The organism is Bradyrhizobium sp. AUGA SZCCT0431, from assembly GCF_018131065.1.
GTDB lineage: Bacteria > Pseudomonadota > Alphaproteobacteria > Rhizobiales > Xanthobacteraceae > Bradyrhizobium.
Genome location: NZ_JAFCLR010000046.1, coordinates 1 through 56,396, shown reverse-complemented (window position 1 = coordinate 56,396; position 56,396 = coordinate 1). Strand labels below are relative to the sequence as shown.

Annotated in this window: 51 protein-coding genes and 2 pseudogenes (1 of these 53 running past the window's edge); 32 read left to right on the top strand and 21 right to left on the bottom strand. The window is 63.5% G+C overall.

The window, feature by feature from the left end:
• The 3 genes from JQ567_RS32065 to JQ567_RS32055 all read right to left on the bottom strand — a co-directional run.
• Nucleotides 1-332, bottom strand: partial view of a VanZ family protein gene (locus JQ567_RS32065; protein WP_212442529.1) — the 5' portion only. 34 nt of this gene lie to the left of the window's left edge; only the first 332 of its 366 coding nucleotides appear in the window; the start codon lies at nt 330-332; its stop codon lies beyond the left edge, outside the window.
• 164 nt (nt 333-496) lie between these two features.
• The gene (locus JQ567_RS32060) at nt 497-1,102 is read right to left on the bottom strand and encodes a thiamine pyrophosphate-dependent enzyme (protein WP_212442528.1); all 606 of its coding nucleotides are present in this window, start codon (nt 1,100-1,102) and stop codon (nt 497-499) included.
• 8 nt (nt 1,103-1,110) lie between these two features.
• A complete protein-coding gene (locus tag JQ567_RS32055; RefSeq protein ID WP_212442527.1) occupies nt 1,111-1,668 on the bottom strand; it encodes a thiamine pyrophosphate-binding protein in 558 nt (185 codons plus the stop codon).
• 217 nt (nt 1,669-1,885) lie between these two features.
• Between JQ567_RS32055 and JQ567_RS32050 the strand changes: the two genes are divergently transcribed.
• From JQ567_RS32050 to JQ567_RS32040, 3 genes are read left to right on the top strand one after another with little or no spacing between them, the layout of a single operon-like run.
• A complete protein-coding gene (locus JQ567_RS32050; protein ID WP_212442536.1) occupies nt 1,886-2,833 on the top strand; it encodes a tripartite tricarboxylate transporter substrate binding protein in 948 nt (315 codons plus the stop codon).
• A gap of 15 nt (nt 2,834-2,848) precedes the next feature.
• Nucleotides 2,849-3,733 carry an amidohydrolase gene (locus JQ567_RS32045; protein ID WP_249165867.1) on the top strand — a complete coding sequence of 295 codons (885 nt, stop codon included), beginning with the start codon at nt 2,849-2,851 and terminating at the stop codon, nt 3,731-3,733.
• 15 nt (nt 3,734-3,748) lie between these two features.
• Entirely contained in the window at nt 3,749-4,798 is a 1,050-nt protein-coding gene (locus JQ567_RS32040; protein ID WP_212442525.1) for a hydroxyacid dehydrogenase, read from the top strand.
• Between the two features lie 3 nt (nt 4,799-4,801).
• Here JQ567_RS32040 and JQ567_RS32035 read toward each other — a convergent pair whose 3' ends face one another.
• Both JQ567_RS32035 and JQ567_RS32030 read right to left on the bottom strand, forming a co-directional pair.
• Complete coding sequence (locus JQ567_RS32035) at nt 4,802-5,692, bottom strand: MBL fold metallo-hydrolase (RefSeq protein WP_212442524.1); 891 nt, start codon at nt 5,690-5,692, stop codon at nt 4,802-4,804.
• A gap of 10 nt (nt 5,693-5,702) precedes the next feature.
• On the bottom strand, nt 5,703-6,917 hold the full coding sequence (locus tag JQ567_RS32030; RefSeq protein ID WP_212442523.1) for an ABC transporter substrate-binding protein: 1,215 nt from the start codon (nt 6,915-6,917) through the stop codon (nt 5,703-5,705).
• 113 nt (nt 6,918-7,030) lie between these two features.
• Here JQ567_RS32030 and JQ567_RS32025 point away from each other — a divergent pair, with 113 nt between their 5' ends.
• The 4 genes and pseudogenes from JQ567_RS32025 to JQ567_RS32015 all read left to right on the top strand — a co-directional run bounded on the left by JQ567_RS32025 (nt 7,031) and on the right by JQ567_RS32015 (nt 10,007).
• Nucleotides 7,031-7,738, top strand: coding sequence for a TetR/AcrR family transcriptional regulator (locus JQ567_RS32025; protein WP_212442522.1), 708 nt, complete (start codon nt 7,031-7,033; stop codon nt 7,736-7,738).
• Nucleotides 7,716-7,874: pseudogene (locus tag JQ567_RS38415) on the top strand (carboxymuconolactone decarboxylase family protein); the annotation flags it as partial. The gene JQ567_RS32025 and the pseudogene JQ567_RS38415, both read left to right, overlap by 23 nt.
• A gap of 17 nt (nt 7,875-7,891) precedes the next feature.
• Complete coding sequence (locus JQ567_RS32020) at nt 7,892-8,728, top strand: SDR family NAD(P)-dependent oxidoreductase (RefSeq protein WP_212442521.1); 837 nt, start codon at nt 7,892-7,894, stop codon at nt 8,726-8,728.
• Nucleotides 8,729-8,807: 79 nt separating this feature from the next.
• Entirely contained in the window at nt 8,808-10,007 is a 1,200-nt protein-coding gene (locus JQ567_RS32015) for an ABC transporter substrate-binding protein (protein WP_212442520.1), read from the top strand.
• Nucleotides 10,008-10,546: 539 nt separating this feature from the next.
• On the opposite strand, the gene JQ567_RS32010 is transcribed toward JQ567_RS32015, so the two are convergent.
• On the bottom strand, nt 10,547-10,996 hold the full coding sequence (locus JQ567_RS32010; protein ID WP_212442519.1) for a cupin domain-containing protein: 450 nt from the start codon (nt 10,994-10,996) through the stop codon (nt 10,547-10,549).
• Nucleotides 10,997-11,150: 154 nt separating this feature from the next.
• Here JQ567_RS32010 and JQ567_RS32005 point away from each other — a divergent pair, with 154 nt between their 5' ends.
• From JQ567_RS32005 to JQ567_RS31990, 4 genes are all read left to right on the top strand, one after another.
• Nucleotides 11,151-11,912, top strand: coding sequence for an SDR family NAD(P)-dependent oxidoreductase (locus JQ567_RS32005; protein ID WP_212442518.1), 762 nt, complete (start codon nt 11,151-11,153; stop codon nt 11,910-11,912).
• Between the two features lie 107 nt (nt 11,913-12,019).
• On the top strand, nt 12,020-12,856 hold the full coding sequence (locus JQ567_RS32000) for an enoyl-CoA hydratase family protein (RefSeq protein WP_212442517.1): 837 nt from the start codon (nt 12,020-12,022) through the stop codon (nt 12,854-12,856).
• Between the two features lie 177 nt (nt 12,857-13,033).
• The gene (locus JQ567_RS31995) at nt 13,034-15,385 is read left to right on the top strand and encodes a bifunctional salicylyl-CoA 5-hydroxylase/oxidoreductase (RefSeq protein WP_212442516.1); all 2,352 of its coding nucleotides are present in this window, start codon (nt 13,034-13,036) and stop codon (nt 15,383-15,385) included.
• A 77-nt stretch (nt 15,386-15,462) separates the two neighbouring features.
• Nucleotides 15,463-16,707: a flavin-dependent oxidoreductase gene (locus JQ567_RS31990; RefSeq protein WP_212442515.1), complete on the top strand. Its 1,245-nt coding sequence runs from the start codon at nt 15,463-15,465 to the stop codon at nt 16,705-16,707.
• A 129-nt stretch (nt 16,708-16,836) separates the two neighbouring features.
• Here JQ567_RS31990 and JQ567_RS31985 read toward each other — a convergent pair whose 3' ends face one another.
• The gene (locus JQ567_RS31985; protein WP_212442514.1) at nt 16,837-17,292 is read right to left on the bottom strand and encodes a cupin domain-containing protein; all 456 of its coding nucleotides are present in this window, start codon (nt 17,290-17,292) and stop codon (nt 16,837-16,839) included.
• A 31-nt stretch (nt 17,293-17,323) separates the two neighbouring features.
• Nucleotides 17,324-18,511: an ABC transporter substrate-binding protein gene (locus tag JQ567_RS31980; RefSeq protein WP_212442513.1), complete on the bottom strand. Its 1,188-nt coding sequence runs from the start codon at nt 18,509-18,511 to the stop codon at nt 17,324-17,326.
• A gap of 231 nt (nt 18,512-18,742) precedes the next feature.
• Between JQ567_RS31980 and JQ567_RS31975 the strand changes: the two genes are divergently transcribed.
• The 3 genes from JQ567_RS31975 to JQ567_RS31965 all read left to right on the top strand — a co-directional run bounded on the left by JQ567_RS31975 (nt 18,743) and on the right by JQ567_RS31965 (nt 21,566).
• Entirely contained in the window at nt 18,743-19,237 is a 495-nt protein-coding gene (locus JQ567_RS31975) for a MarR family winged helix-turn-helix transcriptional regulator (RefSeq protein WP_212442512.1), read from the top strand.
• A 162-nt stretch (nt 19,238-19,399) separates the two neighbouring features.
• Nucleotides 19,400-21,079 carry a benzoate-CoA ligase family protein gene (locus JQ567_RS31970; RefSeq protein ID WP_212442511.1) on the top strand — a complete coding sequence of 560 codons (1,680 nt, stop codon included), beginning with the start codon at nt 19,400-19,402 and terminating at the stop codon, nt 21,077-21,079.
• Nucleotides 21,080-21,107: 28 nt separating this feature from the next.
• A complete protein-coding gene (locus JQ567_RS31965; RefSeq protein ID WP_212442510.1) occupies nt 21,108-21,566 on the top strand; it encodes a RidA family protein in 459 nt (152 codons plus the stop codon).
• A gap of 1 nt (nt 21,567) precedes the next feature.
• On the opposite strand, the gene JQ567_RS31960 is transcribed toward JQ567_RS31965, so the two are convergent.
• Nucleotides 21,568-23,874, bottom strand: a complete 2,307-nt coding sequence (locus JQ567_RS31960) for a penicillin acylase family protein (RefSeq protein WP_312017501.1) — start codon at nt 23,872-23,874, stop codon at nt 21,568-21,570.
• A 238-nt stretch (nt 23,875-24,112) separates the two neighbouring features.
• On the opposite strand from JQ567_RS31960, the gene JQ567_RS31955 reads away from it, so the two are divergent.
• Nucleotides 24,113-25,360, top strand: a complete 1,248-nt coding sequence (locus JQ567_RS31955; RefSeq protein ID WP_212442509.1) for an aminotransferase class III-fold pyridoxal phosphate-dependent enzyme — start codon at nt 24,113-24,115, stop codon at nt 25,358-25,360.
• Nucleotides 25,361-25,371: 11 nt separating this feature from the next.
• Here the strand turns inward: JQ567_RS31955 and JQ567_RS31950 are convergent, their stop codons facing one another.
• The 8 genes from JQ567_RS31950 to JQ567_RS31915 form a co-directional block, all read right to left on the bottom strand.
• Entirely contained in the window at nt 25,372-26,655 is a 1,284-nt protein-coding gene (locus JQ567_RS31950) for an aspartate aminotransferase family protein (RefSeq protein ID WP_212442508.1), read from the bottom strand.
• A gap of 5 nt (nt 26,656-26,660) precedes the next feature.
• Nucleotides 26,661-27,602: a phosphotransferase gene (locus tag JQ567_RS31945; protein ID WP_312017503.1), complete on the bottom strand. Its 942-nt coding sequence runs from the start codon at nt 27,600-27,602 to the stop codon at nt 26,661-26,663.
• A gap of 150 nt (nt 27,603-27,752) precedes the next feature.
• On the bottom strand, nt 27,753-28,688 hold the full coding sequence (locus tag JQ567_RS31940; RefSeq protein ID WP_212442506.1) for a glyoxylate/hydroxypyruvate reductase A: 936 nt from the start codon (nt 28,686-28,688) through the stop codon (nt 27,753-27,755).
• A gap of 3 nt (nt 28,689-28,691) precedes the next feature.
• Nucleotides 28,692-30,308: an ABC transporter ATP-binding protein gene (locus JQ567_RS31935; protein WP_212442505.1), complete on the bottom strand. Its 1,617-nt coding sequence runs from the start codon at nt 30,306-30,308 to the stop codon at nt 28,692-28,694.
• Between the two features lie 2 nt (nt 30,309-30,310).
• A complete protein-coding gene (locus JQ567_RS31930) occupies nt 30,311-31,150 on the bottom strand; it encodes an ABC transporter permease (RefSeq protein ID WP_212442504.1) in 840 nt (279 codons plus the stop codon).
• The gene (locus JQ567_RS31925; protein WP_212269094.1) at nt 31,147-32,118 is read right to left on the bottom strand and encodes an ABC transporter permease; all 972 of its coding nucleotides are present in this window, start codon (nt 32,116-32,118) and stop codon (nt 31,147-31,149) included. Before JQ567_RS31925 ends, JQ567_RS31930 begins: the two co-directional genes overlap by 4 nt.
• A 92-nt stretch (nt 32,119-32,210) precedes the next feature.
• Nucleotides 32,211-33,791 (bottom strand): ABC transporter substrate-binding protein, encoded by a 1,581-nt coding sequence (locus JQ567_RS31920; RefSeq protein WP_212442503.1) that lies wholly within the window; start codon nt 33,789-33,791, stop codon nt 32,211-32,213.
• A 58-nt stretch (nt 33,792-33,849) separates the two neighbouring features.
• Nucleotides 33,850-34,623, bottom strand: coding sequence for a class II aldolase/adducin family protein (locus JQ567_RS31915; protein ID WP_212442502.1), 774 nt, complete (start codon nt 34,621-34,623; stop codon nt 33,850-33,852).
• A gap of 152 nt (nt 34,624-34,775) precedes the next feature.
• Between JQ567_RS31915 and JQ567_RS31910 the strand changes: the two genes are divergently transcribed.
• Both JQ567_RS31910 and JQ567_RS31905 read left to right on the top strand, forming a co-directional pair.
• A complete protein-coding gene (locus JQ567_RS31910) occupies nt 34,776-35,462 on the top strand; it encodes a GntR family transcriptional regulator (protein WP_212205668.1) in 687 nt (228 codons plus the stop codon).
• 57 nt (nt 35,463-35,519) lie between these two features.
• Nucleotides 35,520-36,545 carry a histone deacetylase family protein gene (locus JQ567_RS31905; RefSeq protein ID WP_212442501.1) on the top strand — a complete coding sequence of 342 codons (1,026 nt, stop codon included), beginning with the start codon at nt 35,520-35,522 and terminating at the stop codon, nt 36,543-36,545.
• Here the strand turns inward: JQ567_RS31905 and JQ567_RS31900 are convergent.
• Nucleotides 36,542-40,006 (bottom strand): indolepyruvate ferredoxin oxidoreductase family protein, encoded by a 3,465-nt coding sequence (locus JQ567_RS31900; RefSeq protein ID WP_212442500.1) that lies wholly within the window; start codon nt 40,004-40,006, stop codon nt 36,542-36,544. The two genes, JQ567_RS31905 and JQ567_RS31900, sit on opposite strands and share 4 nt — an antisense overlap.
• A gap of 157 nt (nt 40,007-40,163) precedes the next feature.
• Between JQ567_RS31900 and JQ567_RS31895 the strand changes: the two genes are divergently transcribed.
• Entirely contained in the window at nt 40,164-40,619 is a 456-nt protein-coding gene (locus tag JQ567_RS31895) for an Lrp/AsnC family transcriptional regulator (RefSeq protein ID WP_192734397.1), read from the top strand.
• An 87-nt stretch (nt 40,620-40,706) separates the two neighbouring features.
• On the top strand, nt 40,707-40,994 hold the full coding sequence (locus JQ567_RS31890; RefSeq protein WP_212442499.1) for a hypothetical protein: 288 nt from the start codon (nt 40,707-40,709) through the stop codon (nt 40,992-40,994).
• A 95-nt stretch (nt 40,995-41,089) separates the two neighbouring features.
• On the opposite strand, the gene JQ567_RS31885 is transcribed toward JQ567_RS31890, so the two are convergent.
• The 3 genes and pseudogenes from JQ567_RS31885 to JQ567_RS31875 all read right to left on the bottom strand — a co-directional run bounded on the left by JQ567_RS31885 (nt 41,090) and on the right by JQ567_RS31875 (nt 44,569).
• A complete protein-coding gene (locus tag JQ567_RS31885) occupies nt 41,090-41,596 on the bottom strand; it encodes a tetratricopeptide repeat protein (RefSeq protein ID WP_312017500.1) in 507 nt (168 codons plus the stop codon).
• A 122-nt stretch (nt 41,597-41,718) separates the two neighbouring features.
• Nucleotides 41,719-42,618: pseudogene (locus JQ567_RS31880) on the bottom strand (Mrp/NBP35 family ATP-binding protein); the annotation flags it as partial.
• A complete protein-coding gene (locus JQ567_RS31875; protein ID WP_249165861.1) occupies nt 42,581-44,569 on the bottom strand; it encodes a 4Fe-4S binding protein in 1,989 nt (662 codons plus the stop codon). The gene JQ567_RS31875 and the pseudogene JQ567_RS31880, both read right to left, overlap by 38 nt.
• 169 nt (nt 44,570-44,738) lie before the next feature.
• Between JQ567_RS31875 and JQ567_RS31870 the strand changes: the two genes are divergently transcribed.
• From JQ567_RS31870 to JQ567_RS31810, 13 genes are all read left to right on the top strand, one after another.
• A complete protein-coding gene (locus JQ567_RS31870) occupies nt 44,739-45,506 on the top strand; it encodes a biotin/lipoate--protein ligase family protein (protein ID WP_249165860.1) in 768 nt (255 codons plus the stop codon).
• A gap of 7 nt (nt 45,507-45,513) precedes the next feature.
• On the top strand, nt 45,514-46,089 hold the full coding sequence (locus JQ567_RS31865; protein ID WP_212442496.1) for a DUF6505 family protein: 576 nt from the start codon (nt 45,514-45,516) through the stop codon (nt 46,087-46,089).
• The gene (locus JQ567_RS31860) at nt 46,086-47,108 is read left to right on the top strand and encodes a DUF6352 family protein (RefSeq protein ID WP_212442495.1); all 1,023 of its coding nucleotides are present in this window, start codon (nt 46,086-46,088) and stop codon (nt 47,106-47,108) included. The genes JQ567_RS31865 and JQ567_RS31860 overlap by 4 nt, the downstream gene beginning before the upstream one ends.
• Before the next feature lie 25 nt (nt 47,109-47,133).
• Nucleotides 47,134-47,655, top strand: coding sequence for a DUF3305 domain-containing protein (locus tag JQ567_RS31855; protein WP_249165859.1), 522 nt, complete (start codon nt 47,134-47,136; stop codon nt 47,653-47,655).
• Nucleotides 47,652-48,326 (top strand): DUF3306 domain-containing protein, encoded by a 675-nt coding sequence (locus JQ567_RS31850; RefSeq protein ID WP_212442494.1) that lies wholly within the window; start codon nt 47,652-47,654, stop codon nt 48,324-48,326. Before JQ567_RS31855 ends, JQ567_RS31850 begins: the two co-directional genes overlap by 4 nt.
• A gap of 146 nt (nt 48,327-48,472) precedes the next feature.
• Nucleotides 48,473-49,273: a Cro/CI family transcriptional regulator gene (locus tag JQ567_RS31845; RefSeq protein ID WP_212442493.1), complete on the top strand. Its 801-nt coding sequence runs from the start codon at nt 48,473-48,475 to the stop codon at nt 49,271-49,273.
• 40 nt (nt 49,274-49,313) lie between these two features.
• Nucleotides 49,314-49,538, top strand: coding sequence for a hypothetical protein (locus JQ567_RS31840; protein ID WP_212442492.1), 225 nt, complete (start codon nt 49,314-49,316; stop codon nt 49,536-49,538).
• 13 nt (nt 49,539-49,551) lie between these two features.
• On the top strand, nt 49,552-52,518 hold the full coding sequence (locus JQ567_RS31835; protein WP_212442491.1) for a formate dehydrogenase subunit alpha: 2,967 nt from the start codon (nt 49,552-49,554) through the stop codon (nt 52,516-52,518).
• Between the two features lie 14 nt (nt 52,519-52,532).
• Nucleotides 52,533-53,129, top strand: coding sequence for a formate dehydrogenase FDH3 subunit beta (fdh3B, locus tag JQ567_RS31830; RefSeq protein ID WP_192734407.1), 597 nt, complete (start codon nt 52,533-52,535; stop codon nt 53,127-53,129).
• A 65-nt stretch (nt 53,130-53,194) separates the two neighbouring features.
• Nucleotides 53,195-54,205 carry a formate dehydrogenase subunit gamma gene (locus JQ567_RS31825; protein ID WP_212442490.1) on the top strand — a complete coding sequence of 337 codons (1,011 nt, stop codon included), beginning with the start codon at nt 53,195-53,197 and terminating at the stop codon, nt 54,203-54,205.
• 34 nt (nt 54,206-54,239) lie between these two features.
• On the top strand, nt 54,240-54,395 hold the full coding sequence (locus tag JQ567_RS31820; protein ID WP_212269109.1) for a hypothetical protein: 156 nt from the start codon (nt 54,240-54,242) through the stop codon (nt 54,393-54,395).
• A gap of 12 nt (nt 54,396-54,407) precedes the next feature.
• Entirely contained in the window at nt 54,408-54,806 is a 399-nt protein-coding gene (locus JQ567_RS31815) for a gamma-butyrobetaine hydroxylase-like domain-containing protein (RefSeq protein WP_212442489.1), read from the top strand.
• A 115-nt stretch (nt 54,807-54,921) separates the two neighbouring features.
• Nucleotides 54,922-56,235: a c-type cytochrome gene (locus JQ567_RS31810; protein WP_212442488.1), complete on the top strand. Its 1,314-nt coding sequence runs from the start codon at nt 54,922-54,924 to the stop codon at nt 56,233-56,235.
• Nucleotides 56,236-56,396: the final 161 nt, after the last annotated feature.

The window sequence follows — 56,396 nt, the reverse complement described above, 5'->3', positions numbered from 1 at the left end:
TTGACGATCAAGTCGAAGGCCGCCGCAGCGGCGAGACCAACGCAGACTGCAAGCGCGTCGACCAGAAAATCCTCCAGCCGCGCGTGCCGCCCCGGCGCCCAGAATTGCAGGAGCTCGATCAGGCCCGTCAGGCCGACGGCAATGGCCGCCGTCAACAACCGGTTTTTCGTGTAGGCCAGGCCGAACGCGAGCCCGATCAGGACAAAGGCAAGCGCATGCTCGCCGTCCTGTCCAAGGCTATAGGCATGCGGCCGGTAACCCGGCGGCCCAAGGGTTGCGAAAGCGACGGCTGCGGCAAGACACCAGGCGAAGAGTTTGAGGGCGATTGACATGCCCCGGCATAGCACGTCCTGGGATGCGAATATTGCACCTGCGAACAGCTGCAATGCAGTGTGGTTAATGCCTAATACTAGAGCGTTTTCGAGCGAAAGCCTGTCCCGCACTTGATGCGGGATGGAGCCCGGTTCGCGTGAAGAAAACGCGTCAAAACAAAAAGCTAGAGCGGTTCCCGCACGCCCAGCCCGTGCATGAAGCGCTCCCTGATCTGCACGGGATCGCGGCGGGTGGTGCCGACGCCCGGTTTGTCGTCGATCCGCACACCAATCAGCGTCGGCCCCGCGGCCGACATCGATTGATCGATCAAACGCTCGAAATCCTCCTCGTCCGCGGCCCAGGTGCTGTTGCTGAGGCCGCTTGCAAGTGCAATCGCGACGATGTCGGCGACGGTCGCGCCCGGCGTCGGCTGCGCGCCGGTGATCTGGTAGACGCCGTTGTCCATCACCACCATCGTGAGATTCTTCGGCGCCAGGGTTGCGATCGTCGACAGCGCGCCCAGTTGCATCAACAGCGAGCCGTCGCCCTCGAGTGCGAAGACGCGGCGCTTCGGTTGCGCCAGTGCCACGCCGAGCGCGATCGGAAAGGCGAGGCCCATGCTGCCGAGCATATAAAAGTTCTGCGGGCGATGGCCGGCGGCCCACAGATCGAAATTGGTGTTGCCGATGCCGCCGACGACGGCTTCCTCGTTCTTCAGCTTGGCGATCAGCCGTGAGGTGAGATCGAAGCGGTTCATGACCTTGGTGTTGCGGGCAGGGGTGCTGTTCATGACATCGCTCACTTGTCGAGTACTTTGCCGCCGGTCAGAAGCGGCGAGAGGATCAGCGCCACCGGCGCCTGCGTGGAGATGGCTTGCTTGATCGAGCGGTCGCAGATGAATTCGAACTCGTCGAGCCGTGTCACGGTATGATGCTCCATCGCGAGCGAATCCAGCACCGGGCGCATGGTGCGGCATACCAGCGACTGGCCGTAGTTGAACTCGCCGAGCGTGCCGCGTTCGGACACGAACATGATCAGCGGGATCTGGTAAGGCATCGCCAGCGAGGCCAGCACGTTGGCGAGCGTCGCAAAGCCTGACGTCTGCATCAGCACCGCGCCGCGCCGCCCGCCCATCCAGGCGCCCGAGACGATGCCGACGGCTTCTTCCTCGCGCGCGGTCGGAAAGGTCGTGAAAAACGGATCGGCATGCAGGTTCTTGATCAGCGTGGTCAGGACGCGATCGGGCACATAGGGCACCAGACTGATATCGTTGCGCTTGAGCGCTTGCAGCACGATGCCGTGCCAGCTCTTCTCATGCGAGTTCTCGGGCGAGGTTTTTTCCTCTGCAACCGCCATCCTGTCTTCTCCCTCGATCTTCCGAAAATTCGCGTTCGCGACGTGGTGCCGTCGCGCAGCTTTTGCTGCGCCGAAACTTGACGCCGCGGACGGGATTGTCAACATGCCTTCATCGTTACCGTGATCTGCAGACTTGGCGATGGCTCAAGCACGCCGGCATGCGACAATGTGAGATAACGAGAACATCGGGAGGGCTGCCGTGGGAGTTTGGTTCCGGATGGCTGCGGTTGCGGCATTGATGCTCGCTGCGCCCGGCGCGGCATCCGCGCAGTCGTTCCCTTCAAAGCCCGTGCGTATTCTCGTGCCCTATCCCGCCGGTGGCGGCGTCGATGTCCTGACGCGCACGCTGGGTGAGGTGGTGTCCAAGCAATGGGGCCAGTCGGTCGTGGTCGAGAACCGTCCGGGCGCCGGCGGCGTCATTGCCTCGCAGGCGGTCGTGGCCTCGCCGGCTGACGGCTATACGCTGATCATGGTCGCGAGCGGCCACGCCACCAATCCGTTGCTGTATCCCAAAATTCCCTACGACACCTTCAAGGACTTCACGCCGATTTCGCTGCTGGCGTCGTCGCCCAATATCCTGCTGGTGCGCGCCGATTCACCGTTCAAGACGCTGGTCGATGTGATCGAGGCGGCGAAGGCGAAGCCGGGCAGTCTTTCATTTGCCCATGCCGGCACGGGCACGTCGACGCATCTGGCCGGCGAACTGCTGAAGAGTCTCGCCAAGGTCGATCTCAACGCCATTCCCTACAAGGGCGGCGCGCCCGCGATCAATGATCTGCTCGGCGGACAGATCCCGATGTCGTTCAACAACGGCCCGGAATCGGTCGGACAGCTTCAGGCCGGCACGCTGCGCGCGCTCGCCGTCACCACGGCCGAGCGTGCGCCGTTCCTGCCCGATGTGCCCAGCATGTCGGAGGCGGTGCCGGGTTATGACACCGGCGTGTGGTGGGGCCTGCTCGGACCGTCCGGCATGCCGCCCGATGTGCTGGCAAAACTCTTCCGTGATTTCGTTGCGGCCCTGAACACGGATTCCGTCAAGGAGCGCCTCGGCAAGCTCGGCGCATTGCCGATCGGCAGTTCGCCGCAACAGTTCCATGCCAAGATCCGTGCCGATTACGAAAAGTGGGAGCCGATCATCAAGGCGGCCGGAATGAAGGCGGAATAACGTGGGGTGCTCAAGATGATTCCAGCCTGCCTGCCGCCGCGTCCCGTCAGTCGTCCCAAGGTGTCGCTGCCGCCTGATGCCTGCGATGCCCATGCGCATGTGTTCGGCCCATCGGATCGCTTTCCCTATGCGGATGATCGCAGCTACACGCCGCCGGATGCGCCGCTGGAAAAATATCTCGGCATGCTCGACACGCTCGGCTTTGCGCGCGGCGTGCTGGTGCAGGGCAGTGCGCACGGCCGCGACAATGCGGCGATGCTCGATGCGCTGCGGAGAGAGCCCGGCCGCCTGCGCGGCGTGGCGGTGGCCGACGCCAATGTCTCGCCTGACGAATTGCGCGCATGGCACGCGGCTGGTGTGCGTGGTCTGCGCTTCAATCACTTCTTTCGTGATGGTCAATTGCACTATCGCGGCGGCGTGCCGTTGACGGTGGCCGAGAAACTTGCGCCTGTCATGGCCGAGCTTGGCTGGCACCTGCAGCTCTGGATCGATGTCAAGGATTTGCCGCAGGCGATTCCGATCCTCAAAAAACTCGGCCTGCCGGTCGTGATCGATCACATGGGCCGCACCGATGCGCGCGCCGGCACCGGTACGGAGGGCTTCCAGAGCCTGTTGCGCGCGGTCGGCGAGGGCTGGTGCTGGGCGAAATTGTCGGGCGCGCACCGGCTGAGCCAAAACGCGCCTGACTATCCCGAAGCGCGGCCGTTCCACGAGATGCTGGTCAAGATAAATCCGGAGCGCCTGGTCTGGGGCGGCGACTGGCCGCATCCCCGGGTCGAGGGCGAAATGCCCGACGCCGGACACCTTCTCGAATTGTTTCAGATGTGGACGCCTGATAAGGCAACGCAGCAGCGCATCCTCGTCAGCAATCCCGCTACACTCTACGGTTTCCCGAACTGAAAGTTGCACAAGAAGATGACCGTCAACAACAAGCGCGTGTTCTACGTCAAATATCTCGCCCACGAGATCTACACCGAGATCCTGAAGGCTAGGGCCGATGTGCGGCTCGACAAGCTGGAAAACGAGAGCCCTGAATCCGTCGCGGCGCCGATTCTGGCCGCGGCGCACGCCTATCAGATCGGGGCGGCGCGCGATGAACTGGCGCCGCATTTCCATGCCCATGCTGATCTTCTGAAGCGGGCGCCGAATTTGCTCATCGTCTCCAGCAACGGCGCGGGCTTTGATCCCGTCGATGTCGATGCCTGCACCGCGGCCGGCGTGCTGGTGGTCAACCAGACCGGCGGCAACGCCAATTCCGTGGCCGAGCACGCGCTTGGCATGCTGCTGACGCTGTCGAAGCGCATCCTCGAATCCGACCGTGCGCTGCGCCGCGAGGCCAATGTCAATCGCAACGCGTTGATCGGCAACGAGGCGCAGGGCAAGACCATCGGCATCGTCGGGATCGGCAATGTCGGCCGCCGCATCGCCGAGCTCTGCAAGGGCCTGCTGCACATGAAGGTGATCGCATATGATCCCTATCTGACGGCGGAGGAAATCACGGCGCGGGGCGCCGAGAAGGTCGAACTCGACGATCTGATGCGCCGCTCGGACTTCGTTTCGATTTCCTGCCCACTGACAAAAGACAATCGCCGCATGATCGGCGCTAAACAGTTCGCGCTGATGCAGCCGCATGCGTTCTTCATCACCACCGCCCGCGGCTTCATTCACGACGAGGCCGCGTTGTACGATGCGCTGCGCGACAAGCGGATCGCCGGTGCCGGGCTCGACGTCTGGGACAAGGAACCGCCGCCGCCGGAACATCCGCTGCTGCAGTTCGACAATGTGCTGGCGAGCCCGCATACGGCAGGTGTCACCAGGGAAGCCCGCGTCAACATGGGCAGGATCGCTGCCGAACAGATCCTCGACGCGCTCGACGGAAAGCGGCCGCCGCGTATCGTCAATCCCGAGGTCTGGCCGGCCTATGCCATGCGCTTCGAGCGGGCGTTCGGGTTTGCGCCGAAATAGGCGCTAGAGGAAAACGAACCGGAAGGCGGATCCCTTCGATACCACGCGGCCGGCGGTCGGTGCCGGGAAATGCGCCGCAAGCAGGATGCTCGGCGTGTCCGCGAGCCGCTCGAGCAGTTTGATACGGGTGGCCCGCGCGGCCTCCCGATCGAAATCCGCCGCGTTCGAGAGCCAGGGCGCCGCGCACTGGATCGGATGATGGATGATGTCGCCGGACATGACCGCGTGATCATGCCTGCCGTTCAAATGGATCTGCATATTGCCGATCGTATGGCCCGGGGCGGGCTCAAAGTGCATCATCGCGTTTCGATCGTCGAACAGCAGATGGTCGGTTTCCACGAATTCCGCCTGTCCGGCGGCAACCACCGGCAACACCGAATCTGCGAACGATCCGTGATTGACCGGATTTGTGGGGTTGGTGGCGTGCGCCTGCTCCCAATGGCGATACTCGGCGCGGCCCATCAGGTACCGCGCGTTCGGGAAGGTCGGGACCCAGCGCCCGTCGATGAGCCGCGTGTTCCAGCCGACGTGATCGACATGCAGATGGGTGCACATCACGAAGTCGACGTCTTCGGGACGAACGCCGAGTGCTTGCATGTTTTCCAGATAAGGCTGGTTGAGCTGGTTCCACACCGGGACGCGCGGCCGCAGCTTGTGATTGCCGCAGCAGGTGTCGACCAGGGCTGTCCATCGGTCGGTGCGGACCACGTAGGAGTGGTGGCTGAGGATCATCCGCCCGGTGCCGGGCTCGATGTATCGCTCGTCCAGCCAGTCGCTGTTAGCCGCGATCACCTCGTCATCGACGTTGGCGAACAACCAGTTCTTTTCAAACGGCAAACTGGCAATCTCGACCAGCCGGTCGATCCGCATGCTGCCAATTTTCAGCGTCTCCATGCTGGGCTTGTCAGTTCCGCAGCAGATCGCCGAACGGCACCCAGCGTGTTCCGTCATAGCGGATCAGCCGCATGCTCGTCATCGGCGTATAGCGTTCCGGCGAATTATTCACCGCGGTGCCGTTGATCAGCATCGGCAGGCGAACGTCTTTCAGGTTGGTCGCCTGCTTCATCACATTGGCGCGGGTCAGATCGTTACCGGCGGCCTTGAGCGTCGTTACCAATGTCTGGGCGATGGTGTAGCCATACACGTTCAGCCAGTCGCTCTTGTTGGCGTCCGGCAGATATTTCTCCATGAAGGCCAGCCATTCCTTGTAGCCAGGGTCATCCTTCAGGCCGGGGTCGGTGCTGTCTTTCAGATACTGGCTGGAGACGACGCCGACCGAATTCTCGCGCCCCGCCGGTTCGAGCACGCCGCTGATGGAGGCAGATACGTTTGAAATGATCGTGGTCGGCTTCCAACCGATCTCGCCGATCTTGCGGATCGCCTGAGCTGCAAATTTCGGCGTGGCGGCCACCAGCACGACATCGGCGCCGCTGCTCTTCAAGAGCAGTATCTGGGTATCGATGGTGGGCGAGGTGGTTTCATAGGGGGCCTTGGAGACGATCTGATCGCTGCCGCCGAGGCCTTCCTCCAGCGCCTTCAGATAGTCTTTTCCGAGATCGTCGTTCTGATAGAGAACGCCGACCTTTGCCTTCGGGTGGCTGTCCCTGATGTATTTGGAGTATGCGAGGGCCTCGTCGCGATAGGTCGGCTGCCAGCCGACCGTCCACGGGAAACTCTTCGGATCATCCCACTTCGCGGCGCCGGAGCCGAGGAAGAGTTGCGGCACCCTCTTGTCGTTGAGATATTTGTGCACGGCGTTGTTGGTCGGCGTCCCGACCCCGCCGAAGATCAGCAGCACCTCATCGCTTTCGACCAGGCGCCGCGTCTGCTCGACGGTTTTCGGCGGGCTATAGGCGTCGTCCGCGATGGTCATCTGGATCCGTCGCCCGTTGACGCCGCCTTCGTCATTGATCTTGCGAAAATAGGCTTCGGCGGATTTCGCGATCTGCGCGAAGGCGGAAACCGGCCCGCTGAGGGGGGCCGTGGTGCCGATCTTGATCGTCTTGTCGTCAGCACCCGTGTCGTATTTCGCGGCGCTTTGCGCCTGCGCGGGGATGGCCGCGAGCACCGACAGGGCGATGCCAAGGGCGTGAAGTCGGGGTCCAGGAAAACGGCGCACTTTGTAGCTCCTCCCAGGTTTCCCGCCTCTTCGGGCGGCCTATTCGGTCGTTCGGCGTACGAACGATCGTTCGTTTGGTTGACTATCGAACGATCGTTCGTTAGTCAATGTGCATGATTTCCACTGCTTCCAGTGCGGCCGAAACGGTCGCCACCTCCACCCGCGAGCGCATTCTTGCCGAAGCGCTCGGCCTGTTTGCCGAGAGCGGCTATGGCGGCGCCTCGATGCGCGAACTGGCGCGCCGGGTCGGTGTCCGCGAAAGCAGCCTTTACAACCACTTCCCGGGCAAGGCGGCGATCCTGGAAGCGATCGTCAGCGAGCACGGGCCGGCGAGTTCGGCGAGCCGCCTCGAGCAGCCGCGCTATCGCCAATTGCGCGACCAGCCCGCCGCGTTTTGCCGGCAGTTTGCTCTCGACCTCGTCGACCAATGGTCGGACCCGCGCGAGCATCAGTTCCAGAAGGTCATCACCGCGGAACGAAACCGCGTGCCGGGCATTCGCGCGAAATTCGCCGATCAGTTTTATGCGCGCGAACAGCGCCTGATGACGGATTATTTCCGCGGCTTCACGCTGGCCGGTCTCGTCAGGACACCGGATCCGCGCGAGACCGCGCGGCTGTTCGCGGCCGGCCTGATCTACATCCGCCTTGAGCACTATTTGATGGGCGCGCAATCGTCACCGCGTGACAAGGTGATGGAAGCCATCGAGCGGTTTCTCGGTTTCTTCTTTTCGCTGATCGCCATCAGCGACGTCGCAGAGCCAACAAATACAAAAAAACGAAAAGGCAAGGGAGAAGCGCGTGGCAGGGTTACCCCTGATTGATCCGGGCGCGACCGACGGAGATATCTGCGCATCCTTTGACGGGATGCCGTTCAGCCCAAGCATCTTCCGCATGATGGGGCATGCCGAAGCCGGCATGATTCCGGCGATGCGGCTGTGCAGATCCATTCTGCGCCAATACGACGCGAGATAAAAATGTCAGAGAAAATGCGCTATGTCCGCCCGCTCAGCGCGGCGTCCGAAGGTCAGGCTCCGGGTCGCGGCCGGCTTCGGGGCCGCAGGATCCTGGTCGTCGGTGGCGGTCAGCGGACGTTCGATGCCGCGACCGATCCGGTTGGAAACGGCCGGGCCATGTCGATGCTGTTTGCCAGGGAAGGCGCCCATGTCGCGGTCGCCGACCTGCACCGCGCCAGCGCCGATGACACCGTAAAGCGCATTGCCGGCGAGGGCGGTCTCGCCTTTTCGATCAAGGCGGATATCGCGCGCGAAGCCGATGTGAACAGGATGATCGACGAGGCCGTTGATGGTCTCGGCGGGCTCGACGGCATGGTGCTCAATGTCGGCATCGGCGTCGGGGCGCTGGGGCTCGACGGTGTCGATCTCAAGGAGTGGAATGACACGTTCGCGGTCAATTTGACCGGTCCGATGCTTTGCTGCCGCAAGGCGCTGAAGCATATCGCCGACGGGGCGTCGATCGTGTTCATCTCGTCGATCGCCGGGCTTCGCTCGGGCTCGCGGCTGATTGCCTATGACACGTCGAAGGCCGCGCTTGGCGGCCTGATGCGCAACGTCGCCAAGGAAGGCGCGCGCCGCGGCATCCGCGCCAACATCATCTGCCCCGGACTGGTCGATACGCCGCTCGGACGCCACACCAGCGCCGGCCGGCCGTCGCGCAGTGCGTCGGGCGCGCCGTTCGGGCGGATGGCGACGGGGTGGGAGATCGCCTACGCCGCGCTGTTTTTCATGTCCGACGAGAGCGTTTACGTCAACGCGCAGACGCTGGCGGTCGACAGCGGCATCACCGGGTTATGAGCTCGGTGAGGCAACCGATCGAACAATAGCCGGCATCTTCTGGTGCCGGAACGAAGAAGAGAAGCAGGGGAGTGAGTGCATGTTGAGTAAGTCGTTGTGGCCGGCCCTTGTTGCCGGTGTAGCCAGTGCCATCGTCTGGACGGGAGCAGCGTCCGCACAGAAGAAATACGATCCCGGCGCGTCGGACACCGAGATCAAGATCGGCCAGACCATGCCGTACAGCGGGCCGGCTTCGTCCTATGCCACGATCGGCCTGGTGATGAAGGCCTATTTCGACAAGATCAACGCGGAGGGCGGCGTCAACGGCCGGAAGATCACGCTGCTGTCGCAGGACGACGGGTTTGTTTCGTCGAAGACGGTGGAAGCCACGCGCAAGCTGGTCGAGCAGGATGATGTTCTGTTCATCGCCGGCTCGCTCGGCACCGCGCCGAACGCCGCCGTTCAGAAATATCTGAACATCAAGAAGGTGCCGCAGCTTTTCGTCGCGACCGGCGCGACGCGGTGGGGCGATCCGGAGCATTTTCCGTGGACCATGGGATGGCAGCCCAGCTACCAGATCGAAGGCGCCATTCTCGGCCGTTACACGGCTGCCACGTATCCGACGGCAAAAATCGGTGTGCTGTATCAGAACGACGATTCCGGAAAGGATTACATCAAGGGTTTGAAGGCGGGCCTCGGTGACGCCGCCAAGCTGATCGTGGCCGAGACCTCGTATGAATTGTCGGATCCTACTGTCGACTCGCAAGTCATCACGTTGAAGACTGCCGGCGCCGACGTGTTTTTCCTGCACGCGAATCCGAGATTCGTCGCCCAGGCGATCCGCCGGACGTTTGAGCTGACCTGGAAGCCCGCGATCATCCTGCCGAGCGTTGGCGCGTCGGTCGGCGCGGCTCTGGCTCCGGCCGGTCTGGAGAAATCGATTGGCGCCGTGACGGCGGCCTATATGAAGGATCCCACCGACAAGGTGTGGGAAAGCGACAAGGGCTTTCAGGACTGGCTCGCCTTCATGAAGCAATGGTATCCGCGCGGAAGCCTGATCGATGGCAGCAATGTCTATGGCTACTCCATGGCCCAGACCATCGTCCAAGTCCTCAAGCAATGCGGCGACGTCCTGACACGCGAGAACGTCATGCAGCAGGCGGCCTCCATGAAGGATCTGGAGCTTCCGATGCTGCTGCCGGGCATCAACCTCAGCACCAGTGCCAAGGATTTTTTCCCGATCAAGCAGATGCGGCTGGCGCGCTTTGACGGCACGTCCTGGATCGTGATGCCAAAGTAGAGCGAGGCGGCCTGAATCCGTCCTTCCCGGGGCAGGTTCAGTGCCGAAAGTGCAGTTCCGATCGCCAAATCCGCGGAGAAAATTTCCCCCGCGGCGGGCGCGATCACGGCAATAATTCCACTGCCAAAGGGCGCCCGGACGACGCGCGCATTGCTATTTTCGTAGACATCTCGACTAGTTAGCCCGTTACGACCATTTTCCTTTGTGCGCCTCGTTTCTGGGAACAACCGTTCCGCCGGGCGCCATGGAAGATGAGATGCGACAGGTAGGTACATTTCTGCGCAACGCGCCGTCCCGGATCGGACGTCGCCTAGCCCAGATCGTCGCGATCGCCGCCGCCAGCCTGCCGGCTGCCGGGGCTTAAGGCCGCTTACGTCAATTTGAACATTGAAAGCTCGTCATCGCGCGAACCTGCGGTTCGCGGATACGGGCTCGTCGCGCCAGGTCTGGCGCAAATACTCTCGCGCAGCTTCAGAACTTTGCCATCGCCGCCCGCGCGGCACATTGCGGACGGGCTCAGCTAAAGCTCGAGAAGAGTTTTAGTCGTTGGCTTCCGGCGGCAGAAAATTCACTTCATGCTCGGCCGAGATGCGCACGATTTCAGCGACATCGCTCAGATTGTGCAGTTGGTTGAAAAGTGCTTCCAGCTTCTGGGTCGGTGAAACCCAGAACAGCGCCCGCGCCGGCCTGTCCGATTTGTTGAAATAACCGTGCGGGATTCCGCGCGGCAGCCGCACCAGGTCACCGGCCTTGGCCTGCACCCAGACGCCATCGAGTTTCAGGTCGAGCATGCCGTCCTGTACCAGGATGAATTCGTCCTGCGTGGGGTGGATGTGGACCGGTACGAACTGGCCGGGATCACTGTTGGTCTCGAACGCAAAGGTCGAATCCGTCACGGCCTTGGGGAAATACACCTGGCCGAGGATGTTCCAGGTCTTGCCGGAATATCCGGTGCCGTTCCGCGTGATGCCTTTTTCGAGCGCCGCCATGTTGTTGATCCCTCTTTGGCTGTCGCGACGACGCTACCCGCGGCCGGCCTTCTGTCAAGCGGATGTAGCGCACGGAATGCTTCCGTAACTTGCTTCCTTGCAAAAGCTTGAAGTTTAAAATAAATGTCGGGGGTCAGTTCCGGGAGGCCGACCGATGTCCAAACCGTTGCATTCCCAGCATGCGCTCGTCACCGGCGGCGGGCGAGGCATTGGCCGCGCGGTCGCCGCAGCACTGTCAGAAGCCGGCGCTGTCGTCACCGTGCTCGGCCGCAACCGCGCCACGCTGGATGAAGCCGTTGCCTCGGGCGCCGCGCAGTTCGCGGTTGCTGCCGATGTCGCCGATGCAGCTTCCGTGAAATCAGCCGTTGCGGAGGCCGCGGCGCGGCAGCCGATCGACATCCTGATCGCCAATGCAGGCGCGGCTGAATCCGCGCCGTTCGGCCGCTCCGATGCGGCGTTGTTCCAGCGTATGATGGACGTCAATTTCATGGGCGTGGTTCACGCCACGCAGGCGGTGTTGCCCGGAATGCTGGAGCGCCGCCAGGGGAGGGTGGTCGCGATCGCTTCGACCGCCGGCCTGAAGGGCTACGCCTATGTCAGCGCCTATAGCGCGGCGAAGCATGCGGTCATCGGTCTCGTCCGTTCGCTCGCGCTGGAAACGGCCAAGAGCGGCGTTACGGTGAACGCCGTATGTCCCGGTTTCACCGAAACCGATCTGCTCGAAGGTTCGATCGACAACATCATCAAGAAGACCGGTCGCAGCCGTGAGCAGGCGGTGGCCGAACTGTCGAAGCACAATCCGCAGGGCCGCCTCGTTGCGCCGTCGGAAGTCGCCGATGCCGTGCTGTGGTTGTGCGGCTCGGGCGCCGGCGCCATTACCGGACAGGCGGTCGCGGTCGCCGGCGGCGAAGTTTGAAATTGAAACTGTCATTGCGAGCGAAGCGAAGCAATCCATCTTGCCGCAGAAAGAATGGATTGCTTCGCTGCGCTCGCAATGACGAATAGCAAGACAAGGGAGATCCCATGAGCAGACCCGCCAACCCCGTCACGCTGCCGCTGGCCGAATATTCGCCGAAGCATTTCTTGCTCGCCGTCGACGGCAAGATCGCCACCGTGACGCTGAATCGTCCGGAGCGGAAAAATCCGCTGACCTTCGACAGCTACCGGGAACTGACGGATTTCTTCCGCGCCTGCGCGATGGACGAGGAAGTCAAAACCATCGTGGTGTCAGGCGCCGGCGGCAACTTCTCTTCGGGCGGCGACGTCTTCGAGATCATCGGCCCGCTGGTGCAGATGGACACCAAGGGCCTCACGGCGTTCACCCGGATGACCGGCGATCTGGTCAAGGCGATGCGCGCCTGTCCGCAACCGGTCATCGCCGCCGTCGACGGCATCTGCGCCGGTGCCGGCGCGATCATCGCGATGGCCTCGGATATGCGCCTGGCAGCGCCCGGCGCCAAGGTCGCCTTCCTCTTCAACAAGGTCGGTCTCTCCGGCTGCGACATGGGCGCCTGTGCGATCCTGCCGCGCATCATTGGCCAGTCGCGGGCGTCGGAACTGCTCTACACCGGCCGTTTCATGACCGCGGAGGAGGGCGAACGCTGGGGCTTCTTCAGCCGGATCGTAGCGCCCGACCAGGTGCTGGCGCAGGCGCAAGCGCTGGCGAAACAGGTGTCCGACGGGCCGACCTACGCCAACACCATGACCAAGCGGATGCTGGCGATGGAATGGGCGATGTCGGTGGAGGAAGCGATCGAGGCGGAAGCCGTCGCCCAGGCCCTGTGCATGACCACGGAGGACTTTGCCCGGGCGTTCGAGGCGTTTTCCAACAAGCGGTCGCCGGTGTTCCAGGGGAATTGAGGGGCCGTAGCCCGGGTGAAGCGAAGCGCAACCCGGGACCTCGCCCCAAAACAAGAACCCCGGATTGCGCTTCGCTCCATCCGGGCTACGAATTGAACGGGGAGGGTCTTGCCCAAAAATTGTTTTAGGCTTAAAGTAATTTCGAACTTGGCCCGTTAGCTTGCTTCGGAGGCGCTGATGAAGGTGGCGATAATCGGCGGGGGACCGGCGGGTCTCTATGCCGCGATCCTTTTGAAGAAGCAGCGGCCGCAGGCCGAGATCACGGTGTACGAGCGCAACCGCGCCGACGACACGTTCGGCTTCGGCGTGGTGTTCTCGGACGCGACGCTGGACAATTTCGAGAAATACGACCCGCCGAGCTACCGCCGCATCACCCAGGAATTCGCCTATTGGGATGATATCGCGGTGCATTTCCGCGGCACCGTCCATCGGGTGGGCGGCAACGGTTTTTGCGGCTGTTCGCGCCGCATGCTGCTGCTGATCCTGCAGGAACGCGCCCGTGAACTCGGCGTCACGCTGCTGTTCGAAACCAACGTCGACGACGAGGCCCGTTTTGCCGATGCCGATTTGATCGTGCTCGCCGACGGCATCAACAGCCGTTTTCGCGACAAACATACCGAGCATTTCCGCCCCGAGATCGATCTGCGTTCCAACAAGTTCGCCTGGATGGGCTCCACCCGGCCGCTCGATGCCTTCACCTTCATCTTCCAGGAGACGGAGTGGGGACCGTTCATCGCCCACGCCTACCAATATGAAGCCGGCCGCTCGACCTGGATCTTCGAGACCGATGCCGAGACCTTTGCGCGCGCCGGCCTGGAAGGCCTGAGCGAGCAGCAATCCGCCGATCGCATGGCGGAAATCTTCGGATGGTTCCTCGGCGAGCACAAGCTGCTGATCAACCGTTCGATGTGGCGCAATTTTCCGATGATCCGCAGCGAGCGCTGGGTCAAGGACAATATGGTGCTACTCGGTGACGCCAAGGCGACCGCGCATTTCTCGATCGGCTCCGGCACCAAGCTTGCGATGGAAGACGCCATCGCGCTCGCAGAGGCGATGGCGCAGGCGCCGACCGTCGACGCCGCTTTGCAGACCTACGAGCAGGGCCGGCGCGAGGAGGTCGAGAAGACACAGCACGCCGCCGACGTGTCGCTGGTCTGGTTCGAGCATGTCGACCGCTTCTGGGATTTCGATCCCGTGCAGTTCGCCTTCGGCGTCATGACGCGCGCCAAGGCGATTACCTACGATAACCTCACGCTGCGCGCACCGGGCTTCGTCGGCGAGGTTGACAAGGCGTTTGCAAAGACCGTCCACGCCAAAGGGTTTGACGTCGACATCGAAAAACCTGTCGCGCCGATGTTCCAGCCGTTCAAATTGCGCGAGATGGAGGTGGCCAACCGCGCGGTGGTGTCGCCGATGTGCATGTATTCGGCCGAGGAGGGCGTGCCCGGCGATTTCCATCTGGTGCATTACGGCTCGCGCGCGATCGGCGGCGCCGGTCTGATTTTCACCGAGATGACCTGCGTCGGCCGCGACGCCCGGATCACGCCCGGATGCACGGGGCTGTGGAACGACACGCAGCAGGCCGCCTGGACGCGGATCGTGGATTTCGTCCACGCCAATTCGGCCGCCAAGATTTGCCTGCAGCTCGGCCATGCCGGGCGCAAGGGCGCCACCAAGCTGATGTGGGAAGGCATGGACCGTCCGCTGGAGCAGGGCGGTTGGGACACGCTGTCGGCGTCCCCGATCCCCTATTTCCCGGACAGCCAGGTGCCGCGCGAGATGGACCGCGCCGCGATGGATCGCGTCAAGGCCGAGTTCGTCGCGTCCGCGCTGCGCGGCGAGGCCTGCGGCTTCGACATGCTGGAACTGCACTGCGCCCACGGTTATCTGCTCGCGAGTTTCATCTCGCCGCTGACCAACCAACGCACCGATGAATATGGCGGCACGCTCGAGAACCGGTTGCGTTATCCGCTCGAAATATTCGAGGCGATGCGCGCGGCGTGGCCGGCGCACAAGCCGATGTCGGTGCGCATCTCCGCCACCGACTGGGCCGAAGGCGGCGTCACCGGCGAGGATGCGGTAGCGATTGCGCGCGCGTTCGGCGAGGCCGGCGTCGATCTCGTGGACGTCTCCACCGGACAGACCGTGCGCGATGCGCAGCCGATTTACGGCCGCATGTTCCAGACGCCGTTCTCCGAGCAGGTCCGCAACGAGGCAAGGGTTGCGACCATGTGCGTCGGCAACATCACGACGTCAGATCAGGTCAACACGATTCTGGCCGCCGGCCGCGCCGACCTGGTGGCGCTGGGCCGGCCGCATCTGGTTGATCCTTCCTTCACCATGCGGGCGGCGGCCTGGTATGGCGCCTCCGATATCGCCTGTCCGCCGCAATATCTCCCCGGAAAAGAGCAGATTTTCCGCAACTCTGTCCGCGACCGGCAGGATTTCGACGACCTCAAAATTAAGGGTAAGCCGAAAACCCGCGCCGAGCTCAAGGCCGAGGCGACAAAGCCGCTTGCGGCCGAATAGGCCGAATGGCACGCTCTATCTCTCCCTCGCCCGCTCTTGCGGGGAGAGGGGGAGACAGTTGAGTGGAGTTTGAGCGGATGAAGGCGATCATCGTCGGAGGCGGCATCGGAGGCCTCACCACCGCGCTGATGCTGCGCGCCCGCGGCATCGACTGCGAATTGTTCGAACAATCCGACAGCATTCGCGAGCTCGGCGTCGGCATCAACACGCTGCCGCATGCGATCCGCGAACTCGCAGGCCTTGGCCTGTTGGACCGGCTGGATGCGGCCGCTGTTCGTACCGATGATCTGTATTATCTGAACCGTCACGGCCAGGAGGTCTGGCGCGAGCCGCGCGGCCTCGGCGCCGGTCACGACGTTCCGCAATTCTCGGTTCATCGCGGCCGCCTGCAGAGCGTCATCCATCGCGCCGTCGAGGAGCGGCTCGGCAAGGAGGCGATCCACACCGGCTGCCGGCTCGGCGCGTTCGCGCAGCACGAAGGCGGCGTGATCGCGCATTTCTTCGACCGCACCGGCGCGCATATCAAGACCGCGCGCGGCGATGTCCTGATCGGGGCCGATGGCATCCATTCGCGCGTGCGAGAAATGCTGTTTCCGGACGAGGGGCCGCCGTGCTGGAACGGGCTGATGCTGTGGCGCGGCGCACGCGATTGGCCGATGTTCCTGACCGGCAGTTCGATGATCGTGGCCGGTGGGCTCAATGCCAAGGTGGTGGTCTATCCGATCGCGGAAGGATCGAGCCCCGCCAGCCGGCTGACCAATTGGGCCGTGATGGTCAGGGTTGGCGAAGGCAACGCGCCGCCGCCGCGCCGTGAGGACTGGTCGCGGCAGGGCAAGCGCGAGGAATTGATGCCGCATGTGGCGCGGTTCTCGGTGCCGCATGTCGATGTCCGCAACCTGATCTCGGCGACGCCGGAATTTTATGAATATCCCTGCTGCGACCGCGATCCCCTGCCGTACTGGACCTGGGGCAGGGTGACTCTGCTCGGCGACGCCGCGCATCCGATGTATCCGGTCGGCTCCAACGGCGCCTCGCAGGCGATCCTCGATGCGCGGGCGCTTGCGGATTCGCTGGCCCATGCCGAACATCCGCGCCAGGCGCTGCTGGCCTACGAGCAGAAGCGGCTGCCGATGACGGCGGAGATCGTGCGCGCGAACCGCCGCGGCGGTCCCGAGGGCGTCATCGACGCCGTCGAACAACTTGCGCCTGACGGTTTTACTGATATCGAGAAGGTGCTGAGCTACGGCCAGCGCGAAGCCATCGTACGCGGGTATGCGTCAAAGGCGGGCTTTGCCGCGCCGTCACTGGCGGCCGTACGGTAGGTACGCGTAACCCGCGCCTCCCGTAGCCCGGATGGAGCGGAGCGCAATCCGGGATGGTGATCGCTGTGGTCCCCGCGGCCCCGGATTACGCTGCGCTCCATCCGGGCTACGACGCGACGGAGAAAATGCTCACGCGCCCGGAGGCGGCGGCAGGAAGTGGATGTTGTGCTCGGCCGCCAGCGCCACGACGGCGTCGGGCGTCTGCTCCTTCATGTTGTGAATGTTCCAGAACAGGTCGTAGAGCCGGCGCGTCGGCGAGACCCAGAACAGCACCTTCGAGGTCCGGCCCGATTTGTTGAAGATGCCGTGCGGCTTGCCCATCGGAAGCCGCACCAGATCGCCCGGCGAGGCCTGCGTCTCGGCACCGTCGAGGAAGAAGTCGAGCTTGCCTTCCAGGATGTAGAGATACTCGTCCTGATCGGGGTGGATATGCGGCGGCACGAAGGTGTCGGGCGGGAAGGTCGCATGCCATGAGAAGGAATGCTCGGTGACGCTTTTGGGCACATAGGTCTGGCCAAGGATGTTCCAGGAAATTCCCTGAATGCCTTCGTTGGCGCGGGTGATCCCGGCGATTTCGGTTTTCATGTTGTTTCCTTCCAGCGTTGTTGGTCGCCGCTTATTTAGCCGCCGCGCAATCCTTGGCGTAGCGGTCGCCGTAATTCGAAAAGACCTTTTCGACGATCTCGGTCTGGAACTTGCCGTCCGGGCGTTTTGCCACTTTGGTGAGATAGAAGTTCTGGATCGGATAGCCGTTGACGTTGAACTTGAAGTCGCCGCGCAGCGAGGTGAAGTCGGCCTTCTTCAGCGCTGCCGACACCGCGTCCTTGTTGGCGAGATCGCCCTTCACCGCCTTGACGGCGCTGTCGATCAGCATCGCCGCATCATAGGCCTGGAAAGCATAGGTGCCCGGCACGATGTTGTAGGCCGCCTCATAGCCGGCCACGAATTTCTTGTTCTGCGGATTGTCGAGATTAGGCGCCCAGTTGGAACCGCCGAACATGCCGACGGCGGCGTCCTGCTGTGCCGGCAGCGTCGATTCATCGACGGTGAAGGCGGACAGCACGGGAATGCGATCGGCAAGGCCGGCCTGGCGGTATTGCTTGACAAGGCCGACACCGAGGCCACCCGGCATGAAGGTGAACAGCGCGTCGGGCTTCGAGGAGGAGATCTTGGTCAGCTCGACCTGGAAATCGGAGGTGTTCAGCGGCAAATAGCTTTCCTCGACGATCTCGCCCTTGTAGTCGATCTTGAATCCGGCGGCGGAATCCTTGCCGGCCTGATAGTTCGGCACCAGCACATAGACGCGCTTGTAGCCGCGATCCTGGGCAACCTTGCCGAGGACCTGGTGGACCTGATCGTTCTGGTAGGAGGTGACGTAGAAGAACGGGCTGCACTCCTTGCCGGCATAGGTCGACGGGCCCGCGTTCGGGCTGATCAGAAACGTCTTGTTGTCGGTGACCGGCTTGTGAATGGCCTGGAGGATGTTGGAGAAGATCGGTCCGACGACGAAATCGACCTTTTCGCGTTCCAGGAGGCCCTTGACCTTGGTCACGGCGCCGTCCGGCTTGAGTTCGTCATCGACCACGACGAGCTCGACGTCCTTGCCTGCCATCTTGCCGCCGAGGTCCTTGACCGCGAGCGCAAAACCGTCGCGGACCTGCTGGCCGAGCGCCGCCGGAGGCCCGGACAACGTCACGATGACGCCGATCTTGATCTTCTCCTGCGCCGCGGCTTGTCCTGCGGCGGCACTCAGCAAGACCGCAACCAAGGCTAACTTAGGTCCCGCCAATTTCAACGGCTGCATATCACCAACTCCTTCATTCGGCCATCGCCGAAACCAACCCACCAAAGCCTCAGATCCAGCTTATTCTGAGGATGACTTCGGCCGCAAGCAACAAGCCCGCAAATAAGAATCCATGTAAGAAAGCCATGCAAGCTGCGCGCCAAATGCTTGAACCCTAAAGAAATCTGGACCATGATAGCAAGCTGCGCTTGTTCGGATTCGCCGCACACGCAAATCAGACAAGATGGCGTCATGATGCTTGATTCAGAGACCAAGGCGGTCGAACTCCCCGAGGATCACGGGGATGAAATCAGGCTGTGGCTCCGCCTTCTGACCTGTACCACCCTCATCGAGGGCGAGGTTCGCAGCCGTCTGCGCGAGCGCTTCGATGTGACGCTGCCGCGCTTCGACCTGATGGCCCAGCTCGACAAGGTGCCCGACGGCATGACGCTGTCCGACGTCTCGAAGCGGATGATGGTGTCGAACGGCAACGTCACCGGGCTGGTCGAACGCCTCGTCGAATCCGGTCACCTCGACCGCCGCACCTCCGATGCCGACCGCCGCGTCCAGGTGATCCGCCTGACCAAGGCCGGCCGTGCCGAGTTCCGCAAGATGGCGGCCGAGCATGAATTGTGGATCGCCGACATCTTTGCGGATTTGACGCCGAAGGATGTCCGCGAATTGATGCGCCTCCTGGCCAAGACCAAAGCCTCGGCGCAGAAATCCGCGAAGGCGCGGACGGCGTAGGCGCAGCCCGGAACTGGCGGCGCGCCGGCTTCCAAAAAAGATTGGAGCAGCCCTGAGCTGGGCCCTTGCGCCAAATTACTTTAAGTATAAAATGATTAGGAAAGTGAGCGCTGCCGGACGACCTTCTCGAGCCTTTCACCCCCAACACGAGGGCGATGGAAAATGTCAGGTAGAACATCAAACCTTGGCCCATCGGGTCATGTCGATGATTTCGCGCGGCGAAATCTGCCGCCGCCGGACCAATGGCCGGAACTGGTTCTCGACCGGCCGGAATTTCAATACCCCGAATATCTCAACGCCGCGGTCGAATTGACCGACCGGATCGTCGAGAAAGGCTTCGGTGATCGCACTGCGCTGATCGGCAATGGCCGCCAGCGGACTTATAAGGAACTCGCCGATTGGTCGAACCGCCTGGCGCATGCGCTGGTGGAGAATTACGGCGTCAAGCCCGGCAACCGCGTGCTGATCCGTTCCGGCAACAATCCCGCGCTGGTGGCGGCATGGCTCGCGGCGACCAAAGCGGGCGCCGTTGTCGTCAACACCATGCCGATGCTGCGCGCCGGTGAGTTGACCAAGATCATCGACAAGGCCGAGATCGCGCTGGCGCTGACCGACAGCCGCATCGCCGACGAACTGGTTGCCTGCGCCAAGACCAGCAAGTTTCTCAAGCAGGTGGTGAATTTCGACGGCACGTCGAACCATGACGCCGAACTCGATCGGGTGGCGCTCAACAAGCCGGTCCGCTTCGACGCCGTCAAGACCGGACGGGATGATGTCGCGCTGCTGGGATTTACCTCGGGTACCACGGGCGATCCGAAGGCGACGATGCATTTCCATCGCGATCTCCTGATCGTGGCCGATGGCTATGCGCGGGAAGTTCTCAACGTCACCGAAGACGATGTGTTCGTTGGTTCGCCGCCGCTGGCGTTTACGTTCGGCCTCGGCGGTCTTGCGATCTTTCCATTGCGGTTCGGTGCCACCGCGACTTTGCTGGAAAACGCTTCACCTCCCGAGATGGTCAAGATCATCGAGACCTACAAGGCCACGATCTGCTTTACGTCGCCAACGGCATATCGCGCGATGATGGCCGCGATGGACAAGGGCGCGGATCTGTCGTCGTTGCGGCTGGCGGTGTCGGCCGGCGAGACCTTGCCGGCGCCGGTGTTCGACAGCTGGACCCGCAAGACCGGAAAGCCAATTCTCGACGGCATCGGCAGCACCGAATTGCTGCACATCTTCATCACCAACCGGGTTGGAGAGGCCGTCGCGGGAACGACCGGGCTCCCGGTGTCCGGTTACGAGGCCAAGATCGTTGACGATGACATGAAGGAATTGCCGGCGGGCACGGTCGGCAAGCTCGCGGTCCGCGGCCCGACCGGATGTCGCTATCTCGCGGATTCACGGCAATCGAACTATGTGCGCGACGGCTGGAACCTGACCGGTGATTCCTTTGTCCGCGACGAGCAGGGACGCTTGTCGTTCGTGGCGCGGTCGGACGACATGATCGTCTCCTCCGGCTACAACATCGCGGGCCCCGAGATCGAAGCCGCACTGCTGACGCATCCGGCGGTCGCCGAATGCGGCGTCGTCGGCGCGCCCGACGAGGCGCGCGGCATGATCGTCAAGGCCTACATTGTGGTCGCTTCCGGTATCGACGCCGACGCGGCGCTGGTGACGGCGTTGCAGGATCACGTCAAGCGCGAGATCGCGCCCTACAAATATCCGCGCGCGATCGAATTCGTCGCGCAACTGCCCAAGACCGAGACCGGCAAGTTGCGGCGTTTCGCTCTGCGGGAGATGGCGCAAGCCAATCCGGCCTCAGCGGGCATGGCCGCGGAATGAATAAATTGGAAGTGATGGAGAGATTTTTGTGAGCACGCAAAAAGGGTCCACGCTGGCGGTGCTGCCGGTGGCGAAGGATGAGGTGCCGGCTTCGGGCTTGCAGATCCTGCAGCCGAGCGGCTGGCCGGTGCCGAAGGGTTACGCCAACGGCATGGCCGCCGACGGCCGCCTGGTGGTGACCGGCGGCGTGATCGGTTGGGACGCCGAGAACGTTCTGGCCGACGGCTTCATCGCGCAGGTGCGCCAGACGCTGGAGAACATCTCCGCGATCCTCGCCGAGGGAGGCGCGAAGCCTGAACACCTGGTGCGGCTGACCTGGTACGTCGTCGACATCGAGGAATATCTGGCGAACCTGAAAGCGCTCGGAAAAGTGTATCGCGAAACTTTTGGCGCGCATTACCCGGCGATGGCGCTGGTACAGGTGGTGCGGCTTGTTGAGAAGGCCGCACGGGTCGAGATCGAGGCGACGGCCGTGGTGCCGCGCTAGGTCACCTGCTGAGTGTCTGGTGTGAACTCGCCCCGCGCTTGATTGCTTCCCAATCGTAGAGCATCGGCACCATTTCGCCTTTCGCCCATGTCGCGTTCTGGTTTGCGTAATGCGGACTGGCCGGATGGCCCGACGCGCCGTGGAAGACGATCCACCGGCAGTTGTTCCATGCGCCGACGTCGAAGACGTAGCGGGACAGTGCAGACGAGGTGGCCTGGAAGCCAAGTTTCATCGAATATCCCGCCATGAATACGCAATCATTGTCGCCGGATATCTTGGCGCAATCCTTGTCGAGCTGGCCGGCATGATCGGGGAAAGCGGCCGAGAGTGCGTGCTTGAGCTTTGGCGTATGCAGCGTGCCCCAATCGGCGGTCGGCGCATTCTTCGACACCGTGACCACAGCCTCGCGCAGCAGCTCATTCCATGTCGCGCCGTTCAACAGGCTCTCGTCATTGCTGCGCAGCAGTTGCGGCAGCGTCCACCAGAACTGGACTTCCGGAAACAGTCCCGGTGCCACCTTGGTGAAATCGCTGTCGGCGGTCTTGTCGAGGCCCGATCGGCGAAGCGCGAGCTTTGTCAGTTCCAGCCGGACGGCGGAATACGCCGCGGCCGCGACCGAGTCGCCGCGCATCTCGCCGTCCCAGCCGAGGATCAGGTCGCACAATTGCTTCGTCTTTGCCGGCAGCCCGATCGCGCGTAGGCGTTCGCGGATTTCGATGGCGGGAATGCTCAGAAGGTCGCGGTGAATGGCCGGCATCTGCTCGGGCGAGGGCCGCTTCAATTCCTTGAGCCGCAGCCAGATGCGGCGGGTGCGGTGCGGCGGCATCGGGTCGGTCGAGAGATATGGTTCGCGCTCGGGCTCCACCACGCGATTATTGGCGGTCACGATCATTCCTTTATCCGGCGCAATCGTGTGCGGCATATCCTCGAACGGTACCATGCCGTCCCATTCGTGCTCGCCGGTCCAGCCCGGCACCGGCAGCCAGCCATTGGAGCGCGGCCGCTTCGGCACCAATGCGCGCACGCGATGGCCGATTTTGCCTGACGTGTCGCCAGCAACGACATTGTGGTCCATCAGCGCAAAGCCGCGCGTCGCTTCGTATAACTGCTCGACCGATTTGGCGCGCAGCATCCGCACCATGCAATCGAACGACGAATCAGGCACCGCGAACTGCACAGACTTGAGCGCCAGCGCAGTGCCCTTCATGGGATCGCCGGCGATGACGGGACCATGCTGGGTTTCAACGACGTTGATCGTGACGTCATTGCCGTTGCGCACCTTGATGGTCTCGGGGCGATGCGTCGCGGGCAGCATCTCTCCTTTGAAGCGATAGTGGCGGGCGTCGGCGTCGAATTGCTCGACATAGAGATCGTGGATGTCGACAAAGGCATGCGTCACGCACCAGGCGACATTGGGCGTGTGCCCGAAATGCGGGAAACCGGGCACGCCGGGGACGGTGAGGCCGATGACGTCGAACTCGTCGCAGGCGAGATGCGCCTGTGCGTACATGTTCGGCATCTCCAATAAACGGTGCGGATCGCCGGCAACAATCGCCCGGCCGGTCGCGGTGCGCTCGGCCGAGATCGCCCAATTGTTGCTGCCGCCGTCGAGCTCCGCGCCCATCTGCTCCTGCGCGGTCGCCAGCAGGGCGGTTATGCCGGGCTTGAGATCGGCAAGAACAGCCGCGAGCCGCTTGCCTTCGACGCCCGGCGGCACGCACAGCAGATCGCTGCCGCCATCATCGAAACGCAGCTTTGCGATGTTGTCGGCGCCGACGACAGGCAGCGCCGCGGCGCGCCAAAGCTTCCACCACACCGATCCCATCAGGAATCCGATTTGCCGCATCACCGCGATGGAATGCCAGGGCTCCCAGGCCATCGGTTCGCAGCCGAGGATCTTGTATTCGACCGGCCATCGGCGCAGCGCGATGAACGCGTTGACGCCGCGCGCGTACGCCACCAGCATCGCCTTGGCCTCGTCGCCGAGCAGGGCGTAGTCACGGCGCGAGGCGGCGTCGCCATTCATCTGCCGGGCAATTACATCGCCGGCAACAGCGCGGGCGCCGAGCCATTCGGCATATCGGCCGGTGCCGCGTCGCAGCAGCGCTTCCATCTGCCAGAGCCGGTCCTGCGCCTGTGCAAATCCAAGCCCGGCGAATGCATCCTGAAAGGTGCCGCCGCGGACATGCGGGATGCCCCACGCATCGCGCCAGATGTCGACATGGCCGAGCAGCCCCTTCACCTGCGCCGGGCTGACATAGTCCGGCAGGTGATCGGCTGGATTGATCCGGTTGGAGGTTGCGGTCACAGGGCGCTCCCGAGCTTTTCTGATTTGTTGTTCTTGCGGCGGACGCATCATACGCATGCGCGCATGCAATGCCATGCCTGATAGCTGCACCGGAACGGGTTCGCATTTCGTCGGCACCTTGCCGTTATTCGCATGCGATGCTTTGATGGCGGGATGGAGCCTCCCCCCTCATCGAAGCGGGGAGCGACCACGTCTGCGGCACGCGAGAAAAACAATAAGCGCACACCAAGAGGACGCCATGAACAAGCAAGCAGCGGTATTGAGCGAAACACAGAGCGCGGATGCGATGTTGCGGGCGCGAGCCCAGCGCGTGGTGCCCGGCGGCATGTGGGGACATCTCAACGCTGCGCGGCTGCCGGAAGGCTATCCGCAGTTCTTCGCCTCCGCCGAGGGATGCCGGGTGCGCGACGTCGACGGGCGCGAATATATCGACTTCATGTGCAGCTGGGGGCCGGTGCTGCTCGGCCATCGCCACCCCGAAGTGCAGGCCGCGGCCGAGGCGCAGGCCGCCCTGGGCGATTGTCTGAACGGGCCGGGCGAAGTCATGGTGGATCTGGCCGAAGATTTCGTCGCGATGGTGCCGCATGCGGACTGGGCGATGTTCCAGAAGAACGGCGGTGACGCGACCACGGCCTGCGTGACCATCGCACGGGCCGGCACCGGTCGGCGCAAGGTGCTAGTCGCCAAGGGCAGCTATCACGGCGCGCTGCCCTGGTGCTCGCCGAGCGTGGCCGGCGTCACCAGCGAAGACCGCGCGCACCTGCTGCACTTCGAGTATAACAACGTCGCGAGCCTGCAGGCGGCGGTCGATGAAGCGGGAAAGGATCTTGCCGCGATCGTGGTGACGGGCTTCAGACACGATATCGCCCGCGATCTCGAATTGCCGACGCGCGAATTCGCCGCCGCTGCCCGCGGCGCGTGCGACGCCGCTGACGCCGCGCTCATTCTCGACGAGGTGCGCACCGGGCTGCGGCTCGATATCAGGGGAAGCTGGGAGGCGCTCGGCGTGCGGCCGGATCTGGCCGCCTGGAGCAAGGCAATCGCCAACGGCTACGCGCTGGCGGCAGTGACCGGCAATGACAAATTCCGCGAGGCGGCAACAAAGGTGTTCGTGACAGGCTCGTTCTGGTGCGGCACCGTGGCGATGGCGGCGGCACGGACGACGCTGCGGATCGCGCGGGAAACCGATGTGCCCGGGCATATCCGCACCATGGGCCTGCGGCTGCGCGAGGGGCTGGCGTCGCTGGCGAACCAGCACGGCGTCGCGATCCGCCAGAGTGGCCCGCCGCAGATGCCGCTGATGCTGTTCGACGCCGATCCGGATGTGAAGAAAGGCCGGGCGTTCTGTTCAGCGGCTTTGCGGCACGGCGCGTTCTTTCATCCCGTGCACAACATGTTCCTGTCATCGGCCCATCAAGCCGCCGATATCGACGCGGCGCTGGAGGCGGCCTCGCACGGCTTCAAGGCCGTCCGCGCGCTTACCTAGTTGCTTTGCGGCTATTTCAGCGCCTGCAAAACCTGATCGAGTTTCTCGACCAGCACGTCCGCATGCGCAGTGGTGAACACCAGCTGCGGCCGGATCTTGAGAACATTGGCTTGCGGTCCGGCGGCGCTGATCAGCACGTGCCGCTCGCGCAGCATGTTGACGATGGCTGCGGTTTCGCTGGCGGCCGGCGTTCCGGTGGGACCGCCTTGCCGCAGTTCCACGCCAAAGAACAATCCGGCGCCGCGCACCTCTGATATCAATGGATGGCGCGCCTGCAGTTGCCGAAACTGTTCACGCAGATAGGCGCCGACGCGCTGTGCATTCGCAAGCAAGCCCTCGGACTCGATCACTTCGAGCACGGCTATTCCGGCCGCCGCCGAGACGGGATTGCCGCCAAAGGTGTTGAAATAGCGTGAGCGCGCGCCGAATTCGGCCAGCACTTCCGGACGCGCGGCCATGCCGGCGACCGGATGGCCATTGCCCATCGGCTTGCCCATCGTGACCAGATCGGGAATGAGACCGTGGCGGGCAAAGCCCCACATCTGCTCGCCGGTGCGGCCGAAACCGGGCTGCACCTCGTCGGCGATAAAGATGCCGCCGGCCGCACGCACCGCTTCGACCGCGGGGCGCAGGAAGCCCGCGGGATCAGCGAACACGCCGTCGCTGGAGAAGATCGTGTCGACCAACAGTCCGGCCGGGCGAATGCCGTTTTTGCGCATGTCGTCGAGCGCGCCGCGAACGTGCCGTGCGAAGGTCTCACCGGTGTCGTCGCCGGCAGAACGCGGCGCCGGCACCAGCCGGGCGTGGCTGTCCTTCGCCATCGGCAGCCCGAGTGAAGGTGACAGCTCGGCCAGCGCGCTGGTGACGCCGTGATAGGCGGTTTCCGTCACGATGAAGCCGGTGCCGCCGGTGCAGGTGCGGGCCACGCGCAGCGCAAGATCGTTGGCCTCGCTGCCGGTGCAGGTAAACATGATCTGGCTGATCGCGGCCGGGAAGGTGGCGAGGAGTTTTTCGGCATAATCGAGCACGGTCTCGTGCAGATAGCGCGTATGGGTGTTCAGCACCGCGGCCTGCCGCGCGATCGCCTGCACGACGTGCGGATGCGAGTGGCCGACCGACGCCACGTTGTTATAGGCGTCCAGATACGCATTCCCTGCGGGATCGTAGAGCCACACGCCTTCGCCGCGGACAAACTGCACCGGTTGTTCGTAGAACAGACGGTAGGCCGGTCCGAGCAGTCGCTTGCGCCGTGCGATCAAGTCGTTGGCCGAAGCAGCCTCATGGTTGGTGGACATCTATCTTACTCCGAATTGCAGGCAGACTGAATCTGCTGCCGGGCCTGGGCCCGGGGAATACCAGCGATTCGCTGCAGCCTGCCCCAGGCCGCCGGATTGTTGCGTAGAATATAATCCCGATTCCCGGGATAGCGGATGGCCCGCCAGCTGCTGATTACGATGGTCATGACCATGCGCGTCGCGATCAGATCGAACAAGATCTCGAATTCGATCGGGTCGAGCGGCATGACCGCATGGTAGGCCCCGATCATGTCGCAGGCGGGCGCGAGCGGATCGTTGCCATCGACGACCTGGTACGCCGCCGTCACGGCGAGGTCGATGACGCGGGCGGTCGATGTCATGTCGCCAAAGTCGATGATTCCCGCGATGCGCTCGCTGTTGGCGGAATCGACGACGATATTGTGCGGGTTGAGATCGTTATGAAGCGGCTGTTTGGGCAGGTCCGACAGCACGGGAAGGGCGTGCGTCTCGAACCGGTCGAGGGTGCGCTCGACGAGAGTGCGTCGGTCGGCCGGCACGGCGTCGATCAGCGGACGCAATTCGGCGGCGTGCTGAAGATCCCACAGCAGCTTGTGGTTGGCGCCGGGATGCCGGAAATTGGAAAGCCCCCGCGCCATCCGTGCGGCGCACTGGCCGAGGTCGCGCCGCAGTGCCGCTGAACTCTCGACGGTGTGGAAGGGCGTTCCGGCAAGAAAGGACAACAGACGCACCACCCTGGTCGAACCGTCGTCGAAGCCGATATCGAGTTCCTTTGCGCCGTTCAACGCCGGGAAGATGCGCGGCACCGGCAGGCCGGGGTCGGCGGCGGCCAGCTGAACCAGGGCTTCGGTCTGCAGATTCGTGACCGCGCGATCCTCTGTGGGGTTCGCGATCTTCAGCACATATTCGCGGCCATCCGGCGTCCGCAGGCGAAAATTCTGATCACGCTCGCTGTCGAGGCGACGCACCGTGACGGGCAAGCCGTAATGTTCGGCCGCCAATTGCTTGGCGAGCGATTCCGGAATGCTTGATGCGGCGCGCAGGCCATCGATCGGATGTGCCGCGTCAATCGCGGGAGAGGAGTCTGGCACCGCAGTGTCCTTTGGGCGTGCGACCGGTCAATAGCCGCGCTGGCGGTCGATGGCGTTCGGCGGCCGTCGGCCGGTTTGTATTGCGTCGGCGGTTGCGACGACCGTGGTCGCAACGGCCTCGACCCGGACTTCGCAGGCGTCGTGTGGCGTCACGACGATTTTGGGATGATGCCAGAACGGATGGGCCGGCGCCAGCGGTTCGGCCGCAAACACGTCGAGTGCGGCGCCGTCGAGTTGACCGCTCTCCAGCGCGGCCAGCAGGTCCGCATCGACCAGATGTTCGCCGCGTCCGACCTGGATGAGATAGCCGCCGCGGCGCATGCGGACGAACAGTTCTGCGTTGAGAATGCCCTGGGTCTCCTGCGTCAGCGGCAGCAGGTTCACCAGCACCTCGCTTTCGCCAAGCATGGCAGCGAGGCCGGCGGGGCCGTGGAATCCCCGGACGGAGGCGGGCGTCGGCTTCGCCGTCCGGCTCCACGCCATGACGGGGAAACCGAGCTGCGCAAGGTCGGCGGCAACGCGCTGGCCGATTTCGCCGTAACCGAGGATGCCGACCGGCACGTCCTGCGCGGCACGCTGCGGGAGGCGCTTCCAGATTCCGTTACGCTGCTGGGCCAGATAAGTTGCAAAACGCCGCTGATGCGAGATCACATGCCAGATGACAAAGCCTGACATCGTCTGCGCCTGCAGGGGATCGACGATGCGAACGACGTCGATATCCGGCCGCAGGCTCGGGCAGGCGACAATATTGTCGACGCCGGCGCCGATCGAACAGACCGCCTTCAGGTTCGGATAACGCTCGAAGGCGTCGGCCGGCGGGTGCCACGCGATCGCAAGGCTGATGTCCGCGTCGGACCCGTTGCGGCGATGATCGACGATTTCGATGCGGTCGGCGATGCGAGCGAATTCTGTGCCGAGGTAGCCTCTGATATCGAGGCTGCTGCTGACGAGCGCACAACGCATCGTTCACGCCGCCTTGGAAGATGATATCTGGCCGGGCACCGCGGCAAGAAGTTCGCGCGTATAAGGGTGCTCGGGAGCGGAGAACAGTGCTGCGGCAGGCCTGAGCTCGACGATGGACCCGCGCTGCATCACCGCGATCCGGTCGCAGATCTGGGCTGCCACCCGCAAATCATGGGTAATGAACAGCATCGACAGCCCCAGGCGCGTCTTGAGGTCTTCGAGCAGGTTCAGAACCTGCGCCTGCACGGAGACGTCGAGCGCGGAGACGGCCTCATCGGCCACCAGGATTTCCGGATCGAGCGCCAAAGCCCGGGCGATCCCGATCCGCTGCCGCTGGCCGCCGGAGAATTCGTGTGGAAAACGTTCCATCGCACTCGCATTGAGGCCCACCAGACCCAGCAATTCATGGGCGCGTTGTCGCGCCGCCGCAGGCTCCGCGCCGTGCGCGATCGGGCCATCGGTGATGATGTTGCCGACCTTGCGGCGCGGATTGAGCGACGCGAACGGATCCTGAAACACCATCTGGATGCGCTTGCGCTGCTCGCGCAGCGCCTTGCCGTTGATGCGCGTCAGGTCGGTTTCGCCGAGCCGGACGGTACCGCGATCCGGCTCGATCAGCCGCATGATCAGGCGCGCGATGGAAGATTTGCCGGAACCGGATTCGCCGACCAGCCCGAGCGTTTCGCCTTGAAAAATGTCGAAACTGACTTCCTTGGCGGCCTGGACGCTACGCGTCGGCTGAAACCAGCCGCCGCCGCTGACATAGGTTTTCTCGATACCGATCACCTCGACCACTTTCGGCCGATCGAGCCGGGAAACGCGCGCCGGCGGCTGCAGCTTCGGAACGGCCGCAAGCAGCGCCCGGGTATAGGGATGTTGCGGACGCTGCAGCACGTCGTCGGCTGCGCCCTGTTCGACCACCTTGCCGTGCTGGAGCACGACAACGCGATCGGCGATGTCGGCCACGACGCCGAAATCATGGGTGATGAACATGACGGCCATGTTGCGGCGGCGCTGCAGGTCGCGGATCAGTTTCAGGATTTGCGCCTGCGTGGTGACGTCGAGCGCGGTTGTCGGTTCATCAGCGACCAGCACGGCCGGTTCGAGCGCCAGCGCCATCGCGATCATCGCGCGCTGCCGCTGGCCGCCGGAGAGCTGGTGCGGATAGGCGCGCACGCTGCGTTCGGGGTCGGGCAGGCCGACCTCTCGCAGCAGGCTGAGCGCCTTTTGTCTTCGTTCCTTCGGCGTCAACAGACCATGCGCCTCGAACATCTCGGCGATCTGGTCGCCGATCCGCATCAACGGGTTGAGCGCCGTCATCGGCTCCTGAAACACCATGGCAACGCGGCGGCCACGCAAGCCCAGCCAGCCATCCGCGTCGAGGGTCAGCAGGTTTTGGCCGCCAAAGGTGATTTCGCCGGCCTCGGCGATCACGGTGTCGGGCAAGAGGCCCATCAGGGCATGCGCGCACATCGACTTGCCCGAGCCGGATTCGCCGACGACGCAAAGGATCTTGCCGGCGGTGAGCTCGAACGACACGCCGTCCACTGCGTAAGCGCGGTCGCTGCCGGGCGGCAGCGCCAGTTTGAGGTCTTTGATGACTACGGCAGCGTCAGACATGCTCAGCGCCCGTCCTTGTTGAGACGCGGGTTGAGCGCATCGTTGAGGCCTTCGCCGATCAGGTTCAGCGCCAGCACCGAGATCAGGATGGCGACGCCGGGAAACACCGTGATCCACCAGGCCTGGCGAATGACGGTGCGGCCGGCGCCGACCATGTAGCCCCACGACATCAGATTGGGATCGCCAAGGCCGAGAAACGACAGCGAGGATTCGAGCAGGATCGCGGTGGCGACCATCAGCGACGCCAGCACGATGACGGGGGAGAGGGCGTTGGGCAGGATCTCGCGCCAGATGATCCAGCTGTTGGTCTGCCCGGTCACGATCGCCGCCTGCACATATTCGCGGGTGCGGAGCGACAGCACCTCGCCGCGGACGAGGCGCGCCACCGGCGGCCAGCTGACGATGGCAATCGCGATCACGATCGAGACGATCGACGGCTGCAGCACGGCGACCAGCACGATCGCCAGTGCAAAGCTCGGCACGGTCTGGAAGAATTCGGTGAAGCGCATCAGGGCGTCACCGATCCGGCCGCCGAAATAGCCGGCCGCGGCGCCTATGGGAATGCCGACCGCGAGCGCCGCCAGCGTCGAGACGAGCCCGACCAGCAGCGAGACGCGGGCGCCATAGATGATGCCCGCCATCACGTCGCGGCCGAGCGCGTCGGTGCCGAGCGGCAGGCCGGCCAGCGTGAACGGCGGCAGGAACGGCCGCTGCACCATGCGCCAGGGCGAGGTCGGAAACAGCAAGGGACCGAACACCGCGACCACAATCGCGATGGTCAGGATCACGAGGCCGATCAGGCCACCGGGATTGCGGAGCATCAATCTCCAGAACTGTCTCATGCGGCGAACTCGATGCGGGGATCGACCGAGCGGTAGATCAGGTCGGTGATCAGGTTGAAGGCCAGCACCATCGCCGAGCAAACGACGAAGACGCCCAGCAGCAGATTATAGTCGCGCTGCAGCAGCGCCTCGTACATCAGGCGGCCGATGCCGGGCCAGGCGAACACGGTTTCGGTCAACACGGCGCCGCCGACCAGCGTGCCCGCCTGCAATCCGGCCAATGTCACGACCGGCAGCAGCGCGTTCCTCAGCACGTGACGGCGCTGGATCACGGCATCACGCAAACCCTTGGCGCGGGCGGTCTTGACGAAGTCGAGCCGCTTGACCTCGAGCATCGAGGCGCGCGTCATGCGGGCGTAGGTGGCCATGAAGAACAGGCCGATCGTCGTCGCCGGCATGATCAGATGGGCGCCGACATCCAGCACGTGGGCGAGCCCGGTGTAACCAGCACCCACCGTCTCGTAGCCAAAGCTGGGCAGCCAATCCATCGTGACCGAGAACAGCAGGATCGCCATCAGCGCGACCCAGAACAGCGGCGTGGCATAGAAGATCAGCGCCAGGACCGTGATAAGGGTATCGGTCCAGCTGCCTGCGCGGCGCGCCGCCAGCGTTCCGAACAGGACGCCGAAGGCGAGTGAAATCGCAAACGCGGTGCCGGTCAGCAGCAGGGTGGCGGGAAGCCGGTCGAGGATCAGCTTTGAAACCGGCATTTGCTGGCGGAACGAAAAGCCGAGATCGAGACTGACGATGCCCTTGACGTAAAGAAACAGTTGCACCGGCAGAGGCTGGTCGAGGCCGAATTTTTCGCGGAGCTGGGCGAGGAAGATCTGGTCGCCGGCGCCGGCTTCACCGGCCATCACCAGCGCCGGATCGCCGGGCGCCAGCCGGATCAGGAAAAAGTTGAGGACGACAATTGCCAGCAGGACGATGACGGCCTTGCCAATGCGCTGGGCAATGAATGCGAGCATCGTGTGGATTTCCGCTGCGTTCGAGGCGTGGTGTTGGAATTTCCGACCGCGGCGAGACGCCGGAGCGCCGCCGCGATCTGGATGTTACGGAGTTACTTTTCGATCCATGCGTCTCGGAAGCCGTCATTGACGCCGATCGCGGTCGTGACGAGGTTCTTGACGTTACAGCGGGTGATGGTGGGGAACTGCAGTTCGAGCAGCCATGCCACCGGCACGTCGTCGGTCAGGATCTTCTGCGCCTTGGTGTAGATCTCCTGGCGCTTGGAATCCGGGAAGGCGACGGCGCCGTCCGCGAACAGTTGATCGATCTCCGGATTCGAATAGCCCTCGACGTTGTTGAACGGCGAGCCCTTCGTTATCTGGCTCGAGACGTAATTGCGGCCGACGCCGAGCGCGGGGTCGCCGTACTGGTACAGATAGGTGAAGGCGATATCGTAGTCCCAGTCGGCGGTTTTCTGATTCCAGCCGGGGACATCGGTCGCCACCATTTCGATATTGATGCCGACGTCCTGCAGATTCTGCTTCACGGCCTCGGCCCAACGCTGCCAGGTTTCGCCATAGGGCAGCGGCAGCAGGCGAACCTTCTCGCCATTGTAGCCGGCCTCCTTCAGCAGTGCCTTCGCCTTCGCCGGGTTGAAATCGTATTTCGTCACCGCGTCGGTGTAGTACTTGATCGAAGAGCCGGATGGGCCGGTCGCGACCTTGCCGAGGCCGTTCCAGATCACGTCCTTTGCAAAATTGCGGTCGATCGCGAACATCACGGCCTGACGGAATTTCTTGTTGGCCGTCGGCCCGGAGCGGTTGTTGAGCCACAGCCACGAATGCGGGCTGAAGAATTCCCAGCCAGCGCCGGTGACGCAGACGTTCTTGAGTTTGCTCAGGCGCGGAACGTCGAAATTCTCGACCGAACCGCCCGGCAGCACGTCGACCTTGCCGGTCTCGAACGCCACCGATCGCGCCGCGGCGTCGGGAATGACGTGCCAGTAGATTTCGTCGAGGTTCGGCTTGCCCTTGATGTAGTAGTTCGGGTTCTTGACCAGCCGGATGAAGGAGCCCTTCTGCCATTCCTTGAACATGAAAGGGCCGGTGCCAATAGGCGTATTGTTGGCCGGGTTGGTCTTGTAGTCGGTTCCTTCATAGATGTGCTTCGGAATCATCGGCATCGAGCCGACTTCGAAGATGCCGAGGAACGGCCCGAACGGCTGCTTCAGCGTGAACACGACGGTGGATTCGTCGGGCGTCTCGATCTTGTCGACCTGGACCAGATTGTTGCGTCCACGCGGATGGGTCTGCTTGAGGAATTCGATCGAGAACGCCACGTCGGCCGACGTGAACGGCTTGCCGTCATGCCAGGTGACACCCTTCCTGAGCTTGAACGAGTAGACCTTGCCGTCTTCGCTGACGCTCCAGCTTTCGGCCAGACCCGGCTGCGGCTCCAGCTTCGGGCTATAGCGCAGCAGGCCTTCATAAATATTGCCGGACACCATCTGGGTCGGGCCGTTCTGCACGATGCCCATCATCAGGCCTGGCGGTTCGGGCTGGATCACGGCATTGACGACGCCGCCTGCCTTCGGCTCTTGCGCAAAGGCTGTGCTGGTAAAGGCTGTGCTTGAAAGGGCTGCGCCGGAAAGGCCGCCTACCACAGCAAGACCCATAACAAATTGCTTCAGCATGACATCTCTCTCTTGATCGCCTGAGCGGCGCGCGTTGCGTTGAAGTTTGAGTGTGCGGCTAGTTCATGAAATCCGGATCGGTGCGCTCCAGCATCCGCTTGAAGGCGACCCATTCGATGTCGGGAACACCGTTGAGTTCGATGCTGTCGTAGAAGGTCGCGTATTGGTCCGCGGTCTTGCGGGCGACGGATGCGGAGAGCGGCACGATCTCGGCGCCCGCGCCCTGGACCGCGAGCTGGGCGCGGCACGAGCGCTCCAGATTGTGCATCAGCTTGAAGGCTTCGGCGACTGAGCGGCCGCAGGTGAGCACGCCGTGGTTGCGCAAAACCATGACGAACTTGTCGCCGAGGTCGGCGACAAGCCGCTCGCGCTCATCCAGGTCGAGCGCGATGCCTTCGTAGTCGTGATAGGCGAGGCAGTCGGTGAACTGCATCGACCATTGATTGAGCGGGAGCAGTCCCTCTCTCTGGCAGGACACCGCGACGCCGGCGACGGTGTGGGTGTGCAGCACGCAGGCAGCATCCGTTCGCGCCGCATGCACGGCGCTGTGAATGGTGAATCCGGCCGGGTTGATGCCGAGGTTCATCGGGTCGTCGATGACGTTGCCGTCGATATCGACGGTGACCAGATTGGACGCGGTGACCTCTTCAAACCGCAGGCCGTAGGGGTTGATCAGAAAGCGGTCATGGCTGCCCGGCAGCCGGGCCGAGATATGGGTGTAGATGCTGTCGTCGAGGCCGAGCCGGTGAATCAGCCGGTAGGCGGCGGCGAGATCGATCCGGGCTTGCCGGGTTCCGTCCTTGATGGCCGGGGGCGGTACGTGGGCTGTCATTATGGGAATGCACCTCTTGGAACTGTTCCAAGGGTTGCATCGCAACACGGCTCATGGCAAGACTAAACTGTCGACAATCGACGATTAAATAATGTACAAGTGGTAAAACCGGCTCAAAACCTGACGAGAACGGGCCAAAACGGACCATTTTGATGCGCACACTGTCTCCGCCGGTCGGGCTGCCAGCCCTCGCCGACACCGATCTGGTCGGTCAGGTCGCCCGTCTTCTGACCCAGGCGGTGGTCGAAGGCCGGCTGGCGCCGGGTTCCAAAGTCGTGGAAGCGGGGATCGCGAGGGAGCTTGGCGTGAGCCGGGCGCCGGTGCGAGAGGCCGCGCGGCTGCTGGAACAGCAGGGACTGCTGGTGGCCAGTCCGCGCCGCGGCTTCTTCGTCCGCAAATTCGCCGCCGACGATATCGACGACATCTATGATCTCAGGCTGTGCGTCGAGCGGCACGCGGCCGTGCTCGCCGCGCGCAACCTCACGCCGGAGACGCGCGACATGCTGCGGCGGCAGATCGACGTGCTGCACCAGACCGCCGATCTCGAGGATCCCGCAAGGCAGGTCGAGGAGGACTACCGGTTTCACCGCCTGATCTGCGAGATCGCGGCGAACCGGCGGCTGTTGCGGTTGTTCGACGATCTCGCATCGGAAATGCGCATGGTGATCGGCCTGATCGGCCGGCTGTACGACGATCCGCATGAAATCGCCCGCACGCACGAACCCGTGCTCGCGGCCATCGAACAAGGCCATCCCGAACGTATCGTGGCGCATATCGACTATCACATCGGTCACGCGTGGCGCGAAGTCGGAAAACTCGTGCGGGAGATTCCCGCTTAGCCGGCGGCGCTCGCTGGTGCGCGCCAGATTTCATTTACAGAAAACAGGAGTATTCGCGTGAAGGCCGTCTACACTGAACTGCACCGCAGCCACGATCCGCAATTCTTTCTGGTGCGCGGCGTCGTCCAGCGCACCACCGAACAGCCCGAACGTGCCGACCGGCTGCTCGCGGGATTGAAGGCCGGCAAGCACGAACTGGTTGCGCCCACGATGTTCGGGCAGGGCCCACGTGCAAGGATTCACAGTCCGGAATATCTCGGCTTTCTCGCCGAAGCCTGGGAGGCCTGGTCCGCGCTCGGCAATGCAGGTCCGGAAATGATCGCCAACATCCATCCGGTGCGCCACGCCGCGACCTACCCGACCCATATCGTCGGCCGGCTCGGCTGGCATACCGCCGATACCGCCGCTCCGATCGGTCCGGGTACCTTTGCTGCGGCTTGCGCGGCAACGGATGTGGCAACGACGGCGGCCCAGCTTGTCCTCGACGGCGAAGACGCGACCTATGCGCTCTGCCGTCCGCCCGGTCATCACGCCTACCGCGATATGGCGGGCGGCTTCTGCTTCTTCAACAACAGCGCGATCGCGGCGGCGCATTTGCGCCAGCGCCACGAACGTGTTGTCGTTCTCGATGTCGATGTCCACCACGGCAACGGCACGCAGGGCATCTTCTACGAACAACCTGACGTGTTTACGGTTTCGATCCATGCCGATCCCACGTCGTATTATCCGTTCGTGTGGGGTTACGCGCACGAGCGCGGCGCGGGTCCGGGTCTCGGCGCCAATCTCAATATTCCCTTGCCGATTGGCACCGGCGATGACGGCTACATAGCGTCGCTTGGCGTTGCAAAGAAAGCGATCGATGCCTTTGCACCCGGCGCGCTGGTCGTGGCGCTCGGTCTCGATGCGTCGGAGCACGATCCGCTCGCGGGGCTCGCCGTGACCACCGCCGGCTTCCGGCGCATCGGCGCCGCCATCGCGCGGCTCGGGCTCCCGACCGTGTTCGTCCAGGAGGGCGGATACCTCTCCGACATTCTCGGCGCCAATCTCACTTCTGTCCTCGCCGGATTTGAAGAAGCCCGTTAGGCCGCGCGGCTTTCGGGCGTTGACGACTTCAGGAGACGGAGCAAATCCTCCGTCTCCTTCTGTACTTTCGCCACGGCTTCCGTCTTCACGGGGCCGTATCCGCGGATATCCATCGGGGCGGCGGCGATCTTGACCAAGCGTTCGATGGTGTCAGGTGAAATCCACGGCGCCAGATCGGTCATCAATTTTTCGTACCAGTCGATCAGGCCGCGCTCCATCTGGCGCTCGTGCGTATGGCCGAACACGTCCAACGCGGTGCCGCGCAGGAATTTGAGCCGCGCCAGAATCCGGAATGGGGTCTGTATCCATTGCCCGAATTGACGCTTGAGCGGCCGGCCGCGGGCGTCCTTTCCGGACGACAGGACCGGTGGCGCGAGATGATATTTGATCGCGAAGTCGCCCTCGAACTCCTGCCGCAGCTTTTCCTGAAACCCGGTTTCCATGTGCAGCCGCGCCACCTCGTACTCGTCCTTGTAGGCCATCAGCTTGAAGAGGGACCGAGCGACGGCGGTCGTTAGCGCCTGCGAGCCGGGTACGTGGCGTTCCTCGGCGGCGCGGACTTGACCGACGAATTTGAGGTAACGATCGGCATAGGCTGCATCCTGATAGGCGGTGAGGAAGTCGACACGGCGAGAGATGACTTGGTCCAGCGTCTCTTCCTTTTTGGTCTGCCCTAAGAGCGACGTCACAAAATCACGATCCGCTGCGGCGAGCCGTCCGCTGGCAAAAGCCTGCTTGTTCTGTTCGATCGCAACGCCATTCAACTCGATGGCGCGCATCAGCGCTTCCAGTGTGACCGGCACCAATCCTTGCTGCCACGCCGCTCCGAGCATGATCACATTGGCAAAAACCGTGTCGCCGAACAGCGCGTCGGATAGCCGGTTCGCGTCAAGACTCCTGAAATTGTCCGATCCAACGACGCGTTCGAGGTGCCGAAGTCTCGCCACCGCCTCCAGGCTGGCATCGCGATTGCGCACGATGTCACCGGTCGGCATCTCGGCCGTGTTGATGACAGCGCGCATGCCCGGTCCATAGGTGCCGGAAGCCTTCGGCGAGGAACTTACCACGATATCGCATCCGATCAGCGCGTTCGCCGCTCCCTGATCGATCCGGACTTGATGGATATCGTCAGGGTTATTCGAGAGCCGGATGAAACTCAGCACCGGACCGAATTTCTGAGCGAAGCCGGTGAAGTCGAGGACCGATGCACCCTTGCCCTCCAGATGCGCCGCCATCGTGATCAATGCGCCGACGGTGATGACGCCGGTGCCGCCGACGCCGGTCACCAGCAGGTTAAACGGGTTTTCCAGTGAAACGAAGTTTGGCTCGGACAGCGCCTTCGCGCGCACCATCGCATCGATGCCGGCTCCCTGTTTCTTGCGGCGGGTCGCGCCTTCAACGGTGACAAAGCTCGGGCAAAAGCCGTTGACGCAGGAAAAATCCTGGTTGCAGGTCGAGAGATTGATCTGGCGCTTGCGGCCGAACGGCGTCTCCTTTGGCTCGACGCTGAGACAGTTGGACTCGACCGAACAATCGCCGCAGCCTTCGCAGACGAGATCATTGATGACGGCGAATTTCTTCAGCTCGGGCGCCTGGCCGCGCTTGCGCTTGCGCCGCCGCTCGGTGGCGCATTCCTGTTCATAGATCAGAACGGATACGCCGGCGATCTGCCGCAGTTCGCGCTGCACGGCATCCAGCTGCGCGCGGGGATGGATCGTTACGCCGTTGGGAAAATCGCTCGCGTGCAATTTGTCGGGCGCGTCGGACACGATCGCAATCCGCGTCACGCCGTTGGCACGAACTTCGTGGGCGATGGCAGTCACGCTGATCGGCCCGTCGACGGGCTGCCCGCCCGTCATCGCGACCGCGTCGTTGAACAGAATCTTGTAGGTGATGTTGGCCTTGGCGGCCACGGCCTGGCGTATCGCCATCGATCCGGAATGGTAATAAGTGCCTTCGCCGAGATTCTGGAACACGTGCTTGCCGCCGGTAAAGCGCGAGGAGGCGATCCAGTTGACGCCTTCGCCGCCCATCTGGATCAGCGAACTCGTGTCGCGATCCATCCAGCTTGCCATGAAATGACAGCCGATGCCGGCCAGCGCCTGCGATCCCTCGGGCACCTTCGTTGACGTGTTGTGCGGACAGCCCGAGCAAAAATAGGGTGTGCGCGTTGCGCCTGATATGTTGATGATCTCCGCACTTGGGCGGAGCAGTTTTTCGGCGCGCGATGTGAGGTCGAGGCCGGGGAAAATCAGGTCAAGCCGCTTGGCGACGATCGGCGCCAGCAGCCGCGGCGACAATTCGCCGACCCAGGGCACCAGCGGGTCATTGTTTTCATCGCTCTTGCCGGCCATGTGCTCCGGCTTGTGGCCGGGATAGTCGTAGAAATATTCCTTGAACTGGCTTTCGATGATGCCGCGCTTTTCCTCGATCACGAGGATCTCGCGCTTCTCCCGGACGAATTCCAGTGCGTCGTGATGTGCCAGCGGCCACACCATCCCGACCTTGTAGATGTCGATGCCAAGCCGCCGGCATTCGGATTCGGTTAAGCCCAGGAGTTGCAAGGCTTCCATCAGGTCGAGATGAGCCTTGCCTGTCGTGACGATGCCATAGGTGGCGTCGGGGATGTCGTAAATCCGGCGATCAATCGGGTTGGCGGCGGCAAAGGCTAGCACCGCGTTCTTCTTGGCTTCCAGCCGCTGCTCGATCTGCGGACCGGGAAGGTCCGGCCAGCGGTAGTGCAGGCCGCCTGCGGGCGGTTCGAATGCCGGCGGGTTGAACAGGCGGCGCGGCGGCAATTCGACCGAGGCGCAGGATTCGACCGTTTCCGAGATCGCTTTGAATCCGACCCACATGCCGGAAAAGCGGCTCAGCGCGTACCCATACTCGCCGAACGAAAGATATTCGGCCACGCTCGACGGACTAAGGGTCGGCATGAACCACGCCATGAAGGCGACGTCCGACTGGTGCGGCATCGATGACGACACGCAGCCATGATCGTCGCCGGCAACGACCAGCACGCCGCCATGCGGCGAGGAGCCGTAGGCGTTGCCGTGCTTCAAGGCATCGCCGGATCGATCGACGCCGGGGCCCTTGCCGTACCAGAGGCCAAACACGCCATCGACTTCGCGCGCCGGGTTGGTTTCGACCTGTTGCGATCCCAGCACGGCGGTGGCGGCGAGGTCTTCGTTGACGGCGGGAAGGAATTCGATGCGCCGTTCGCTCAGGAATTTTTTGGCGCGCCAGAGTTCCAGATCGACGCCGCCGAGCGGCGAGCCGCGATAACCGGAGACGAATCCGGCCGAGTTGATGCCGTCGGCGCGATCGCGGTCGCGCTGGTCGAGCAGGATGCGCACCAGCGCCTGCGTGCCCGTCAGCAGCACACGCCCGGTCTCGCGCGTGTATCGGTCCATCAGGGCGTAATCGTCGAGATCTCTGCCTGTCGTCAGGGTCTGGGTCATGTCGGCCTCCCGCCGTATCAGGTCGGTGAAAGTGTCGACCCGATCGGGTGGAAGAGCTGTTCTAATTGTTCGATATTTCCGTCTGTTATGGTAGAAATTGCCAGGAATAACATATCATTCGGTATGATCTGCCACGGCAGTCCAGGAAAGGTTCATCATGATTGAAGGACAGGATCGACGATTGCTGACCCATCTCCAGAAAGATGGCCGCCGTAGCAACCAGGACCTGGCTGACGATGTCGGCATGTCGTCTTCGGCGTGCTGGCGCCGGGTGCGGGCGCTTGAAGAGTCCGGCGTCATTACCGGCTATGCGGCGCTGGTCGACCGCGAGCGGGCCGGCTTCCTGACCTCAGCCATTCTGCATGTGTCGCTCGATCGCCACGACGCGACCTTCGTCACCCAGTTCGTCGCGCGCGTGAAACGGCGCCCCGAGGTGCTGGAGTGCTTTGCGACGACGGGGGATGCCGACTATCACCTGCGTGTCGTCGTCGCCGACATGGCCGCCTATAACCGGTTTCTCGACGAGTTCATGTTCAAGATTCCGGGCATCCGTCACGTCCGGACCAACGTCATCCTCAAGGAGATCAAGTGCGACGTCGCGCTGCCATTCTGAGAGGGCTTGGGGCCGGGGAACCATCGCTGTCGCAGAACGTTTGTCTTCCGAATTTCGAAAGCCTGTTTTTTCTCACGGGAGAGCAAAATGATTCGTGCTGCCGGAGCAATTCTCGTGGGATCGTTGGTCATTGGACCTGCGGCCGCGCAATCGACGACGCCGTCAAACGAAAAGCCGGAGACCAGTTGCACGACAACGGGGTCCGCGACCTCGGGACACGGCGACGAAAAGACGTCGAATTCGATGGCCGTGGACAAGAGCGCGATCCTGCCCGACGCCGGCGGCGCCGATTCGGCCGCGCCCACCGTGCAGAGCGGCGGCAAGCCCATGGTGGTCCGAAAGGACTGCCCGCCGGACTCCAAACCGAAGGGATGAGCGCATCGACGCGCCCTGCGAATGCTCGTTCTGCCTTTGCTAAAGAGCCGGCGCGAGGATGATGCCGGCCTACCTGTCGTGAGACGTACGTTCGATCAATCGCACTGCTCGTAGCTGGACGATTTGCATTTCTGCGCCTTCTCGCGCGCTTCGGTGACCTGTTGCGGGGTCAGCTCCTTGGTGAGCAAAGCGAGATCCTTCTTGGCCTCGGCATTGCCCTGCGCAGCCGCCACTTCATACCACATGTAGGCACGAACGGTGTCGGGCGATTCCTCGCCGCTGGCCTTGTAGTAGAGGACGCCGAGCAACGTCTGGGCCTGGGGGTTGCCTTGCTTGGCGGCGAGCCGGCTCCACTTGCGCGCTTCCTTTTCGCTCTTGGGAACGCCGAGGCCCATCCTGTGCATCACCGCGACCTTGTACTGCGCGATGGCGTTGCCTTTTTCCGCGAGCGGCCGGAACAGCTTGATCGCCGCCGCATACTGCTTCTTCGCAAACGCGGCCGTGGCTTCCTTCAAGCTGTCGGCATGGGCTGCGGGTCCGTTGGCCGTCAGAGCGAACACGAGGATCGCGGTCATCAATCCCAAATGTCTCAATATGCGCACGAATGGCTCCCTTAAATGCTTTGAAGAAAAAATGATGACTTTCTCGTATCTCGAAAATCGGCGCGGCACAATCGCGTGGCGATCCCGCAGCTTCGGCGCGATGCAATGAAACGCCGTTTCGTTCACTCAATGATAATGCGAGGCGGCGGCCGGCTTGCCGCGCCTGACGTGATCGTGGCCCAGACTTCGCGGGCGATACCGATGTAGTGGCGCGCATGAACGCCGTCCGGTTCGGTCGCGACCACCGGCCGGCCATCGTCTGAGGTCTCGCGAATTTTGATATCGAGCGGTATCTCGCCGAGATACGGAATCCCGCGCCGTTCGGCCTCCTGGCGTGCGCCGCCATGGCCGAAGATCGGCGTGAGCTTCTGGCAGGCCGGGCAGCAGAACGCCGACATGTTTTCGATCAGACCCAGGATCGGGATGTTCACCTTCTCGAACATCGCGATGCCGCGCCGCGCGTCGATCAGCGCGATGTCCTGCGGTGTGGAGACGATCACCGCTCCCGCCAGTGGCGCCTGCTGCGCCATCGTGAGCTGCGCGTCGCCGGTGCCCGGCGGCAGGTCGATGACTAAAATATCGAGATCGCCCCACGCCACCTCACGCAGCAATTGCGTGATCGCCGAGATCACCATCGCCCCGCGCCAGATCATCGCGAGGTCTTCCTCGACCAGAAAGCCGATCGACATCACCTTGACGCCAAACCGCTCCAGCGGCTCCAGCATGCGCGGGCCGACCTGGCGTGGCTTGCCACGCAGCCCGAACAGTTTTGGCTGCGATGGGCCGTAAATATCGGCGTCGAGAATGCCGGCTTTCAGCCCGAGGGCGGCAAAGCCGAGCGCGAGATTGCACGCGGTGGTGGACTTGCCGACGCCGCCCTTGCCGGAGCCGACGGCGATGACGTGCTTGACGCCGGGAATGCCTGAGGCGCGCGACGTCGCGCGGGCTGCAGGGGCAGGCTGGGTGGTGGACACGGCGGGCTCCTTACGATCCAACGGGATCGCCCTTCTTGCCATCGCGCGCGCGCAAATAATCTTCCGTCGACATCACCGGCGGCCGTGGCGGCGCCCCGTGCGGGTCAAAACCCTCATTGACCACGGCCTCGACGCGGCAGTCCGCGCACATCTTGATGACATCGATCCGTTTGGCGTTGGCGCCCTGGAACATCCAGTGCTTCTCGCCGAGCTTGGCGAGCACGCGCTCGATCGAACTCTTGGTGCCGAACGGTTTGCCGCAGGCGATGCAGTTGAACGGTTCTTCCTCCTTCAGAACGCGCAGCGGCGCATTCCATGCCGCAAAATCCAGCCGCGGCTCGAGCGTGATGACTTTTTCGGGGCAGGTCGCTTCGCAAAGCCCGCACTGCACGCACAGGCTCTCGGTGAAGCGCAGCATGGCACGATCGGGATTGTCCGATAGCGCGCCGGTCGGGCAGGCGGTGACGCAGGCGTGACAGAGCGTGCAGCCTTCGACATTGAGATTGACGCCGCCGAACGGCGCGCCCGGCGCAAGCGGGACGCTATCCACCGGCGCGGGTGCCGCGAGGTGAAGTTCGCGAAACGTCGTTTCGAGCACGCTGCGCTTGGCGCCGCGCGGCACGAAGCCGGCCGGCTTTGGTGTCGCGACGCCGCCTGGCGCCGCATCGAGCATCGCGCGCAGCTGGTCCGGATCGTCGGTCTCGAGGATGCGCACGAGGCCTGCGCCGAAGCCGAGCGCGGCAACCACGGTGTCGGATGTCCCGGCGGTCCGGCGCAGTCCGGCAATATCGTGCTTGAGTTTGCCGCGCGTCAGGATCGCGACGCCGCTGCCGCCATAGGCAAACACCGCGGCGATACTCTCCGGTCCGAGCTGCGTCACTTCATTGACGCGCAGCGGCAGCACATGGGCCGGCAGTCCGGCGCCGAACCTTGCCAACGCGTCGATCAGCGCGTCGCCATGCTCGCCGTCGTGAAACAGCACGATCGCGTTGCTGCCGCCGGCCTTGCGATAGGTCTGCAGCAGCGTGCGCAATCGCCGCATCAGCGCGTCTGCACTGGGCAGTGCATATGAAGCCGCACCGGTCGGACACACCGAGGCGCAGGCGCCGCAGCCGGCACATACGTTGGCGTCGATCGCGACGGCCTGTCCGTTCGGCGTGATCGCGCCGGTCGGACAAAGATCAAGGCAGCGCGTGCATCCGGTAATGCCGGAGCGTGAATGGGCGCACAGCGCTTCCTCGAATTGAATGAAGCGCGGCTTGTCGAAAGTGCCGACCAGATTGCCCGCATCCGCAATCGCGCGCTCGACGGCGGCGCGGTCGCGCGGATCGGCGCGCAGATATCCCGGACGCAGTTCGTGCGCGGGAAACAGCGGCGCACCGCCGCTGAGATCGAGGATCAAATCGCAGGTCGACGTCGCGCCATTGCGTGCGGGACCGAACACGAGCTTGGCGCGCGAAGACGGCAGCGGCAGTGCGTAGTCGTCGATCCCAAGCTCAAACGCGCCAAGATGACCGCGCGCGTTGCGGATCGTGCCCTTGAGCACCGGAAACTCGTTGCTTCGGCGCGGGACGACGTCGCCGGGCTTGCTGAGCAGCACGGTGATATCGAGACGCTCGGCGAGGCGCTGCGCGGCTTCGATGGCGACTTCGTCGCGTCCATAGATCAGCGCGACGCCGCTGCTCTCCAGCGTCACCAGCGAAATCGGCGGCATGTCTTCCTGCGCGGCCGCGATCAGGGCCGCAGCTTTCGGACCGGCCGCCGCCGCATCATTCGACCAGCCGCCGGCTTCGCGGATGTTGGCAAAGGTGAGCTGGGCTTGCGGGAAATCTTCGGCGACTTCGCGGAACAGCGGCGCTTCCTGCGTGCAGGCCACCGTGATCGGCGCGCCGTCGGCAAGCGCTTGCTTGAACCGGTCGAGTTCTAGGCCGCAGAGCTGGTTGGCTTGCGTGATCTTTCCGGCGCAGCCACGGTTGATCGCCGCCACGTCGAGCGGCATGGTCTTCTCGCAACTGCAAATCAGAAGATGAGACGCCACCGTAGCCATCGTTAACTTCCTGAACCGGCGCGCATATCACGGTTCGTTTTCTGGTTCCGCTCGCGTTGCGAACCCAAGGGGGATAGCATACACGGGCGGATTGCAAAGCAATTTAGCACAGCAACGCAGGATGAGCCTTTCGATGATGTCGCGGCGCGGGGAAGTGGATCAGGCACCCGATCTGCCCCCCGGTTATACTTTGGTCGCGTTACGCGAACTAGGCGATGCGTTTGCCCATGGATGCGAAATCGCGGCCGAAGCGGGTGCCGGAACGCTGGTCTGGGTGCGGCGCTACGACCTGGTCGAATTCGCCGTGGTGCTCGAACCCGACGAACCCTTGAACTCGGCGCGCCGGGCGTTGTTCGCCGGCATGAACGCGCTGGCGGACGCCATCGCGGCCCATTGCCCGCCCGAACGGGATGTAAGTTTCGCCTGGCCTGATGCAATCAGGTTCGACGCCGGATTGCTGGGCGGCGCGCGGCTTGGCTGGCCCGCCGAGTGCGCGGAGACTGACGTGCCAAACTGGCTGGTATTCGGCGTGATCCTGCGCGCCGCCGACATGGTGCATCTCGACGAGGTGCAGGCCGCGGCCGGCGTCTCGATGCTGGGCGCGGGCTTTGAGATGGTCGATACCGACGCGATCATCGGCAGCTTCGCCCGCCATCTGATGACCGCGTTCGACCGCTGGAACGAGCGCGGTTTTGACGCCATCGCCAGGGATTATCTGGAGCGGCTTCCGAGGCGCAAGGCCGGTGAGATCAGGGCCATCGACGTCAATGGCGATCTGCTGGTCAAACTGCCCGCCGGCAGCGGGCCGCCCGATCGATCCAGCCTCGTGGATGCGCTGGCGAAAGCGGACTGGTATGATCCGCAATCGCGCGGTCCGAAGTTCGGATGAGGCTGACATGCTGAAGCTGCCGCGAACCATCAGGCTCGACCCATCGGACACGTTCGTATTCGAGCGTGCCGCGGAACCCGGGGAATGGGCGGTTTCCGGCGCGTTCGTGTTCTGGAACCAGGATCCGGCGGCGCTGGCGCAGAAGCGGCGCGTGGCGCTGCGTTCCGGATTTCTCGGGATCGAAAGTCTGGGCTGGTCGACGCTTGCGATCGTGACCGAGGCGACGGAAGCGGAGCGGCAAGCCGCGGTCGATCGGCTTGCAGCGCAATTGCTGGAAAAATTCGGCGCGCCGGATCTTAAAGCCGCGCGCGGCGCCGCCGAAGAAGAGGTCGCGTTTGCGGCCTCGCTGTGCGATCACCCGGCGCAGACCTTGCTCGCCGTGCAACGCAGCATCGAGGATGGTGAAATCCGCGAGCGCTTTCGCACCCTCAAGCCGCGCGAAGCCGCAGGCGATGCCGACCGGTTGCACGCGCATGCCAGCGCCTTTACCTTTCATGAGGTCGAAGGCGACGATGAACCCGCCGAGGAGGTCGATCTGCTGGGATTGATGGGAACTGAACAGAAAACCGGAAATCGCAAATGAGAGAATTCTGGGTAGCGTCCGGCCATCATCTGACGCGGCGCGCCGATCACGGCGGGTTGATCGCGACGCCCGAACTGATCATGGCCTATCTGGCGCGGCCCGAATTGATGCCGCCGGAGGACGCCTGCGAGGCCGAGCGGAACCTGCACGCGGGCCTGTTGGCCGATCCGCTCCGTTCGGTTTCGAAAGCCGAGATCGCCGCGCTCGCCGATCCCGATGCGCGCGAGAACTGGACCTTTATGATGAATTTTCGCGACCGGCTGGTCGCGGCTCCGTCACTCGAGGCGGTCTATATCAACCTGGCCCGCAATGGCGCCGGCGACCTGCCGCCGATCTTCGTGTCGCAGCTTTGCCATCTGATCCTGCGCAACGCGCTCGAGGGCTGCGACGATCCTTATATGCTGCGCGCGGCCGAACTGTTCTATCGCGGCCAGCAGGCGGCGTTGCACGAGGGCACGCTGCTGCTTGCGGACGCCGAAATCGTCGAGGCGCAGCAACAGGCCGAACATGACCTGCATGCGTCGCCGCTCACGGCGATGCTGGCGCCGCCAAAGGCGTTCGGCGAGATGGATGTGATGGACGACGAGAACGCCTGGACCTATTGGTCGCGTTCGGATGCGCATGCGATGGTCATGAACATCGGTGGCAATCCGAAGGCGCGCGCCGGGCTTTGCCGGGTGATCGAACGATGGATCGCCCATCTGCTCGGCGTTGCCGTCAGCGTCGAGACGGTTCCCAGTATCGAAGACCGCGACTGGCGCTGGTTTGTCGGTCTCGACAGCGAGGGCACTAAAATCGGCAATGCGCTGTGGAACGGCACTGGGGTCGACGCCAACGCCGCCGAGCGAATCGTCGCGCTGATGCGCCTGACCATCGCGGATACGCGGCTGGTGGATGAACGCGTCGGCAGCAAACCGGTTTACCTTATCCTGGCGATGGGCGCGGACAAGGTCGTGCGCCTGAAGCCGCAAAATCTGGTCGCCGGGCTGCCGCTCGCGCCAAAGGCGAATGTGGCATGATCGGCCGGTGCACGGAGGATCGCGCATGGCGATGACCGAGGCATCCCGCGAAGTGGGTGTGGTGGTGCGGCGAAGCGCCGTCGATAATCCATGGATCGATCATGTCTGGTCGCCGGCGATGGTGCTCGACGAGGTGCCGGCAACCGCGCCATGGACCGTGCTGTCCACTGAACCGGATGCGACGATGTATTACGCAGGCGCCGCCAGCATCGACCTGTTCAGTTCCGACACCGCCAATTACCGCGACAATCTCGCCGACGGCGAACCGCGCATCTGGGTCGCGCTGCGGCGGCAGGCCGGCGGATCCGAACTCGAGTTGACAAAAGTCACGGCTGATCCGACCGAAGGGGAGGCGATCTTCGAAAGCGGTTGCGACGTCATCGGCACGGTTCCGATGTCTCCGGAGATCGCGGCCTGGATCGCCGCCTTTGTCGATGAGTTTCATGTCGAGCGGGTGTTCCACAAACGCAAGCGCGATCGTGCCGGCGGTGACCGCCCGCCTGGTCCAAAGGATCGCGGCCCGGACGAAGGGACAGGGCGCGCATGAGTGGTTCGGACCAGGACGACGACAAGGGCTTTTTGGCGCGATGGTCGCAGCGCAAGCAGGAGGCCAAGCAGCCCGAGCGCGAAGCGCCCGATGCCGATGCCGAAGTCGCTGCTGCTCCGGCGACCGAGGCCGAGGCTGCGCCGGAGTTCGATCTCTCCAGTCTGCCATCGCTCGAAGAATTGACGTCGGAGACGGACATCACCGGCTTTCTGCGCAAGGGCGTTCCCGAACACTTGCGCAATGCGGCTTTGAGAAAATCCTGGGCGCTGGATCCCGCGATCCGCAACTACGTCAATCCCGCGCTCGACTACGCCTATGACTGGAACACGCCGGGCGGCGTGCCGGGCAACAGCGAACTCGGCGCGGGCATCGATATCGCACGGATGGTCACCCAGATCATGGGCACCGGCGAAACGCCGGCCGAGCCGCCGGTTGCCGCCGAGGTCCCGACGGAGATCGCGAACGACCCTGAATCTTCCGGCCAGAAGCCGGACCTGCCGGAACAACCGCTGCGATTGAGCGGCCAGCCGGCGCCGATCGAGCCGAATCCGGTGAGGGACGACGCGGGAGCCAGCCTCGAACCAGGGCAGGAATCGATCTCCCAGGCCTCCGGTTCTGCTGCACCGCAACAGCCGGTGCGACGCCATGGCTCGGCAAAACCTCTTGTTTAGACAAAAGTTTTCGAGACATAGGCAAAGCCTATGATACAAATTTAGGACTGGAATAATTCCAGTTCTAATTTGTATGCCCGATTAAGAGGCATCGGACACGGGACACGGGACACTGGGCGTGAGGCTGGGGAGAAGTCGGGTTCACCATGCGTGACGCCGGACTGGAACAGGCAATCAGGGCAGCGGGTGGCGTCGCGTCGTTAGCGCGAGCGATCGGTATTGCGCAGCCTTCGGTTTCATCATGGTCGCGGATTCCCGCCGAGCGGGTTCTCGCGGTCGAGGCTTTGACGCGCGTCGAGCGCTCCGTGCTTCGCCCCGATCTCTACGGATCATCCGAGGCTCAGGTGTCATCCAACGTGTCAGCGAAACCGGAAATCGACGAGATCGATCAGCTGCGAGCCGCGGAATACGGCTTGCTGTCACTGCTGCTCGGCAAGGCGCCGGACGCGGGCACGCTCGCGCGCGTCGCGCAACTGAAGGGCGACGCCTCCGATCTCGGCATGGCGCATCTCGAACTCGCCGCGGCCGCGTCAGCTGTGGACGACCGCGCCGCCAGCAAGGAATTCTTCGATCTGTTCATCGGGCTCGGGCGCGGCGAGCTGCTGCCCTATGCCTCCTATTACCTGACCGGCTTCCTGCACGAGCGCCCGCTGGCGCGTGTGCGCGAAGATCTGGACCTGCTCGGCATCGAGCGTGCGGGCCCTTCGCGCGAGCCGGAAGATCACATCGCGATTCTTCTTGAGGTGATGGCAGGACTGGCGCGTGGCGACTTTGAGGCTCAATTCGCCGAACAGGCGCGCTTCTTCGACCGGCATCTCAAGCCGTGGGCGGCGCGGATGTTCGCCGATCTGGAGATGTCCGGGACCGCCAAATTCTATCGTGCCGTCGGCCGCGTCGGCCGCGTGTTTATGGAACTGGAAGCCGAGGCCTTCACGCTGTCCGAGTGACGCGCAAAGGCAATCGAAGTTTGAAGTGGAGGAGACCGCGATGAGCAAACCATCCGACAAGGCGCCGGCCGACAAGCCGCTCGATGCCAAGGGGCTCGATCGCCGCCGGTTGTTCATGATGGGCGGATCGGCAGTCGCTGCAGCAGCCGTCGTGCCGCTGGCGGGCGGCGAGGCGGTCGCGGACGAGCCGCAGGCCGAGCGCGTCAAGGCCCGGTACAAGGAAACCGATCACGTCAAGAATTTCTACCGCGTCAACCGCTATTGATGGGACCACGCACATGTTGATGAAGCGAAAAGACGGATCCGCAGGCAAGGCGCGTTTGCAAGGTATCGCCGCCGGCCTGGCTTCGGGAGTTCTCGACCGCCGCACGTTCCTGCGTCGGTCGGGCCTCGCCGCAGGCGCGGGCGCGGCACTTGGTTTGATGCCGCTCGGCTCGGTGCGCAAGGCGCAGGCGGGACCGGAGAAGGTCGGCGCGCCGACGGAAATCAGAAAGAATATCTGCACGCATTGCTCGGTCGGCTGCACCGTGATCGCCGAAGTCCAGAACGGCGTCTGGGTCGGCCAGGAGCCAGCTTGGGACAGTCCGCTCAACCGCGGATCGCATTGCGCCAAGGGCGCGTCGGTGCGCGAGCTGGTGCATGGCGACCGCCGCCTGAAATATCCGATGAAGCTGGTCAATGGCGAATGGCAGAAAGTGTCGTGGGATCAGGCCATCAACGAGATCGGCGACAAGATGCTCGAGATCCGTGCCAAGTCCGGTGCCGACTCGGTCTATCTGCTGGGTTCCGCGAAATTCTCCAATGAAGGCGGCTACCTGTTCCGCAAGTTCGCGGCGTTCTGGGGCACCAACTCGATCGATCACCAGGCGCGCATCTGTCACTCGACCACGGTCGCGGGTGTTGCCAACACCTGGGGCTACGGCGCGATGACCAACTCCTACAACGACATCAGAAACTCGAAGACCATCGTCTTCATGGGATCGAATGCCGCCGAAGCGCACCCGGTGTCGCTGCAGCACGTCCTCACCGGCAAGGAAATCAACCGCGCCAACGTGTTCGTGCTCGATCCGCGCTTCACGCGCACCGCAGCCCACGCCACCGAATATGTCCGGTTCCGTGGCGGCACCGACATCGCGGTGATCTGGGGCATGCTGCACCACATCTTCAACAATGGCTGGGAAGACAAGGAATTCATCAAGCAGCGCGTCTACGGCATGGACCAGATCCGCGCTGAAGTCGCCAAGTGGACGCCGGAAGAGGTCGAGCGCGTGTCGGGGATACCCGGCGAGCAACTGAAGAAGGTCGCCGAGACCTTTGCCAAGCAGCGGCCATCGACCTTCATCTGGTGCATGGGCGGCACTCAGCACACGGTCGGCACCGCCAACGTCCGGGCGTATTGCAACCTGCTGCTGGCGACCGGCAATGTCGGCACCTTCGGTGGCGGCGCCAACATCTTCCGCGGCCACTGCAACGTACAGGGTGCGACCGACATCGGTCTCGATATCACGTCGTTGCCGCTCTATTACGGTCTGGTCGAAGGTGCCTGGAAACACTGGGCGCGTGTATGGGAAGTCGATTATGATTACTTCCAGTCCCGCTTCGACGAAGTGCCGGCCAAGGCCGGCCGTCCGGCCCGTACCCGCAAGCAGAACATGGAACTGCCAGGTATCCCGTGGACCCGCTGGTTCGATGCGACGCTCGCCAATCCCGACGACGTCGATCAACGCGACAGCGTGAAGGGCGTGGTGATCATGGGGCACGGCGGCAATACCGTGCCGCGCATGACGGAGATGGTGAAGGGCCTCGAAAAACTCGAATTGCTCGTCGTCGCCGATCCGCATCCGACCACATTCGCCGCGATCTCCGAGCGCAAGAACGGCACCTATCTCTTGCCGGCCTGCACCCAGTTCGAGACTTCGGGCTCGCGCACGGCTTCCAACCGCTCGCTGCAGTGGGGCGAGCAGATCGTCAAGCCGATCTTCGAATCGAAGGACGACTACGAGATCATCTACCTGCTTTCCAAGAAGCTCGGCTTCGCCGATCCGATGTTCAAGAACCTCAAGGTGGAAAACAACCGGCCGTCGCCGGAAGAGCTGCTGCGCGAAATCAACCGCGGCGGATTCTCGACCGGCTATTCCGGCCAGTCGCCGGAGCGGCTGAAGGCGCACATGAAGAACCAGGGCAAGTTCGACCTGGTGACGTTGCGCGCCAAGGCTGACGAGCCTGAAATCGGCGGCGATTACTACGGTCTGCCGTGGCCGTGCTGGGGCACGCCGCAGATCAGGCACCCGGGAACGCACACGCTCTACAACACCAACCTTCATGTGAAGGATGGCGGCGGGACGTTCCGGGCGCGGTTCGGCGTGGTCTATGAAGAGAAGCAGCCGGACGGTTCGGTGAAGAGCGTCAACATGCTGTCCGAAGGCTCTTATAGCAAGGGCTCGGAACTCACCGACGGCTATCCGGAGTTCACCTACGGCGTGCTGAAGAAGCTCGGCTGGGACAAGGACCTCACCGAAGCGGAGCTGGCCACCATCAACAAGATCGGCGGCAACAATCCCGACGGCGTCGGCTGGGCGGTCGATCTTTCGGGTGGCATCATCCGCGTCACGCTCGAGCATGGCGTGATGGCCTATGGCAACGGCAAGGCCCGCGCGGTGGCGTGGAATCTGCCCGACCCCGTGCCGGTCCATCGCGAGCCGATCTACACCTCTCGCCCCGAACTCGTCGCCAAATACCCGACGCGTCCGGACGGCCGTCAGTTCCGCATGGCCAATCTCGGTTTCTCGATTCAGAAGGCGGCGGTGGACAAGGGGCTTGCCAAGCAATTCCCGATCATCCTCACGTCAGGTCGTCTGGTCGAGTATGAAGGCGGCGGCGAGGAAACCCGCTCGAACCGCTGGCTGGCCGAGTTGCAGCAGGACATGTTCGTCGAGGTCAACACATCAGATGCTGCCGAGCGCGGCATCAAGGACGGCGGCTGGGTCTGGGTCTACGGCCCGGAAAACAGCTCGAAGGCGCGCGTCAAGGCGCTCGTCACCGACCGCGTCGGCAAGGGCGTCGCGTTCATGCCGTTCCACTTCTCGGGCTGGTTCCAGGGTGTCGACCAGCGCAGCAAATATCCGAAGGGCAGCGATCCGATCGTGCTCGGCGAAAGCGTGAACGCGATCACAAGCTACGGCTACGATCCGGTCACCGGTATGCACGAGGGCAAGGTGACCCTGTGCCAGATTCAATCGGCGTGAGGGGAGAATAGATCATGGCTCGCGTCAAATTTCTCTGTGATGCCGACCGTTGCATTGAATGCAATGCCTGCGTGACGGCCTGCAAGAACGAACATGAAGTGCCGTGGGGCATCAATCGCCGCCGCGTCGTCACCATCAATGACGGCAAGCCCGGCGAACGCTCGGTGTCGATGGCCTGCATGCATTGCACCGATGCGCCATGCGCCGCGGTCTGTCCGGTGTCGTGCTTCTACACCACCGCCGACGGCGTGGTGCTCCACTCCAAGGACCTGTGCATCGGCTGCGGCTACTGCTTCTACGCGTGCCCGTTCGGCGCGCCGCAATATCCGAAGGTCGGCAATTTCGGCTCGCGCGGCAAGATGGACAAGTGCACCTATTGCGCAGGCGGGCCGGAAGCGGACTCCAGCCCGGCCGAATACGCCAAATACGGCGCCAATCGCCTGGCCGAAGGCAAGCTGCCGATTTGCGCCGAGATGTGCTCGACCAAGTCGCTGCTCGCGGGCGACGGCGCCATCATCGCCGAAATCTACAAGGAGCGCGTGATGAAGCGCGGTTACGGTTCGGGCATGTGGGGCTGGAAAACGGCTTACGCGGATTCACCGACCGGCTGATGCCTTGGCCGTCGCGCGGCGCGCGGCGGCAAACATGTCACGAGAAACGGGAAGGTCACGGGCCTATGCCAAGCTCTCTTTCACACCTCCGGGCGCTATGCGCCGCCATCGCGCTGCTGTTTGTGTTCGCGCATCCCGCTGCCGCGCAGCTGACGTTCAAGCCGACCGCCGAAGCGGTTCAGGAAGACAAACTCCTGAACGCGCTGAAGGAGGGCGACAAGATCACCGGGCGGATATCGATCCCGGATACCATGGCCTCCAGCCTGATCCAGCCCGCGGGCCGGGACTGGCGCGATTTTCAACGCAGCAAGCTGCCGATCATCGGCGGCGTCGCCATCCTTGGAATGATCGTGCTGCTGGCGATCTTCCTGATGGTGCGCGGCCGGATTCGCGTCGACCACGGTTTTTCCGGCACCAAGATCCTGCGTTTTGCGAGCTTCGAACGCTTCACCCATTGGCTGACGGCGAGCTGCTTCATCGTGCTGGCGCTGTCGGGCCTCAACATCAGCTTCGGGCGGGTCCTGATCATGCCGCTGTTCGGCGCCCAGGCATTTGCGACGATGTCGGGCTGGGCCAAAATCGCGCACGATTATCTGGCGTTTCCGTTCATGCTTGGCCTCGCGATCATGTTCCTGATCTGGATCAAGGATAACATTCCCGGGAAGCTTGACTGGCAATGGCTGAAACAGGGCGGCGGCATCCTGCCCAACGGCAAACATCCGCCGGCCAAACGCTTCAATGCCGGACAGAAAGGCATTTTCTGGATCGTGATCATCGGCGGCGTGCTGATGTCGGTGTCGGGCTGGTACCTGCTGTTCCCCTATCTTCCGGGCAATGTCACGGCGTTGCAGTTCTGGACGGTGATCCACGCCGTGATCGCGATGCTCTTCATCGCGGCCATGCTGGCCCACATCTATATCGGTTCGGTCGGGATGGAGGGCGCGTTCGATGCGATGGGCACCGGCGAGGTCGATCTCAACTGGGCCAAGGAGCATCACGCGCTCTGGGTCGCGGAAGAGCAGGCCAAGGGCCGCGCGCCGTCGGGAGATGGCACGCACGCCGTGGCGGCCGAATGACGATGCGAGTACAGAGCAGTTCGAGGGAAATACGATGAAGAGCTTTCTGGCGGCCCTGGCGTTTGCGGCGATCGCCGCGTTCTGTGTGTCGTCCGTGCTCGACACCATTCAGCAATCGAGTTCGGTTGCCTACACCACCACCGGGGCGAGGGTCGGCGATCCCGGTAAAAATCTGATCGGGCCGAACTGATTTTTGGTTCGGATGTTGAACGCGCCCAAGGAAGTTAAGGCAGTTGCGGCGTGGCCGGTGGAAATCCGGCTGGTGAAGGACCGCCGCGCCCTTCACGTCACCTTTGACGACGGTGCGGATTTCAACCTGTCGGCCGAACTGCTCCGGGTGACCAGTCCGTCCGCCGAGGTGCAGGGGCATTCCGAAGCGCAACGCAAGACGGTCGGCGGCAAGCGCAACGTGACCATTCTCTCCGTCGATCCCGTCGGCAATTACGCCGTGCGGCTCGGCTTCGACGACATGCACAATACCGGCATCTACTCCTGGGCGTTCCTGCACGATCTCGGCATCAACGCCGAGCGGCGTTTTCAGGATTATCTCGACGAACTCCAGGCCAAGGCCCTCGACCGCGACAAACCGGGCATGCGCTGATAGCGTTTTCGAGCGAAGTGGGTACCGGTTCGCGTAAAGTAAACGCGTCAAAACAAAGAACAGCCTTCTCTCTCTGCCTTGACGGCGACACGAACGGACGAAACGATCGCCGCGAATGCTCCGTGCTCACACCATCCGCCGCCTCGTAGCGCTGATCTGGACCGCTTTGCTGGTCCTGCCGGCTCTTGAAACCAGCGCCGCTCACGCGCAGTTGCGCGGCCATGGCGGGCCGGTGCGGGCCTTGGCGATTTCGCCCGATGGTGCGAGCGCCATTTCAGGCAGCTTCGATTCAACCGCGATCCGCTGGTCGCTGACATCAAATGCGGCCGAGCAGGTGCTTCGTTTCCACGCCGACGCCGTCAATGCGGTGGCGTTGCTCCGGGATGGTCGGGCCGCGACGGCGGGTGCCGACGGCCGCATTGCGATCTGGACCCCCGGCAACACCCGGCCCGACGCAGTTCTGGAAGGCCATACCGCGCCGATCTCAGCCCTTGCGGTTTCTCCCGATGGCGCAACATTGGCCTCCGTGTCTTGGGATCAAACGGTGCGCCTGTGGCCGCTCGCTGGCGGCGCGCCGCGCGTGCTGGAAGGGCATAGCCAGAACGTCAACGGCGTCGCCTTCGCGCCCGACGGCCGGACGCTGGTCAGCGTCAGCTATGATCAGAGCGTTCGCATCTGGCCGCTGGCGGGCACGTCGCCGCCATCGGTCATTGCGATGCCGACCCCGCTCAACGCCGTCGCGATTGGCCGTGATGGCGAAATCGCGGCCGGAGGCGCCGACGGCAGACTGTATTTTCTGGGCAGCGACGGTGCGCACGCGGGTGAGGTTGAAGCCGGGCCCAGGCCCGTGATCTCGATGGCGATCTCGCCCGACGGTGCGTGGGTCGCGGCCGCCGGTATTGGCGGCGCGGTCGCGGTGATCGATCGCAAGACGCGCAATCTCGCGCACACATTGGTAGGTCCGGGGCTGCCGGTCTGGTCGGTGGCGTTTCTGCCTGACAGTCGCACGCTGCTCACCGGCGGTGCTGATAGCACCATCCGCCGCTGGAACGCGGTGACCGGAGATCCCGTCGATCCCTTGCTGTTTGAACACACGGCAGACCCGCTGGCCGCGTATGCCGGCGACCGCGGCGCGGATATTTTTCGTGCCTGCGTCGCCTGCCACACGCTCGGCGCTGATCAGGCCAACCGGGCAGGGCCGACGCTGGCCGGCCTGTTCGGCCGGCGCATCGCGACCTTGCCGGGGTATGATTTTTCCGACGCGCTCAAGCGGCTCGATATCGTCTGGACGCCGGAGACGGTTTCCAGATTGTTCGAGGTCGGGCCTGCGGCCTACACGCCGGGCACCAAGATGCCCGAGCAGCGCATCGGCTCCGAACAGGACCGTGCCGCCTTGGTACAGTTCCTGGAGCGCGCCACGAAGCGCTAGAGCATGATCCGGAAAAGTGGGAACCGGTTTTCCCTCGCGACAAACGCGCAGCGTTTGCGCGGAGATCATGCTCAAACAAATGGCTAGAGCGGGATGAATTTAGGTTGAGGCGTATCCGGCGTTTTCGAAGTAGTTGGCACATTCGTTTGGCATGAAGGCTG

Coding starts and splice junctions, on each gene's coding strand:
- JQ567_RS31865 (WP_212442496.1), top strand. CDS start 45,514: ATGCTGAAGCTGCCGCGAACCATCAGGCTCGACCCATCGGACACGTTC.
- JQ567_RS31840 (WP_212442492.1), top strand. CDS start 49,314: ATGAGCAAACCATCCGACAAGGCGCCGGCCGACAAGCCGCTCGATGCC.
- JQ567_RS31950 (WP_212442508.1), bottom strand. CDS start 26,655: ATGTCCACCAACCATGAGGCTGCTTCGGCCAACGACTTGATCGCACGG.
- JQ567_RS31845 (WP_212442493.1), top strand. CDS start 48,473: ATGCGTGACGCCGGACTGGAACAGGCAATCAGGGCAGCGGGTGGCGTC.
- JQ567_RS31835 (WP_212442491.1), top strand. CDS start 49,552: ATGTTGATGAAGCGAAAAGACGGATCCGCAGGCAAGGCGCGTTTGCAA.
- JQ567_RS31870 (WP_249165860.1), top strand. CDS start 44,739: ATGAGCCTTTCGATGATGTCGCGGCGCGGGGAAGTGGATCAGGCACCC.
- JQ567_RS31895 (WP_192734397.1), top strand. CDS start 40,164: ATGATTGAAGGACAGGATCGACGATTGCTGACCCATCTCCAGAAAGAT.
- JQ567_RS32005 (WP_212442518.1), top strand. CDS start 11,151: ATGTCCAAACCGTTGCATTCCCAGCATGCGCTCGTCACCGGCGGCGGG.
- JQ567_RS32045 (WP_249165867.1), top strand. CDS start 2,849: ATGATTCCAGCCTGCCTGCCGCCGCGTCCCGTCAGTCGTCCCAAGGTG.
- JQ567_RS31920 (WP_212442503.1), bottom strand. CDS start 33,791: ATGCTGAAGCAATTTGTTATGGGTCTTGCTGTGGTAGGCGGCCTTTCC.
- JQ567_RS32010 (WP_212442519.1), bottom strand. CDS start 10,996: ATGGCGGCGCTCGAAAAAGGCATCACGCGGAACGGCACCGGATATTCC.
- JQ567_RS32055 (WP_212442527.1), bottom strand. CDS start 1,668: ATGGCGGTTGCAGAGGAAAAAACCTCGCCCGAGAACTCGCATGAGAAG.
- JQ567_RS31820 (WP_212269109.1), top strand. CDS start 54,240: ATGAAGAGCTTTCTGGCGGCCCTGGCGTTTGCGGCGATCGCCGCGTTC.
- JQ567_RS31995 (WP_212442516.1), top strand. CDS start 13,034: ATGAAGGTGGCGATAATCGGCGGGGGACCGGCGGGTCTCTATGCCGCG.
- JQ567_RS31980 (WP_212442513.1), bottom strand. CDS start 18,511: ATGCAGCCGTTGAAATTGGCGGGACCTAAGTTAGCCTTGGTTGCGGTC.
- JQ567_RS31930 (WP_212442504.1), bottom strand. CDS start 31,150: ATGAGACAGTTCTGGAGATTGATGCTCCGCAATCCCGGTGGCCTGATC.
- JQ567_RS31810 (WP_212442488.1), top strand. CDS start 54,922: ATGCTCCGTGCTCACACCATCCGCCGCCTCGTAGCGCTGATCTGGACC.
- JQ567_RS31990 (WP_212442515.1), top strand. CDS start 15,463: ATGAAGGCGATCATCGTCGGAGGCGGCATCGGAGGCCTCACCACCGCG.
- JQ567_RS32025 (WP_212442522.1), top strand. CDS start 7,031: ATGATTTCCACTGCTTCCAGTGCGGCCGAAACGGTCGCCACCTCCACC.
- JQ567_RS31935 (WP_212442505.1), bottom strand. CDS start 30,308: ATGTCTGACGCTGCCGTAGTCATCAAAGACCTCAAACTGGCGCTGCCG.
- JQ567_RS31940 (WP_212442506.1), bottom strand. CDS start 28,688: ATGCGTTGTGCGCTCGTCAGCAGCAGCCTCGATATCAGAGGCTACCTC.
- JQ567_RS31900 (WP_212442500.1), bottom strand. CDS start 40,006: ATGACCCAGACCCTGACGACAGGCAGAGATCTCGACGATTACGCCCTG.
- JQ567_RS31915 (WP_212442502.1), bottom strand. CDS start 34,623: ATGACAGCCCACGTACCGCCCCCGGCCATCAAGGACGGAACCCGGCAA.
- JQ567_RS31860 (WP_212442495.1), top strand. CDS start 46,086: ATGAGAGAATTCTGGGTAGCGTCCGGCCATCATCTGACGCGGCGCGCC.
- JQ567_RS32035 (WP_212442524.1), bottom strand. CDS start 5,692: ATGGAGACGCTGAAAATTGGCAGCATGCGGATCGACCGGCTGGTCGAG.
- JQ567_RS32050 (WP_212442536.1), top strand. CDS start 1,886: ATGGCTGCGGTTGCGGCATTGATGCTCGCTGCGCCCGGCGCGGCATCC.
- JQ567_RS31825 (WP_212442490.1), top strand. CDS start 53,195: ATGCCAAGCTCTCTTTCACACCTCCGGGCGCTATGCGCCGCCATCGCG.
- JQ567_RS32040 (WP_212442525.1), top strand. CDS start 3,749: ATGACCGTCAACAACAAGCGCGTGTTCTACGTCAAATATCTCGCCCAC.
- fdh3B (WP_192734407.1), top strand. CDS start 52,533: ATGGCTCGCGTCAAATTTCTCTGTGATGCCGACCGTTGCATTGAATGC.
- JQ567_RS31985 (WP_212442514.1), bottom strand. CDS start 17,292: ATGAAAACCGAAATCGCCGGGATCACCCGCGCCAACGAAGGCATTCAG.
- JQ567_RS32015 (WP_212442520.1), top strand. CDS start 8,808: ATGTTGAGTAAGTCGTTGTGGCCGGCCCTTGTTGCCGGTGTAGCCAGT.
- JQ567_RS31890 (WP_212442499.1), top strand. CDS start 40,707: ATGATTCGTGCTGCCGGAGCAATTCTCGTGGGATCGTTGGTCATTGGA.
- JQ567_RS32060 (WP_212442528.1), bottom strand. CDS start 1,102: ATGAACAGCACCCCTGCCCGCAACACCAAGGTCATGAACCGCTTCGAT.
- JQ567_RS31855 (WP_249165859.1), top strand. CDS start 47,134: ATGGCGATGACCGAGGCATCCCGCGAAGTGGGTGTGGTGGTGCGGCGA.
- JQ567_RS31970 (WP_212442511.1), top strand. CDS start 19,400: ATGTCAGGTAGAACATCAAACCTTGGCCCATCGGGTCATGTCGATGAT.
- JQ567_RS31875 (WP_249165861.1), bottom strand. CDS start 44,569: ATGCCGCTCGACGTGGCGGCGATCAACCGTGGCTGCGCCGGAAAGATC.
- JQ567_RS31850 (WP_212442494.1), top strand. CDS start 47,652: ATGAGTGGTTCGGACCAGGACGACGACAAGGGCTTTTTGGCGCGATGG.
- JQ567_RS32000 (WP_212442517.1), top strand. CDS start 12,020: ATGAGCAGACCCGCCAACCCCGTCACGCTGCCGCTGGCCGAATATTCG.
- JQ567_RS31975 (WP_212442512.1), top strand. CDS start 18,743: ATGATGCTTGATTCAGAGACCAAGGCGGTCGAACTCCCCGAGGATCAC.
- JQ567_RS31910 (WP_212205668.1), top strand. CDS start 34,776: ATGCGCACACTGTCTCCGCCGGTCGGGCTGCCAGCCCTCGCCGACACC.
- JQ567_RS31815 (WP_212442489.1), top strand. CDS start 54,408: ATGTTGAACGCGCCCAAGGAAGTTAAGGCAGTTGCGGCGTGGCCGGTG.
- JQ567_RS32020 (WP_212442521.1), top strand. CDS start 7,892: ATGTCAGAGAAAATGCGCTATGTCCGCCCGCTCAGCGCGGCGTCCGAA.
- JQ567_RS31925 (WP_212269094.1), bottom strand. CDS start 32,118: ATGCTCGCATTCATTGCCCAGCGCATTGGCAAGGCCGTCATCGTCCTG.
- JQ567_RS31955 (WP_212442509.1), top strand. CDS start 24,113: ATGAACAAGCAAGCAGCGGTATTGAGCGAAACACAGAGCGCGGATGCG.